Origin of the sequence: Mesorhizobium sp. M0772 (assembly GCF_040320135.1) — a bacterium.
GTDB lineage: Bacteria > Pseudomonadota > Alphaproteobacteria > Rhizobiales > Rhizobiaceae > Mesorhizobium.
In genome coordinates this window covers 57672-111829 of record NZ_JAMYPB010000017.1, presented here as the reverse complement: position 1 = coordinate 111829, position 54158 = coordinate 57672, and the positions used below count along the sequence as shown (strand labels likewise).

The 54158-nt window shown below is 63.4% G+C and carries 61 protein-coding genes and 1 pseudogene (2 of these 62 cut by a window edge); 32 read left to right on the top strand and 30 right to left on the bottom strand.

What is annotated here, in order from left to right:
- Together NKI06_RS14380 and NKI06_RS14375 are read left to right on the top strand one after the other, a co-directional pair.
- Positions 1–376, top strand: the 3' portion of a protein-coding gene (locus tag NKI06_RS14380; RefSeq protein ID WP_352985870.1) for a pyridoxamine 5'-phosphate oxidase family protein. 245 nt of this gene lie to the left of the window's left edge; the window shows 376 of its 621 coding nt (coding positions 246–621); its start codon lies off the left edge, out of view; the stop codon is at positions 374–376.
- Between the two features lie 58 nt (positions 377–434).
- On the top strand, positions 435–983 hold the full coding sequence (locus NKI06_RS14375) for an NADPH-dependent FMN reductase (protein ID WP_352985868.1): 549 nt from the start codon (positions 435–437) through the stop codon (positions 981–983).
- 83 nt (positions 984–1066) lie between these two features.
- Here the strand turns inward: NKI06_RS14375 and NKI06_RS14370 are convergent, their stop codons facing one another.
- Positions 1067–1273 (bottom strand): tautomerase family protein, encoded by a 207-nt coding sequence (locus tag NKI06_RS14370; RefSeq protein WP_023683852.1) that lies wholly within the window; start codon positions 1271–1273, stop codon positions 1067–1069.
- A gap of 162 nt (positions 1274–1435) precedes the next feature.
- On the bottom strand, positions 1436–2356 hold the full coding sequence (locus tag NKI06_RS14365; protein WP_023671738.1) for an SMP-30/gluconolactonase/LRE family protein: 921 nt from the start codon (positions 2354–2356) through the stop codon (positions 1436–1438).
- Between the two features lie 286 nt (positions 2357–2642).
- Between NKI06_RS14365 and NKI06_RS14360 the strand changes: the two genes are divergently transcribed.
- On the top strand, positions 2643–2810 hold the full coding sequence (locus NKI06_RS14360) for a hypothetical protein (protein ID WP_023671737.1): 168 nt from the start codon (positions 2643–2645) through the stop codon (positions 2808–2810).
- 184 nt (positions 2811–2994) lie between these two features.
- On the opposite strand, the gene NKI06_RS14355 is transcribed toward NKI06_RS14360, so the two are convergent.
- The 5 genes from NKI06_RS14355 to ccmA form a co-directional block, all read right to left on the bottom strand.
- Entirely contained in the window at positions 2995–3576 is a 582-nt protein-coding gene (locus NKI06_RS14355; RefSeq protein ID WP_352985866.1) for a DsbE family thiol:disulfide interchange protein, read from the bottom strand.
- A complete protein-coding gene (gene ccmD, locus NKI06_RS14350; RefSeq protein WP_352985864.1) occupies positions 3573–3764 on the bottom strand; it encodes a heme exporter protein CcmD in 192 nt (63 codons plus the stop codon). Before ccmD ends, NKI06_RS14355 begins: the two co-directional genes overlap by 4 nt.
- The gene (locus tag NKI06_RS14345) at positions 3761–3901 is read right to left on the bottom strand and encodes a hypothetical protein (protein ID WP_352985862.1); all 141 of its coding nucleotides are present in this window, start codon (positions 3899–3901) and stop codon (positions 3761–3763) included. Before NKI06_RS14345 ends, ccmD begins: the two co-directional genes overlap by 4 nt.
- The gene (ccmB, locus tag NKI06_RS14340; RefSeq protein ID WP_023687678.1) at positions 3888–4553 is read right to left on the bottom strand and encodes a heme exporter protein CcmB; all 666 of its coding nucleotides are present in this window, start codon (positions 4551–4553) and stop codon (positions 3888–3890) included. The genes NKI06_RS14345 and ccmB overlap by 14 nt, the downstream gene beginning before the upstream one ends.
- A gap of 229 nt (positions 4554–4782) precedes the next feature.
- Positions 4783–5388 (bottom strand): heme ABC exporter ATP-binding protein CcmA, encoded by a 606-nt coding sequence (gene ccmA / locus NKI06_RS14335; RefSeq protein ID WP_352985858.1) that lies wholly within the window; start codon positions 5386–5388, stop codon positions 4783–4785.
- A gap of 285 nt (positions 5389–5673) precedes the next feature.
- Between ccmA and acnA the strand changes: the two genes are divergently transcribed.
- From acnA to NKI06_RS14320, 3 genes are all read left to right on the top strand, one after another.
- Entirely contained in the window at positions 5674–8364 is a 2691-nt protein-coding gene (gene acnA / locus NKI06_RS14330; RefSeq protein ID WP_352512817.1) for an aconitate hydratase AcnA, read from the top strand.
- Positions 8365–8707: 343 nt separating this feature from the next.
- Positions 8708–9487, top strand: a complete 780-nt coding sequence (locus tag NKI06_RS14325) for a DUF1223 domain-containing protein (RefSeq protein ID WP_352512819.1) — start codon at positions 8708–8710, stop codon at positions 9485–9487.
- Positions 9488–10096: 609 nt separating this feature from the next.
- The gene (locus NKI06_RS14320; protein WP_352497732.1) at positions 10097–10483 is read left to right on the top strand and encodes a DUF2794 domain-containing protein; all 387 of its coding nucleotides are present in this window, start codon (positions 10097–10099) and stop codon (positions 10481–10483) included.
- A gap of 110 nt (positions 10484–10593) precedes the next feature.
- Here the strand turns inward: NKI06_RS14320 and NKI06_RS14315 are convergent, their stop codons facing one another.
- The 4 genes from NKI06_RS14315 to NKI06_RS14300 form a co-directional block, all read right to left on the bottom strand.
- Positions 10594–11184 (bottom strand): GNAT family N-acetyltransferase, encoded by a 591-nt coding sequence (locus tag NKI06_RS14315; RefSeq protein ID WP_352512820.1) that lies wholly within the window; start codon positions 11182–11184, stop codon positions 10594–10596.
- 118 nt (positions 11185–11302) lie between these two features.
- Positions 11303–12043 (bottom strand): Bax inhibitor-1/YccA family protein, encoded by a 741-nt coding sequence (locus tag NKI06_RS14310; protein ID WP_023671726.1) that lies wholly within the window; start codon positions 12041–12043, stop codon positions 11303–11305.
- A 239-nt stretch (positions 12044–12282) separates the two neighbouring features.
- On the bottom strand, positions 12283–14832 hold the full coding sequence (locus tag NKI06_RS14305) for an ABC transporter permease (RefSeq protein ID WP_352759630.1): 2550 nt from the start codon (positions 14830–14832) through the stop codon (positions 12283–12285).
- Positions 14832–15533, bottom strand: coding sequence for an ABC transporter ATP-binding protein (locus tag NKI06_RS14300; RefSeq protein ID WP_023715752.1), 702 nt, complete (start codon positions 15531–15533; stop codon positions 14832–14834). Before NKI06_RS14300 ends, NKI06_RS14305 begins: the two co-directional genes overlap by 1 nt.
- A gap of 86 nt (positions 15534–15619) precedes the next feature.
- Here NKI06_RS14300 and NKI06_RS14295 point away from each other — a divergent pair, with 86 nt between their 5' ends.
- Both NKI06_RS14295 and thpR read left to right on the top strand, forming a co-directional pair.
- Positions 15620–16282: an arylesterase gene (locus NKI06_RS14295; RefSeq protein ID WP_488494584.1), complete on the top strand. Its 663-nt coding sequence runs from the start codon at positions 15620–15622 to the stop codon at positions 16280–16282.
- Positions 16283–16553: 271 nt separating this feature from the next.
- Positions 16554–17150, top strand: coding sequence for an RNA 2',3'-cyclic phosphodiesterase (thpR, locus tag NKI06_RS14290; RefSeq protein ID WP_023683839.1), 597 nt, complete (start codon positions 16554–16556; stop codon positions 17148–17150).
- On the opposite strand, the gene NKI06_RS14285 is transcribed toward thpR, so the two are convergent.
- Positions 17054–17575 carry a low molecular weight protein-tyrosine-phosphatase gene (locus NKI06_RS14285; RefSeq protein ID WP_352712950.1) on the bottom strand — a complete coding sequence of 174 codons (522 nt, stop codon included), beginning with the start codon at positions 17573–17575 and terminating at the stop codon, positions 17054–17056. The genes thpR and NKI06_RS14285 overlap by 97 nt on opposite strands.
- A 104-nt stretch (positions 17576–17679) precedes the next feature.
- Between NKI06_RS14285 and NKI06_RS14280 the strand changes: the two genes are divergently transcribed.
- The 5 genes from NKI06_RS14280 (at position 17680) to NKI06_RS14260 (ending at position 21083) form a co-directional block, all read left to right on the top strand.
- On the top strand, positions 17680–17976 hold the full coding sequence (locus NKI06_RS14280; RefSeq protein ID WP_352712952.1) for a 4a-hydroxytetrahydrobiopterin dehydratase: 297 nt from the start codon (positions 17680–17682) through the stop codon (positions 17974–17976).
- 119 nt (positions 17977–18095) lie between these two features.
- Entirely contained in the window at positions 18096–18458 is a 363-nt protein-coding gene (locus tag NKI06_RS14275; protein WP_023687669.1) for a YkvA family protein, read from the top strand.
- A 314-nt stretch (positions 18459–18772) separates the two neighbouring features.
- A complete protein-coding gene (locus NKI06_RS14270; protein ID WP_023671718.1) occupies positions 18773–19276 on the top strand; it encodes an invasion associated locus B family protein in 504 nt (167 codons plus the stop codon).
- Between the two features lie 110 nt (positions 19277–19386).
- Entirely contained in the window at positions 19387–20619 is a 1233-nt protein-coding gene (gene rlmN / locus NKI06_RS14265; protein WP_023671717.1) for a dual-specificity RNA methyltransferase RlmN, read from the top strand.
- Positions 20616–21083, top strand: coding sequence for a hypothetical protein (locus NKI06_RS14260; RefSeq protein WP_023683838.1), 468 nt, complete (start codon positions 20616–20618; stop codon positions 21081–21083). Before rlmN ends, NKI06_RS14260 begins: the two co-directional genes overlap by 4 nt.
- On the opposite strand, the gene NKI06_RS14255 is transcribed toward NKI06_RS14260, so the two are convergent.
- Positions 21055–21696, bottom strand: a complete 642-nt coding sequence (locus NKI06_RS14255; RefSeq protein ID WP_352985855.1) for a LysE family translocator — start codon at positions 21694–21696, stop codon at positions 21055–21057. The genes NKI06_RS14260 and NKI06_RS14255 overlap by 29 nt on opposite strands.
- A 189-nt stretch (positions 21697–21885) precedes the next feature.
- Here NKI06_RS14255 and NKI06_RS14250 point away from each other — a divergent pair, with 189 nt between their 5' ends.
- The 3 genes from NKI06_RS14250 (at position 21886) to NKI06_RS14240 (ending at position 24072) form a co-directional block, all read left to right on the top strand.
- On the top strand, positions 21886–23109 hold the full coding sequence (locus tag NKI06_RS14250) for an argininosuccinate synthase (protein ID WP_352985877.1): 1224 nt from the start codon (positions 21886–21888) through the stop codon (positions 23107–23109).
- A gap of 144 nt (positions 23110–23253) precedes the next feature.
- On the top strand, positions 23254–23562 hold the full coding sequence (locus NKI06_RS14245) for a hypothetical protein (protein WP_352460998.1): 309 nt from the start codon (positions 23254–23256) through the stop codon (positions 23560–23562).
- A 45-nt stretch (positions 23563–23607) separates the two neighbouring features.
- Positions 23608–24072, top strand: coding sequence for a hypothetical protein (locus NKI06_RS14240; protein ID WP_023687664.1), 465 nt, complete (start codon positions 23608–23610; stop codon positions 24070–24072).
- 100 nt (positions 24073–24172) lie between these two features.
- Here the strand turns inward: NKI06_RS14240 and NKI06_RS14235 are convergent, their stop codons facing one another.
- A complete protein-coding gene (locus tag NKI06_RS14235) occupies positions 24173–24970 on the bottom strand; it encodes a lytic murein transglycosylase (RefSeq protein ID WP_023671711.1) in 798 nt (265 codons plus the stop codon).
- Between the two features lie 293 nt (positions 24971–25263).
- On the opposite strand from NKI06_RS14235, the gene NKI06_RS14230 reads away from it, so the two are divergent.
- The 7 genes from NKI06_RS14230 (at position 25264) to NKI06_RS14200 (ending at position 31865) form a co-directional block, all read left to right on the top strand.
- Positions 25264–26361, top strand: a complete 1098-nt coding sequence (locus tag NKI06_RS14230; protein WP_023730269.1) for a zinc-binding metallopeptidase family protein — start codon at positions 25264–25266, stop codon at positions 26359–26361.
- Positions 26362–26423: 62 nt separating this feature from the next.
- Positions 26424–27023 carry a DUF1236 domain-containing protein gene (locus NKI06_RS14225; RefSeq protein WP_023671709.1) on the top strand — a complete coding sequence of 200 codons (600 nt, stop codon included), beginning with the start codon at positions 26424–26426 and terminating at the stop codon, positions 27021–27023.
- A gap of 148 nt (positions 27024–27171) precedes the next feature.
- On the top strand, positions 27172–28122 hold the full coding sequence (locus tag NKI06_RS14220; protein WP_352656412.1) for a CPBP family intramembrane glutamic endopeptidase: 951 nt from the start codon (positions 27172–27174) through the stop codon (positions 28120–28122).
- Between the two features lie 383 nt (positions 28123–28505).
- Positions 28506–30092 carry a signal recognition particle protein gene (gene ffh / locus NKI06_RS14215; protein ID WP_023706766.1) on the top strand — a complete coding sequence of 529 codons (1587 nt, stop codon included), beginning with the start codon at positions 28506–28508 and terminating at the stop codon, positions 30090–30092.
- 7 nt (positions 30093–30099) lie between these two features.
- Entirely contained in the window at positions 30100–30426 is a 327-nt protein-coding gene (locus NKI06_RS14210; RefSeq protein ID WP_023671706.1) for a chorismate mutase, read from the top strand.
- Between the two features lie 104 nt (positions 30427–30530).
- Positions 30531–30932, top strand: coding sequence for a 30S ribosomal protein S16 (rpsP, locus tag NKI06_RS14205; protein WP_023671705.1), 402 nt, complete (start codon positions 30531–30533; stop codon positions 30930–30932).
- A gap of 87 nt (positions 30933–31019) precedes the next feature.
- Entirely contained in the window at positions 31020–31865 is an 846-nt protein-coding gene (locus NKI06_RS14200) for an acyl-CoA thioester hydrolase/BAAT C-terminal domain-containing protein (protein WP_352985852.1), read from the top strand.
- Between the two features lie 87 nt (positions 31866–31952).
- Here NKI06_RS14200 and NKI06_RS14195 read toward each other — a convergent pair whose 3' ends face one another.
- The 3 genes from NKI06_RS14195 to NKI06_RS14185 form a co-directional block, all read right to left on the bottom strand.
- Entirely contained in the window at positions 31953–32216 is a 264-nt protein-coding gene (locus NKI06_RS14195) for a YMGG-like glycine zipper-containing protein (protein ID WP_023683830.1), read from the bottom strand.
- Positions 32217–32369: 153 nt separating this feature from the next.
- A complete protein-coding gene (locus NKI06_RS14190) occupies positions 32370–32897 on the bottom strand; it encodes an SRPBCC family protein (RefSeq protein ID WP_352985850.1) in 528 nt (175 codons plus the stop codon).
- Between the two features lie 14 nt (positions 32898–32911).
- Positions 32912–33322 carry a DoxX family protein gene (locus NKI06_RS14185; protein ID WP_023687655.1) on the bottom strand — a complete coding sequence of 137 codons (411 nt, stop codon included), beginning with the start codon at positions 33320–33322 and terminating at the stop codon, positions 32912–32914.
- A gap of 357 nt (positions 33323–33679) precedes the next feature.
- On the opposite strand from NKI06_RS14185, the gene NKI06_RS14180 reads away from it, so the two are divergent.
- Complete coding sequence (locus NKI06_RS14180; RefSeq protein ID WP_023671700.1) at positions 33680–34087, top strand: ACT domain-containing protein; 408 nt, start codon at positions 33680–33682, stop codon at positions 34085–34087.
- On the opposite strand, the gene NKI06_RS14175 is transcribed toward NKI06_RS14180, so the two are convergent.
- The 3 genes from NKI06_RS14175 to NKI06_RS14165 form a co-directional block, all read right to left on the bottom strand.
- Positions 34003–34542 carry a GNAT family N-acetyltransferase gene (locus tag NKI06_RS14175; RefSeq protein WP_023814782.1) on the bottom strand — a complete coding sequence of 180 codons (540 nt, stop codon included), beginning with the start codon at positions 34540–34542 and terminating at the stop codon, positions 34003–34005. The two genes, NKI06_RS14180 and NKI06_RS14175, sit on opposite strands and share 85 nt — an antisense overlap.
- 180 nt (positions 34543–34722) lie before the next feature.
- Positions 34723–35757, bottom strand: coding sequence for an aspartate-semialdehyde dehydrogenase (locus tag NKI06_RS14170; RefSeq protein WP_023671698.1), 1035 nt, complete (start codon positions 35755–35757; stop codon positions 34723–34725).
- A 107-nt stretch (positions 35758–35864) separates the two neighbouring features.
- Positions 35865–35990, bottom strand: coding sequence for a hypothetical protein (locus NKI06_RS14165; RefSeq protein ID WP_023671697.1), 126 nt, complete (start codon positions 35988–35990; stop codon positions 35865–35867).
- Positions 35991–36180: 190 nt separating this feature from the next.
- Between NKI06_RS14165 and NKI06_RS14160 the strand changes: the two genes are divergently transcribed.
- The 3 genes from NKI06_RS14160 (at position 36181) to NKI06_RS14150 (ending at position 40290) form a co-directional block, all read left to right on the top strand.
- Entirely contained in the window at positions 36181–38022 is a 1842-nt protein-coding gene (locus tag NKI06_RS14160) for a DEAD/DEAH box helicase (protein ID WP_352985848.1), read from the top strand.
- Between the two features lie 323 nt (positions 38023–38345).
- Entirely contained in the window at positions 38346–39068 is a 723-nt protein-coding gene (locus NKI06_RS14155) for a DUF805 domain-containing protein (RefSeq protein WP_352985846.1), read from the top strand.
- A 79-nt stretch (positions 39069–39147) separates the two neighbouring features.
- Complete coding sequence (locus NKI06_RS14150; protein WP_352985844.1) at positions 39148–40290, top strand: Shedu immune nuclease family protein; 1143 nt, start codon at positions 39148–39150, stop codon at positions 40288–40290.
- A 23-nt stretch (positions 40291–40313) separates the two neighbouring features.
- Here NKI06_RS14150 and leuB read toward each other — a convergent pair whose 3' ends face one another.
- The 5 genes and pseudogenes from leuB to leuD form a co-directional block, all read right to left on the bottom strand.
- On the bottom strand, positions 40314–41417 hold the full coding sequence (gene leuB, locus NKI06_RS14145) for a 3-isopropylmalate dehydrogenase (protein ID WP_352985842.1): 1104 nt from the start codon (positions 41415–41417) through the stop codon (positions 40314–40316).
- A 148-nt stretch (positions 41418–41565) separates the two neighbouring features.
- Positions 41566–41916 (bottom strand): VOC family protein, encoded by a 351-nt coding sequence (locus tag NKI06_RS14140; RefSeq protein ID WP_352985840.1) that lies wholly within the window; start codon positions 41914–41916, stop codon positions 41566–41568.
- Between the two features lie 12 nt (positions 41917–41928).
- Entirely contained in the window at positions 41929–42312 is a 384-nt protein-coding gene (locus NKI06_RS14135) for a RidA family protein (RefSeq protein ID WP_023826853.1), read from the bottom strand.
- A 305-nt stretch (positions 42313–42617) separates the two neighbouring features.
- Positions 42618–43540 (bottom strand): annotated as a pseudogene (locus NKI06_RS14130) (Ivy family c-type lysozyme inhibitor).
- A 64-nt stretch (positions 43541–43604) separates the two neighbouring features.
- Complete coding sequence (gene leuD, locus NKI06_RS14125; RefSeq protein WP_023730275.1) at positions 43605–44210, bottom strand: 3-isopropylmalate dehydratase small subunit; 606 nt, start codon at positions 44208–44210, stop codon at positions 43605–43607.
- 382 nt (positions 44211–44592) lie between these two features.
- On the opposite strand from leuD, the gene NKI06_RS14120 reads away from it, so the two are divergent.
- Both NKI06_RS14120 and NKI06_RS14115 read left to right on the top strand, forming a co-directional pair.
- Entirely contained in the window at positions 44593–44793 is a 201-nt protein-coding gene (locus NKI06_RS14120; RefSeq protein ID WP_352985838.1) for a GNAT family N-acetyltransferase, read from the top strand.
- A gap of 145 nt (positions 44794–44938) precedes the next feature.
- On the top strand, positions 44939–45670 hold the full coding sequence (locus NKI06_RS14115) for a DUF72 domain-containing protein (RefSeq protein ID WP_352985836.1): 732 nt from the start codon (positions 44939–44941) through the stop codon (positions 45668–45670).
- A 208-nt stretch (positions 45671–45878) separates the two neighbouring features.
- Here the strand turns inward: NKI06_RS14115 and NKI06_RS14110 are convergent, their stop codons facing one another.
- Genes NKI06_RS14110 through NKI06_RS14095 form a run of 4 tightly spaced genes read right to left on the bottom strand, consistent with a single transcriptional unit; the run spans position 45879 to position 50885 of the window.
- Positions 45879–47045: an NAD(P)/FAD-dependent oxidoreductase gene (locus tag NKI06_RS14110; protein WP_352538697.1), complete on the bottom strand. Its 1167-nt coding sequence runs from the start codon at positions 47043–47045 to the stop codon at positions 45879–45881.
- 30 nt (positions 47046–47075) lie between these two features.
- Complete coding sequence (locus NKI06_RS14105; protein ID WP_352985833.1) at positions 47076–48671, bottom strand: sensor histidine kinase; 1596 nt, start codon at positions 48669–48671, stop codon at positions 47076–47078.
- Positions 48659–49354: a response regulator transcription factor gene (locus tag NKI06_RS14100; protein WP_023671682.1), complete on the bottom strand. Its 696-nt coding sequence runs from the start codon at positions 49352–49354 to the stop codon at positions 48659–48661. Before NKI06_RS14100 ends, NKI06_RS14105 begins: the two co-directional genes overlap by 13 nt.
- A gap of 4 nt (positions 49355–49358) precedes the next feature.
- Positions 49359–50885 carry a DUF4153 domain-containing protein gene (locus NKI06_RS14095; protein ID WP_352985831.1) on the bottom strand — a complete coding sequence of 509 codons (1527 nt, stop codon included), beginning with the start codon at positions 50883–50885 and terminating at the stop codon, positions 49359–49361.
- Positions 50886–51317: 432 nt separating this feature from the next.
- Between NKI06_RS14095 and NKI06_RS14090 the strand changes: the two genes are divergently transcribed.
- Both NKI06_RS14090 and NKI06_RS14085 read left to right on the top strand, forming a co-directional pair.
- Positions 51318–52199 (top strand): HpcH/HpaI aldolase/citrate lyase family protein, encoded by an 882-nt coding sequence (locus NKI06_RS14090; protein WP_352839062.1) that lies wholly within the window; start codon positions 51318–51320, stop codon positions 52197–52199.
- A 39-nt stretch (positions 52200–52238) separates the two neighbouring features.
- Positions 52239–52445 carry a DUF1737 domain-containing protein gene (locus NKI06_RS14085; protein ID WP_023673921.1) on the top strand — a complete coding sequence of 69 codons (207 nt, stop codon included), beginning with the start codon at positions 52239–52241 and terminating at the stop codon, positions 52443–52445.
- 163 nt (positions 52446–52608) lie between these two features.
- On the opposite strand, the gene NKI06_RS14080 is transcribed toward NKI06_RS14085, so the two are convergent.
- Positions 52609–53031: a metallopeptidase family protein gene (locus tag NKI06_RS14080; protein WP_023702572.1), complete on the bottom strand. Its 423-nt coding sequence runs from the start codon at positions 53029–53031 to the stop codon at positions 52609–52611.
- A gap of 229 nt (positions 53032–53260) precedes the next feature.
- Between NKI06_RS14080 and NKI06_RS14075 the strand changes: the two genes are divergently transcribed.
- Positions 53261–54158: the 5' portion of an ImuA family protein gene (locus NKI06_RS14075; RefSeq protein ID WP_352985829.1), read on the top strand. Its footprint extends 140 nt past the window's final position; only the first 898 of its 1038 coding nucleotides appear in the window; the start codon lies at positions 53261–53263; its stop codon lies beyond the right edge, outside the window.

The following is a 54158-nucleotide window of genomic DNA, read 5'->3' as shown; positions in this document are numbered from 1 at the left end:
CGGCAACAACCGGCTGGACACGCTGGAAAACATCCTTCTCAACCCTTCGGTCGGGCTGCTTTTTCTCATCCCCGGCATGAACGAGACGCTGCGCATCAATGGCGACGCCCGCATAACCGTCGATGCCGGTTTGCGCGAGCGCCTCACCGTCGACGGCAAGCAACCGCAAAGCGTCGTCGTGGTGAGCGTCAAGGCCGCTTACATGCACTGCGCCAAGGCCTTCATGCGCTCCGAATTGTGGAAGCCGGACAGCTGGCACGACCGCGCGACGTTGCCGACGCTCGGTCAGATCCTGTCCGATCAGATGGCGCATGCCGAAACTGCCGACGATTTCGACCGCTCGCTGGACGAGGCCTACAGCAAGACCCTGTGGTAAATTTCGCGTACGATTCGCCATTGCAGTCCTTTGCCGGTTTCCCTAGCCCTGTTTCCCCGTGATCGAACTCCTCGCCATCTCCGGCAGCCTGCGCGCCGCCTCGACCAATTCGGCGCTGCTGGCGGCGCTGTCCGCGAACGCGCCTTCGGATTGCCGCGTAACTGTCTATGACGGGCTCGGCCTGCTGCCGATCTTCAACCCGGATGACGAAGGCGAGCGCACACCGGCCGAGGCCATGCGGCTGATCGAGGCCGTCACCAGCGCCGACGGCATCATCGTCTCCTGCCCCGAATATGCCCATGGCGTGCCCGGCGGCATGAAAAACGCGCTCGACTGGCTGGTCTCGCGCGACGCCGCCGTCGGCAAGCCCGCCATGCTGGCCCACGCCTCCGCGCGCTCGCTCTATGCCCGCGCCGCGCTGGCCGAGATCATGCGCACCATGTCGTTCGCGCTTTGTGAGAATGCGGTTCTGGAGATTGCCTTGCTCGGCAAGAAACCGCCGGAGATAGAAGCGATCCTGGGAGAGGACGAGAACCTGCGGGCCATGCGCGAAGCGGTGCAGGTTTTCGCGAGTTTTATAAGCGCAAACGTTGCCTCGTCATCCTAGGGCGGAGCAAGGAGCGAAGCGACGCGGCGCAGACCCTAGGATGACGAACGAAAGGGTGCGGCGCACCCCAACGTGCCGCAGTGCTACCCCTTCCGCAACGTCTCGACATCGGTCACACCGACATACCAGTCGCGCGCGTTGACCTCTTCGAACACCACCCAGACGTCGTCATTGCTAAGCCCGGTGGCGTCCATGATGGCCGCCGTGACCTTTTTGGCAATGTCGGCCTTCTTGCCAGCGGGATCAGCGGCGATCACTTCCTTGACGATGCGGATGTTGACGAATGGCATGATGTCCTCCCCTTGAATTGTGTCTGATAGCGCCGCGCCGCGGCTCCGAAATCCGCTCCGGCGAATCGCTTGTCGGTCGTTCCGGCGGCCGCCGCGCAACAGGCGCCGCGGACATGCGCAGAAACGCCATCAAGGGCCGCCAGAGAAGCGTTTCCAGCAGCCTCAATACGTCTTCGCCCCGTTCACCATCAGCCGCACCATGTAGAGCGACGTGGTGCCGGCGATGTAGAGGCAGTTCAGCTTGTTGCCGCCGAACACGCAATTGGCGGTCACTTCCGGCACCTTGACCTTGCCGATCAGCGTGCCGTCGGGATCGTAGCAATGGATGCCGTCGGCGGCACTGGTCCAGATGCGGCCGGCCTCGTCGAGCCGGAAGCCGTCGAATAGGCCGGCCGTGCAGTCAGCGAACACCTTCCCGCCCGAGACCTTCTTGCCGTGCTTGCCGACGTTGAAGACCCGCATATGCGCGGGGTTCTGCGCGCCATGGGTGCGGCCGGTGTCGACGACATAGAGCTGGCTTTCATCCAGTGAAAAGGCAAGCCCGTTCGGCCGGACCATGTCGGTGATGACGGCCTCGACCTCGCCCGTATCCGGATCGACCCGGTAGACATTGCAAGCGCCGATCTCGCTTTCGGCCTTGTCGCCCTCATAGTCGGTGTCGATGCCGTAGCTCGGATCGGTGAACCAGATCGAGCCGTCGGATTTCACGACCGCGTCATTGGGCGAATTCAGCCGCTTGCCTTTCCATTCGGCCGCGATGGTGGTGACGGAACCGTCATGCTCGGTGCGGCTGACGCGGCGGCCGGAATGCTCGCACGTCACCAGTCGGCCCTGGCGGTCGACGGTGTTGCCGTTGGAATTGCCGGAGGGCTGACGGAAGACGCTGACATTGCCGTCGGTCTCGTCATAGCGCAGCATGCGGTTGTTGGGGATGTCGGACCAGACGACATAGCGGCCGGCGGCGAACCAGGCCGGCCCTTCCGCCCACTGACATCCGGTAAACAGCTTTTCCACCTGGGCGTTGCCGTTGAACAGCCGCGCGAAACGCGGATCCAGAATTTCGTAATAGTCTGCGGTCGCCATGCATTTCCTCCGGGCATCACGTGACGCGCGGATCAAGCCAGCCTGCGGGCGCGATGGCAAGGTGGCGCAGGCGCAATTTGTAAGACAAAAGGTGCCCGGCCGGCATGGCCCGCCAGCCTGTCCGGCCGTTTATGGTGCTGTAGCGCTGTATTAACCCGCTATGCGCCCTGTGCAATGGTGCATTGCAACATCTTCTTTTTGCATCGCACCATTCCTATGTCATGGTGCGAACGACCAAGGGAGGAACAAATTCACCGCTGATATGCGGCACGAAAGGACCCTTGCTATGGCTTTTGACAACCTCTTCTCGCGCGCGCGCACCTCGATGGCCAAGCGCCGCCACTACAACCGCCTCGTCGCGGAAATCGAAAACCTGACGAGCCGCGATCTGGCCGACCTGCGCGCCGACCGCTCGGAAATGCTCTACCAGGTCCACAGGCAGATCTACGGCTGAGCATTTCAGACGTCAGCGGGGCACCGCCCCTCACCCGGATTGCCAAACCGAATTGCATGAGCAATTCGGGCAATTCGACCTCTCCCCCCGGGCAGAGGAGCTAGCCTGTGCCGATGCTTCCCTCTTCTCCCCACGGGGAGAAGGTGGCCGCGTAGCGGCCCGATGAGGGGGCATGGCGCCAACGTCAGCCCGGTGCCGCGAGCGCCTTTTCAATCTGCGGCAACAGAACATCCCTCGCCGACTCCCCTGTCAGCGGCCCGACATGCTTGTAGGCAATCTTGCCGTCCTTGCCGATGACGAAGGTTTCCGGCACGCCGTAGACGCCCCAGTCGATGGCCGTGCGGCCGGCCTCGTCGACACCTATCGCCTGGAACGGATTGCCGAGATCACCAAGGAACCGGCCCGCGTTTTGCGCTTGGTCCTTGTAGTTTAGCGCGGCCATGACGAAGCGCTTGTCCTGCGACAGCTGCAAGAGCACCGGATGTTCTTCCCGGCACGGCGCGCACCACGATGCAAAGACGTTGACCAGCGTTACCTTGCCGGCGAAGGCTTTTGAATCCAGCCCGGGCAGGTTTGACCCTTCCAGCGCCGGCAGGTTGGTCTGCGGTGCCGGCAGGCCGATCAGCGCCGACGGCACTGCCGCCTCGTCGCGTCCCGACAAAAGCTGCGACAGGAACAATCCGGCGAGGCCGAGAAAAACCAGCAGCGGCAACAGCACGATCAGGCGGCGGCGCGGCGACGCCGGCGTTTCGCTTTCCGTGCTCATGGCTTGCTGGCCCCAGTGCTGGCCCCAGTACCGGCTTTGTCCGAGCGACGCCGCACGCCGGCCGCTTCGAGTTCCGCCAGTTCGCGCTTGCGGGCCCGCTGATCGAGCAGGATCCAGCCGATCAGCCCGGCCAGCACGATCGCCGTGATGCCATAGGCGGCCGCGACATAGAGTGCGTGTGCACTCATGCGCTTCGCTCCCCTTCCACCGTCACTTCGTCGTGCTCGATCATCGCTTTCCCATAGCTTTGCGGCTTTCTTAGCTTTGCGGCTGGGGCTTCGCAATTGATCCGTCGCGCCGCAGCGGTCATATCAATCCGTTCCATGCCGCAGCGCCAGTGCTGCCGCCACCGGACCCAGCACGGCAAGAAACAGCGTCAGCGCGGCAAGAATGAGGAAGGGCTGCAGGAACGGATCAGGATCGGCCACCGCGCCGTAGCTCGCCGACACCCCGAAGATCAGCACCGGGATCGTCAGCGGCAGCACCAGCACCGAGATCAGCAGCCCGCCACGCGGCAGCGCCACCGCCACCGCCGCCCCGACCGCGCCGATGAAAGTGATCGCCGGCGTGCCGACCAGCAGCGTGAGCGCGGTGGCGCCGATGCTGAGCGGCTCCATGTTCATGAACAGGCTCAGCAGAGGTGCCGCAACCACCAGCGGCAGAACGCTGCCCGCCCAATGCGCCAGGCACTTCACCAGCACCGTCAACGCCAGCATGTGGCGGTCATTGCCCAGCACCAGAAGATCGAGCGACCCGTCTTCGCGATCGGCCTGAAACAGCCGGTCGAGGCCGAGCAGGCAGGCGAGCAGAGCGCCGATCCAAAGGATCGCCGGACCGATGCGGGCGAGCAGCTTCAGGTCCGGTCCGACACCGAAGGGGATGGTGGCGATGACGGCGAGGAAGAAGATGACGCCGGTGAGCGCTCCGCCGCCGGCGCGGACGGAGAGGCGGATGTCGCGCAGGAAGAGGGCTAGCATTGCCAAGCCGCGCCTGCGGTTTGATCGCCAACTTGCCGAAGGTGGCGTTCCTTCACACCCCCCTCTGTCCTCCCGGACATCTCCCCCGCAAGGGGGGAGATTGGCAGCTCCGTTGCTGACGCCTCTTTTTCAATGCCGGTGATTGGCGAAAGCCGGCATGACATCTGATCTCCCCCCCTGCGGGGGAGATGCCCGGCAGGGCAGAGGGGGGTGGGCGGGAATGCCGACATCACCCTGTTGCTCCCATCCTCAATTCCTTCGCCCCATCCAATCCCAGCGGCAAGTGCGTCGCCGCGACAATAATCCCGCCCTCCGCGCAATGCCTCGTCATCAGCCCCGCAAACCGCGCCTCCGAAGCCTTGTCCAGCCCAGCCGTCGGCTCATCCAGCAGCCACAGCGGCTTATGACTGACCAGCAATTTCGCAATTGCCGCGCGCCGCCTTTGCCCGGTCGACAGATAGCCGAAAGGCAGATGGCCGATGCCGCCGAGACCAACCGTCTCCAGCGCCTCTCCGACACCCAACTGCCCATCGCCGTTGAAATCGCGCCAGAAGCGCAGATCCTCCGCCACGCTGAGCGCCGTCTTCATTGCATTGAGGTGGCCGAGATAGTGGACCGCCGAAGCGATCGTCGGAAACCTCTCGCCGCCCTCGATGCGCACATCGCCTTGCGCCTTCGGCAGCAGCCCGGCGATGACCCTGAGCAGCGTCGATTTGCCCGAGCCGTTCGACCCGGTGACGACCAGCACCTGGCCCTTGTCGAGCGCAAAACCGATGCCGGAAAAGACCGTCTCGCCGCCGCGTTCGCCGCCCAGATTTTCGGCAATCAGCCGCATGCCTGCCCGTCCCGAAAACTTTACCGCGCGATAGCTGCCGCATCGCACAAATTTGCTCCGCAACTGTCTAGAACTATTCCAGAAAATTCTCTATATGCGGGACATCCGTGCCAGCGGTCGGCACGGGAACAGAATTTGCGCCGAACCAGCGCACGCGCCGCCTTGAACGGCTCGGGTTGGCTGGGAACGGACAGCGGAAATGGCCGTACCCGCACCTTTGCGCGTGATTGCATGCCCATCGGCGTCCGTTCCCTTTCAGGCTGAACAGACAAGGACGGACCGCACGTGTCAAAATCCCTCGACAGTTTCAATTGCCGCCGCACCCTCACCGTGGGTGGCGCGGACTATGTCTATTACAATCTGGTCGAGGCCGAGAGGAACGGCCTCACCGGCATTGCCCAGCTGCCTTATTCGATGAAGGTGCTGCTGGAAAACCTTTTGCGCAATGAAGACGGCCGCTCCGTCACCAAGGACTCTATCCAGGCTGTGGCCGGCTGGCTGACGGACAAGGGCACCGCCGGCGTCGAGATCGCCTATCGCCCGGCGCGTGTCCTGATGCAGGATTTCACCGGCGTCCCGGCGGTGGTCGACCTTGCCGCCATGCGCGACGGCCTCAAGGCGCTCGGCGGCGATCCGCAGAAGATCAATCCGCTGGTGCCGGTCGACCTCGTCATCGACCACTCCGTCATCGTCGACGAATTCGGCACGCCACTGGCCTTTGCCAGGAATGTCGAGCTCGAATATGAGCGCAACGAAGAGCGCTATAAATTCCTGAAATGGGGCCAGCAGGCGTTCCGCAATTTTCGCGTCGTGCCGCCCGGCACCGGCATCTGCCATCAGGTCAACCTCGAATATCTCGGTCAGGTCGTCTGGACCAACACGGAAGACGGCGAAACGACCGCCTATCCCGACACCTGCGTCGGCACCGATTCGCACACCACTATGATCAACGGCCTTGGCGTGCTCGGCTGGGGCGTCGGCGGTATCGAGGCCGAGGCGGCGATGCTCGGCCAGCCGGTTTCCATGCTGTTGCCCGAAGTCATCGGCTTCCGCCTTACCGGCAAGCTCAGGGAGGGCATCACCGCCACCGACCTGGTGCTGACCGTCACCCAGATGCTGCGCAAGAAGGGCGTCGTCGGCAAGTTCGTCGAGTTCTTCGGCCCGGGCCTGTCCAACATGACGCTGGCCGACCGCGCCACCATCGGCAACATGGCGCCCGAATATGGCGCCACCTGCGGCTTCTTCCCGGTCGACGGCGAGACCATCCGCTATCTCACAATGTCGGGCCGCGAGGAAAGCCGCATCGCCCTGGTCGAGGCCTATTCCAAGGCGCAAGGCATGTGGCGTGACGCCGGCTCGGCCGACCCTGTCTTCACTGACCTGCTCGAACTCGAGCTCGACAGCGTCGTGCCGTCGATGGCAGGTCCCAAGCGCCCCGAAGGCCGCGTTCCGCTCGAAGGCATTCCGGCCGGCTTCGCAAAGGCGATGGAGACCGAGTACAAGAAGGCTGCCGAAATCCACAAGCGCTATGCCGTCGAAGGCACCGAGCATGATCTCGGTCATGGCGATGTCGTCATTGCCGCCATCACGTCCTGCACCAACACCTCCAACCCGAGCGTGCTGATCGGCGCCGGCCTCTTGGCGCGCAACGCCAACCGGCTCGGCCTCAAGCAGAAGCCGTGGGTGAAGACCTCGCTGGCGCCGGGCAGCCAGGTGGTCGCCGAATATCTGGAAAAGTCCGGCCTGCAGAAGGAGCTCGACCAGATCGGCTTCAACCTGGTTGGTTTCGGCTGCACCACCTGCATCGGCAATTCCGGCCCGCTGCCGGCGCCGATCTCCAAGACCATCAACGATAAGGGCCTGATCGCCGCCGCAGTGCTCTCCGGCAACCGCAACTTCGAAGGCCGTGTTTCACCTGACGTGCAGGCGAACTATCTGGCGTCGCCGCCGCTGGTGGTAGCCCATGCTTTGGCCGGCACCGTCACCAAGGACCTGACCACCGAGCCACTCGGCGAAGGCCGCGACGGCAAGCCGGTCTATCTCAGGGATATCTGGCCGAGTTCGGCCGAGATCCAGGAGTTCATCGAGAAGAACGTCACACGTGAGCTATTCGCCCGCAAATATGCCGACGTCTTCAAGGGCGACGAATACTGGCAGAACGTCAAGGCGCCGGAAGGCCAGACCTATGCCTGGGACGACAACTCGACCTATGTGCAGAACCCGCCCTATTTCGCCGGCATGACCTCCGGTTTCGGCAAGATCGGCGACATCAAGGGCGCGCGCGTGCTCGGCCTGTTCGGCGACAAGATCACCACCGATCACATCTCACCGGCGGGTTCGATCAAGGCCGCTTCCCCGGCCGGCAAATACCTCACCGACCATGGCGTCGGCGTTGCCGACTTCAACCAGTACGGCACAAGGCGCGGCAACCATGAGGTGATGATGCGCGGCACCTTCGCCAACATCCGCATCCGCAACCACATGCTGGGCGAGAACGGCCGCGAGGGCGGCTACACCATCCACTACCCGTCGAAGGAAGAGGAATCGATCTACGACGCGGCGATGAGATACAAAAAGGAAGGCGTGCCGCTGGTCATCTTCGCCGGCGTCGAATACGGCAACGGCTCCTCGCGCGACTGGGCAGCTAAAGGAACGAATCTCCTCGGTGTCCGTGCCGTCATCGCCCAGTCCTTCGAGCGCATCCATCGCTCCAACCTGGTCGGCATGGGCGTCATCCCCTTCGTCTTCGAGGAAGGCACCTCATGGGCCTCGCTCAACCTCAAGGGTGACGAGCTGGTCGAGATCGACGGCATAAGCACCATCAAGCCACGCCAGACGATGATCGCCAAGGTGACCTATGGCGACGGCACCGTGAAGAACGTGCCGATCATCTGCCGCATCGATACGCTGGACGAACTCGACTACTTCAAGAATGGCGGCATTTTGCAATACGTGCTGCGCGATCTGGCCGCGTAGCGGCCAGGGCTTAGGCAGTAGGGATTGGGCGGTAGCGGGGAACGACATCCCCTACTCCCTACTCCCTACTCCCAGTCTTTCCAAAGCATTGCCCGACCCGATCGAAGCCCCGCCCTGTACGACAGGAGTAAAAACCGGCTGGGCTCAGCAAGATCTGCCCCACGCTCCTGATGCCATGCTCCCGATCGAACCGGGCGGTGAAGTGCTCCCCCTGTGATGGCCATACCCATGGTTGCGGCAGCAAAAATTTCACCGCAACGTGACTTCCCGTTGACTGTCGCTTCTGCCACAAATCTGGGCAACCAGAACAAGGCCGGCGTCACCGGCGGGAATCGGAACGATCATGGCACCTCGACACCCTCTCCGGCTTGCGGCTTTTGCGCTGGCCTTCTCGGCGCTTGCCGGGACCGGGTTCGCCGAGGAATCGGGAACGACCCAGACCGACAAACCGCAGATTGACAGGCCCTTGGGCGTGGTCGAGCTGTTCACCAGCCAGGGCTGCAATTCCTGCCCGCCGGCGGACGCTTTCTTTGCCGAGCTGGCGGCCAAGGACAACGTCGTCGCGCTCGCCTACCACGTCAATTACTGGGACTATCTCGGCTGGCAGGACACGCTGAGCAGCAAGGACAATACCGACCGGCAATATGACTATATGCGCGCCTTCGGCACCCGCTCCGTCTACACGCCGCAAGCCGTCATCAATGGTCGCAGCCATGTCAACGGCGCCAGCCGCAAGGAGGTCGACGGCGCGCTTGGCCGCATGGAGAAATCCGGTGAAGGCATGCGGGTCAGCGTCAAGGTCAGCCGCACCAGCGATCGCGTCATGATCGATGCCGGCGACGCCGGTAGCGGCCCCAGCGACGCCCATGTCGTCATCGTCTATTTCGAACCACCGCAGACGGTGACCATCGCCAAGGGCGAGAACACCGGCCGCAGCATGACCTACTGGAACGCCGTCACCGGCATCCAGACCGCCGGCATGTGGCACGGCAAGGCGCAGCGCTACGAATTGCCGATGACCGAGATCGCCAAGAAAGGCGGCTGCGCCGTGCTGCTGCAATCGGTCGGCAAGGACGGCCTGCCGGGGCCTATTCTGGGCGCGGCGTTTATTCACAAGCCTTAAGAGGCTGGTCCATATCTTTTGATATCGGCGGGACAGCACCCCCCTCTGGCCTGCCGGCCATCTCCCCCGCAAGGAGGGAGATTGGCAGCTTCGCCACATCCGCCATCCTGTCCCACGTTTGAGATTGGCGAAAGCAAACGCGAAATCTGATCTCCACCCTTGCGGGGAGATGTCCGGCAGGACAGAGGGGGTGTGAAGGATCACGACGACAAGTGTCTGGCGCCGCCCAACAAAAAAACCGACGTCAGCTTGCTTCTGACGTCGGTCATTTAGGCTTTGGGATCGTCGCACCCGGTCTCTCCCTGAGGAAAGTCCGAGGTTGGTTCGATCCGACGCAGACCCGTGGGCGGGGGGCTTGGGGTTTACGAGCCGGTGCCGGACCGAACCGTCTCAGGCAACGCCGGTAAATTCGTCGGACATTGGGGCATGAGCGCGGATAAAAAAAGGCAGAAATGTGGCGAGGCATCACCAATTCAAACACCGCGTTTTATAAAAGTGACTGGACGTTGCGAAAACAGCGCGGTCCCGGGATGGTTAGCCGGGCCTTGCAATTCCACGGCGAACACGCCAACTTCTGCAAGCGAGATTCATTTTCAAAGGGATCGCGGGATGACCGATCGCAGCGGTGGGACGGAGGATGGGGACGCATCCGCAATATTGATCCCGCTGCACGAGGCGCGACGCGAACGCCTCGACCAGCCGGTCCGTTTCGACCGGCGTGAACTCGACGAGATCCTGAAGCTGTACGGACGCATGGTCGCCGCCAACGAATGGCGCGACTATGCCATCGATCATCTGTCTGATCGGGCTGTGTTTTCAGTCTTCCGCCGGGCCAGCGAAGTGCCGCTGTTCCAGATCGTCAAGGATCCGAAACTGGCACGCCGGCAAGGCGCCTTCGCCGTCATCGCCGCCGGCGGCCGAATCCTCAAGCGCGGCCAGGAACTCGGTCGCGTGCTCAACGTCTTCGATGCTAAGCTGAAGATTGTCCAGGCCTAATTGAAAATTGGGGAATTGAAGAGCTGAAGAATCGAAAAAAGAGGATGTAACGGTCGAAATACCGCAGGATTTGTTCTCAGCTATTCGGATCCTCAATTCTTCAGTTCTCTTCAGTTCTCCTCAATTCCCCTCCTCAGGCTCTCACGAAACTTCCGCTCCGGCAGCGAATGCGGATCGGGCGGAACCGTTACGCCGCCATTCAGCGACAGCTGCATGAACACCGTGTCAAGCCAGCGCCCATGCTTGTAGCCGGAGCCTTCCAGGCGACCGGAATGGCGAAAGCCGAGCTTTTCATGCAGCCGCACCGAGGCGCTGTCTGCATGGCCGTCGCCGATCACCGCGACGATCTGGCGAAAGCCCGCCATACGGCAGGCTTCAATCAGCGCCTGCATCAGCAGCAGCCCGACGCCCTGGCCCTTCGCATCAGGCGCGACATAGACGGAATCCTCTACGATGAAGCGGTAGGCCGGGCGCGGCCGGAACGCGCCGGCATAGGCGTAGCCGAGCAGCGCGCCACCTCGTTCCGCCACCAGATAGGGAAAGCCCCCCACCGTCAGGCTGTCGAAGCGCGTACCCATCTCAGTGCGGCTGGGCGGCTCCAGCTCATAGCTCGCGGTGCCATGCGTCACGGCGTCAGCGTAGATCTCGGTGATTCGGCCGAGGTCGCCTTCCAAGGCCGCGCGGATGGAAATAGTGCTCATAATTTATGCAGACGATTCATCTGCCTCCATGACAGCAAAGGCCGGCACAAAAGAAAAGGGCGGCCGTTGGGCCGCCCTCTTGATATCAGCTGGTCCAGTTGCCTGATGGGAAGACCGCCTACCGGCGATCGCCCATGAACTGCAGCAGGAACATGAACAGGTTGATGAAGTCGAGATATAGCCTCAACGCGCCCATGATCGCCTTGCGGCCGGCAACGTCGGCCTGATCGCCTTCGTAGTACATTTCCTTGATGGTCTGCGTGTCGTAGGCGGTGAGGCCGGCGAAGATCAACACGCCGATCGCCGAGATAGCGAAGCCGAGCGCCGACGATTGCAGGAAGATGTTGATCAGCATGGCGATCACCAGGCCGACCACGCCCATGACCAGGAACGAGCCGAACGCCGAAAGGTCGCGCTTGGTCGTGTAGCCGTAGAGCGACAGCGCGCCGAAGGCGGCCGCCGTGGCAAAGAAGGTCTGAGTGATCGAGGCGCCGGTGTAGACCAGGAAGATGGTCGACAGCGACAGGCCGACCAGGCCCGAATAGACCCAGAAGGTGGTTTGCGCCGCGGCCACGCTCATCGACTGGATCCTGAACGACAGGAAGAAGACGGCGGCGAGCGGAGCCAGGATGACCACCCAGCGGAAGGCGCTGGCATAGATCAGCGTGCCGAAAGCGGTCAGCTGTCCGTCGCCGGTGACGGCGAGCTGGAAAGCGCCCCAGGCGGCGACGCCGGTGATGAGGAGGCCAAGCCCCATCAAATTGTAGACCTTGAGCATGTAAGTGCGCAGGCCTTGGTCGATGTCGGCGCGCGCGCCCGGCACGGCCGAAGTCTGGTAGTTGCGAATGGGCTCAGCCATTGGAATCCTCTGTTGCTTCTGCCCCGTACGGTGTCAGGCCCTTTCGGACCTGGGCGCCGCTGGCGGGGCTCCAGCATGCCTGTGGCGAAATATGATGGTTCTTGACGTCAAGAACAAGACCGTAACGGGCTGCAACGCTTGGTGAATCTCCGGAAGCCGGTTTTCTTGGGCTTCCTTGACTGCACATTACCAAGATTTAATCGGAAACGGCAGATTCGGCCAACCTTGCCGTTTTGGGCCTAGAGGTCGCGCAGCACCGGCGCCGCCTTGTGCCCGAGCACCCGCCAGGTGCCGGCAAGGCCGATGCCGACCGTGATCACCAGCGCAAACACCAAGGTCGCCACTGCCACCTCCGGCATGAAATGCGACGGCAACGTCATGATGCGGGCAACGATGTACCAGGCGGCGATGCCGCCGGCAGCCAACGCAAACACCGCGGTGGCCAGGCCGATCAGCATGTATTCCAGCGAAAACGCCGCGATCAGCGTGCGCCTCGTGGCGCCCAACGTCTTCAGCACCACGGCATCGTGGATGCGGGCGCGATTTCCCGCGGCGAGTGCGCCGGCCAGCACCAGCACCGAAGCGATCAGCGCCACGCCGGCCGCGGCCCGGATCGCCGTGCCGAGCTGGCCGACCAGCCGGTTGACGACGTCGAGCGCGTCCTTGACCCGAACTGTCGTCACCGCCGGGAAGGCGCGGGTGACGGCGTTGAGCAGGCGGGCATCCTCTGCTGCCGTGGCATCCTTTTCGGTCAGCGTCGCCAGCCAGCCATGCGGGGCGCCGGCAAAGGTGCTGGGCGAGAACACCATGACGAAATTGATGCCCATCGTCTCCCATTGCACCTCTCGGAAATTGGCGATCCTGGCCGCTACATTGCGTCCGAGCACATTGACGGTGACGGTATCGCCGAGCTTCAGGCCGAGCGCCTTGCCTTCATCGTTGGAGAACGAGACCAGCGGTTCGCCGCTGTAGTTCTCCGGCCACCAGCTGCCCTCGGTCAATGTCGCATTGGCCGGCTGTTTGGCGTCGTAGGTCAGGCCGCGATCGCCGCGCAGCACCCATGCGCCTTCCGATGGCACATTGGCCTTGTCGACACTAACGCCGTTCAGCGCCATCACCCGGCCGCGCAGCATCGGCACCTTGACCAGCGTTCCCTTCGGCGCCTCTTTGCCGATCAGTGTCGAGAAGGCATCGACCTCGCTATTCTGGATGTCGACGAAGAAGAAATTCGGCGCCCGTCCCGGCAGACTGCCGGAGATCTGCTGCCTGAGATTGCCGTCGATCAGCGCCAGCGTCACCAAAAGCGTCAGCCCGAGGCCCAGCGACAGCACGACGGACGGCGTCAGCGCGCCGGGCCGGTGGATGTTGCCGATGGCGAGCCTGAGCGCGACCGAGCGCACACGCGGGCTTTTGCGCGCCACCCACTGCACCAGCGCACCGACCAGGCGCAACACCAGAAAGGCAAAGACCGTCGCGCCGACGAAGATCAAGGCGATGCGCCGGTCGCCGGAAAACAGGATGGCGAGCGCCGCCAAAGCGACCGCGATGCCGACCGCCGTGGCAAGATAGGGCAGGCGTGGAAAGCCGCGGCCCTCAAAACCCATTTCGCGAAACAGCGCGGTCGCCGGCACATCGCGGGCGCGGCCGAGCGGCAACAGCGCGAAGGCAAGCGTCACCAGCAGCCCGAACAGCGCGGCAAGAGCCAGCGCACCGGGATAGAAGCCGCCTTTAGCCGGCACCGGAATGACCGACTGGAGCGCAGCGCTGGCAGCAAACGGCATGGCGGCGCCGAGGATGAGGCCAAGCGCGATGCCGAGGCCGGCGATCATCAGGATCTGCACGAGATAGACGGTGAAGACGAAGCCGCCCGAGGCGCCAAGGCTCTTGAAGGTGGCGATGACGCCGCGCTTGCCGTCGAGATAGGCGCGCACCGCATTGGCAACGCCGACGCCACCGACGACCAGCGCCGTCAGCCCGACCAGCGTCAGGAATTGCGAGAAGCGCTCGATGTTGGAGGACAGCGCCGGCGCGGCGTTCGAGCGGGTGCGGATCGACCAGCCGGCTTCGGGGAAATCGCTCGCCGCCCGATCCTGGATGGCCTTGAGATCGGCCTCGCTGGCGCCGGCCGGCAGCCGAACCTTGTAGGCATTCTCGACCAGGCTGCCCGGCTGGATCAGGCCGGACGCGGCAAGCCCTTGCGTCGAGACCATCAGCCGCGGCGCGAAGCCGAAGCCGTCCGACACCGCATCCGGTTCGCTCACCAGCCTGGCCCGCAATTCGAATGTCGCGCTGCCGACCTTCAGCCGGTCACCGATCTTCACATTCAGCCGGTCGAACAACAGGTCTAGCGCGGCGGCGCCAAAGACGCCTGATTTCTCGCCGAACAAATCCTCTCTGCCAAGCTGCGGCGCGGTCTCGAGCGCGCCATAGAGCGGATAGGCGTCGTCGATGGCCTTGGCCTCGACCAGCGCCTGGTCGGAGCCGTCTTCCAGCCGCGCCATCGAGCGCATATTGGCGCTGTGCGACACAGTGCCGAGGCGGTCGAGGAAGGTGCTTTCGGCTGGCGTCGCATCGCGCTGGTTAAGCTGGAAGCGCAAGTCGCCGCCAAGCAGCGTCTGGCCCTGGTCGGCAACGCCTGCGGTGATCGCCTGCGCCACCGAATTGACCCCGCCGATTGCAGCGACGCCGAGCGCAATGCAGGCAAGGAAGATCAGGAAACCCGACAACCCGCCGCGCATCTCGCGCAGCGAGAAGCGGAACGCGAGCTTCAGCGTCTGCGACAGTGGCATCAGGCCGGCACCTTGACCTGCGCTACCGGCGCATCCTCGATGCGGCCCGAGCGCATCGACACCTGGCGCGAGCAGCGCGCCGCAAGGGCCGGATCGTGCGTGACCAGCACCAAGGTCATGCCGCGCTCGGCCGCCTTGGCGAACAAAAGGTCGGCAACCTGCCGCCCCGTCGCCTGGTCGAGATTGCCGGTCGGCTCGTCGGCGATGAGAATGCGCGGCGACGGCGCCAGCGCGCGGGCGATCGCCACGCGCTGCTGTTCGCCGCCGGAGAGCTCGCCCGGATAGTGGGTGACGCGGTCGCTCAAGCCCACCGCCGCCAGCTCGCGCGCCGCGACACCGAACGGATCGGCATGGCCGGCCAGTTCCAACGGCACCGCGACATTTTCGAGCGCCGTCATGTTGGGAATGAGATGGAAGGACTGGAAGACGATGCCGATGTTTCGGCCCCGAAAAGAGGCGATCTGGTCCTCGCTTTTGCCGTTCAGCAATTCGCCGGCGATCCGCACCGTCCCCGAATCGACCCGCTCCAGCCCGGCAAGCACCATCAGCAAGGTCGACTTGCCGGAACCCGAAGGGCCGACAATGCCGGTCGCCTCGCCGCGCGTCACGTCAAGGCTGACGCCTTTCAGCACATGCACGGACGAAGCCCCTTGGCCCAGGGTCAGGGATATGTCTTTCAGCGCGATGACGGCTTCTGTCACAATTAAAGCGTCCTATATCAGGATGAAGGCTCTGCTTGCCGGAAGCCGTCGCCGGAAGAATTCCTCGGGTATATGGGGCCTGCCACATGTCTTTCAAACGCAAGATATCTTTCAAACGCTTGAATGCCGCAGGGCTCGTCCTTTTCGTCACCCTTTGCGGCGCCATTTCGTCCGTGCGCGCCGAGACGTTCACCATCGTCGGCTTCGGCGACAGCCTGATGGCCGGTTTCGGCCTCGGGCCTGGCGATGGCTTTACCGACAAATTGCAAGCTGCGCTGCGCGCCAAAGGCCATGACGTCACCGTCGCCAACGCCGGCGTTTCAGGCGACACCTCGAGCGGCGGCTTGGCGCGGCTTGACTGGTCGGTGCCGGATGGGACAAGGCTGGTTATCCTCGAACTCGGCGCCAACGACATGCTGCGCGGCGTCTCGCCCAGCATTACGGAAAAGAACCTGGACGACATGCTGGCGAAGCTGAAAGCGCGCAAGATCGCGGTGCTTTTGGCCGGCATGCGCGCCGCTCCCAATCTCGGCGCCGACTACCAGAACGCCTTCGATGCGATCTATCCAAAGCTTGCCGCGAAATACGATGTGCCGCTCTATCCGTTTTTTCTCGATGGCGTCGCCGGGCAGTCCGGCCTGCAGTTGGAGGATGGCCTGCATCCCAATCCGAAGGGCGTCGCAGCGATGGTCGAGCGCATCCTGCCCGCCGTGGAGAAGGCGATTGCGGCAGTTCAGGGTGGCGGTTGAACGCCGGCGTGACGAGAATAACACGCGGCGATCATTTTGACCGGTGTGGCCAAAAAGGACATATAGCCTCCAAAAGGAGGGTCATATGGCCATTATCATCAAGAGAGAGGACGCTGTTCGCCTCGCGCGAACTTTGAAACAAAAGACCGGGCTGCAGAGGGCCCGGGGTCGCCTGTTCGTAAAAATGCCTGCAACCAACAAACCACTTGCCCCGTTTGACTATCGATGATTCGCTAGGGGCACAGTTCGATTCGAGGAAGGGAGGCTCACCATGCCGCGTCTTTTCACCGCCCTCGAAATACCGCGTGACGCCGCTCTTTCGCTGTCCCTGCTCAGGGGCGGCCTGCCCGGAGCCCGCTGGATCGATGTCGAAAACTACCATCTGACGCTGCGCTTCATCGGCGACGTCGAAGGCCATGTCGCCGACGAAATCGCCAACGCACTCGACCGGGTGCACCGCCCATCCTTCTCGCTCACCCTGTCCGGAGTTGGCGCGTTCGGCCAGAAGAAGCCGCACGCCGTCTGGGCCGGCGTCTTCGCCTCGCCCGACCTTTCGGCGCTGCAAGGCGAAATCGACCGCATCTGCCAGCGGCTCGGCCTGCCCGCCGACCCGCGCAAGTTCACCCCGCATGTTACGCTGGCACGCTTGCGCAATTCGAGCCCGCTCGACGTCGCCCAGTACCTGTCGGCGCGCGGCAATTTTTCGACGCTGCCGTTTCGCGTCGGCCGCTTCGTGCTGATGTCGTCGCGCGATTCGGTCGGCGGCGGTCCCTACATTGTCGAGGAGGCGTGGCCGCTCTCCGGCGTCGACGCCCGCGCCACCAACCTCGTCGCCAGCGCCTCGGACGCTTCGCGGATCATGCGGTAGACCGAAGCGAACGCTTCGGCCCCGCCATAATAGGGATCCGGCACGTCGCGGGTTTTGCCCTGCGCAAACTCTGCCAAGAGATGAATACGTTCGCGCGCACCGGCCGGCGCCAACGCCTTGAGGTCGCGGACATTTTGCCGATCCATGCCGAGGATCAGGTCGAAGCGCGAAAAATCCTCCGGCCTGACCTTGCGTGCCCGCTGCCCTGATATGTCGAGGCCGTGGCGGGCCGCAATCGCGATCGAGCGCGGGTCGGGCGCTTCGCCGAGGTTCCAGCCGCCGGTCGCCGCAGAGTCCAGCACAATATCGTCCAGCACCATGTCGCGGCCGCGTTCCGGGGCGCGAAACACGCCTTCGGCCAGGGGTGAGCGGCAGATGTTGCCGAGGCAGACGAAGAGTATGGAATTTATCGGCTTTACGCTCATTCGATATGCGCCGTTCGTGCATTTGGAAGCCCAAAACGCAAAGGACTTTTGGGCGACTTGCATTATGGTGAGGGTCGATAACTGGGATAGCACGGGAAATCATCATGACGAGAGAGAAACTCAGCAAGGACGCCATCGCCGCCGCACTGGCCGAACTGCCTGGCTGGTCGCAGGCAGCCGATGGCGCCTCCATCAAGCGCAGCTTTGTCTTCAAGAATTTTTCCGAAGCCTTCGCCTTCATGACCCGCGTCGCGCTGGCCGCCGAGAAGATGGACCATCATCCCGACTGGTCGAACGTCTACAAGACTGTCGACGTGACGCTCAACACCCATGATGCCGGCGGTGTCACCGCGCTCGACATCGCGCTGGCCAAGAAGATGAATGGGTATGCAGGCCGCTGAACGCTGGGGCGGCAACGCCAAATCGGCGCCATCCTCTTGCAGTGGACCGGGACTTTCACCACATTTTCCGTGGCGGCCGCGCGCAACGCGTAGCGCGACGGCCGGCAAGGAGAGGATTGATGGCGCAGCAGCCCGGTTTTGATTTCTTCGGCTTCGGCAGCAAGCTCGGCGACGAGAGTGAAGTGCGCGCCAAATTCTGGCGCACGGCCAAGAAGGCCGCCCGGCAGATTCCGTTCATGGAAGAGGTCGTTGCCGGCTATTATTGCGCGCTCGACAGGAAGACGCCTTTGCGTGCCAAGGGCATATTGCTGGCAGCGCTTGGCTATTTCGTGCTGCCGGTCGATGTCATACCCGATTTCGTCTTCGGCCTCGGCTTCACCGACGACATCGCCGTGCTGACCGCCGCGATCTCCGCGGTAAGCGCCCATATCACCCCTGCGCACCGCAAGGCCGCCAAGGAGGCGATCGCCGACAAGAGCTGAATCGGCGTCGCGTTGGCAACTGGGTTCAGAAGAAATCCTCCGCTCAAACAGGACGATAGCGGCTTGGCTTCGGGTTCCGCTGCGGCCGTTCGAAAAGTCAAACTCTTGCCGCTTTCGTGGCCTCCAAGTCGCCGCAGGGACATTGCGAAAGCCGTTTTTTCAAGAAGCGGCGCGGAAATGGCGGTGGTTTCCATGGGTGAATGTCCTTTTCCAAGGGAAATTCACCGTTTGGTAACCCAGATTAAATCAAAATGAAGCGACGGGCAGGACGCCAAGCCGGCCTGCCCCGCACCATTTGGAATACGGGAAAAGCGATGCGCGGATTGATTGCACTAGTCTCGAGCCTGGTCCTGGTGGCTTTTGCCGCGCCGGCGCTGGCGCAGCAGGCGACCAAGATCGGCCAGCACAATGCCTGGGGCACCTACAGCTACCAGGCGCAGGGCGGCAAGGTCTGCTATGTGCTCACCGTGCCGACCGACAAGCAGCCGCCGACGCTCGATCACGGCGACATGTTCTTCTTCGTCAGCCAGCGGCCGGGCCAGCAAGTGTCCTACGAGCCGCAATTCATCGCCGGCTACACATTCCAGGAAGGCTCCAAGGCCACCGTCACCATCGACAAGAAGACGTTCTCGATGTTCACCCGCGGCAAGTCGGCCTGGGTCGAGAACGCCGCCGAAGAGCCGGTGCTGATCGCCGCCATGAAGACCGGCACCGACATGAAGGTCTCGGCGAAGTCTGGCCGCGGCAATCCGACGACCTATGTGTTTTCGCTGAAAGGCATCTCGGCCGCGCTGACGTCGATCGCCAAGTGCAAGTAGGCTAGCGCGGTTCCCGCCGCATGACTCTCGCCGCAACCTGTGCTATGCGCCGCGCTTCTTTTCGGCACGATGGATGAAATCGGCCGCAATTTGCTTATATTGGCGCTGATATGACCCTTTCCTTCGATCTCACCACTGAGGGCGCACGCGACGCGTTGCGCGCTCGCGCCACGCCCGAGAAGCCGTCGCTGATCGGCCTGACCCGGGCCGAGCTCGGTGAAGCCCTTGTCAGTGCCGGCATCGTGCCCGAGCGCCAGGCGAAAATGCGCGCCCAGCAGCTCTGGCACTGGATGTATGTGCGCGGCGTCTCCGATTTTGCCGGCATGTTCAACATCTCCAAGGATCTGCGCGCCGAACTCGACAAGCATTTTACCGTCGCCCGGCCCGAAATCGTCGAGGAGCAGATTTCCTCCGACGGCACGCGCAAGTGGCTGTTCCGCTTTCCGCCGCGCGGTGCCGGCCGTCCCGTCGAGATCGAGACCGTCTACATCCCCGAAGAAGGCCGCGGCACGCTCTGCATCTCCTCGCAGGTCGGCTGCACGCTGACCTGTTCGTTCTGCCACACCGGCACGCAGAAGCTGGTGCGCAATTTGACGGCGGAAGAGATCCTGGCGCAATTGCTCACCGCCCGCGACCGGCTCGGCGATTTCCCCGACCGCGACACACCCGACGGCGCCATCGTCCCTGCCGAGGGCAGAAAAGTCTCCAACGTCGTCATGATGGGCATGGGCGAGCCGCTCTACAATTTCGAGGCGGTGAAGAAGGCGCTGCTGATTGCCTCCGACGGCGACGGACTGTCGCTGTCGAAGCGCCGCATTACGCTCTCGACCTCCGGCGTGGTGCCCGAGATCTTCCGCACCGGCGAGGAGATAGGGGTCATGCTGGCGATCTCGCTGCACGCCACCAATGACGATCTGCGCGACCTGCTTGTGCCGATCAACAAGAAGTATCCGCTGAAGGAACTGATCGAGGCCTGCCGCGCCTATCCCGGCCTGTCCAACGCCAAGCGCATCACCTTCGAATATGTGATGCTGAAGGACGTCAACGATTCCATCGAGGACGCCAAGGGGCTGATCAAGCTGCTCAAAGGCATTCCAGCCAAGATCAATCTGATCCCGTTCAACCCGTGGCCGGGCACCAACTATCAGTGCTCGGACTGGGAGACGATCGAGAAATTTGCCGACTACATCAACAATGCCGGCTATGCCTCGCCGATCCGCACGCCGCGCGGCCGCGACATCCTGGCCGCCTGCGGGCAGCTCAAATCCGAATCCGAACGCATGCGCAAGGTCGACCGCCTGGCGCTGGAAGCCATGATGATTGCGGGGCATGGCGAGGCGTGAGCCGCCTCTTCGCCTATATCCTCCGTTTCGCTGTCATCCTGTTCGGCTATGTCGTCGCCTCATTGGCGGCGAGCGCCTTTCTCAACGTGTTGTTCCTGGCTTCCGTCGGTTATATGCCGGACGATGCGCACCCAGCGGCGGCCGCGGCGCTGTATTTTTCGATCCCGTTCGTGGCGCTGTTTGTCGCCTATTTCGCTTTCATACCGGCGGTGGTCGCAATCCTGATCTCCGAGGTCCTCAGCCGCCGCGACTGGCTGTTCTATGCACTCGCGGGCGGCTTGGTGGCCGCGGCCTTCCTCGGCTTCGTCCACCAGAACGTGGATTTCGACGTCACCAAACCGCGCGCCATCGCCGCGGTGATCGGCTGCGGCATGGTCGGCGGCATCTTCTACTGGCTAAGCGCCGGCCGCTGGGCCGGAAGCTGGTGGCAGGCCGCTACTTCGCCTGAGCGGTCAGGATCTTGAGCGCGAAGGCCGAAAACACACCGGCAAAGAGATAGTCTACCGCCCGCGTCACCCGCGGGCTGGCCTTCATCGCCGCCGAAAACCTTTCCGCGGCAAAAACCATCGGCGCCGTCACCGGGATCGACAGCACGATGAACATGAGGCCGAGGAAGAACAGTTTTCCCGGCGCGTTCGGATCGTGAGCCGAGACGAACTGCGGCAGAAACGTCATGAAGAACAGGATGATCTTCGGGTTGAGCAGGTTGACGCCGAGTCCGGCGGCCCAGCTGCGGAACAGCGAAATCTGTGGGCCATTCTTCTTCTGCGGTGAAAACGCCGAGCCCTTGGTGATCGCCTGCCAGGCCAGGAACACCAGATAGGCGGCGCCGAAGATTTTCAGCACCAGGAAGGCCATCGGCGAGGCGACGATCAGCGCCGAGATGCCGACCGCCACCAAAGTTGTATGGATCAGCGTGCCGAACAGAGCACCCGCCAGCGAGGCAAAGCCGGCGGCGCGGCCCTGGCTCAGTGTGCGCGAGACGAACAGCGTCATATCCGGTCCTGGCGTGATCGCCAGGATCATGGTGGCGATGGCGAACTGGATCAGCGTTGTGGTGTCGGGAATGAAGGACATCGGTGGCCCCTGGCGAATGATCGTCGGTCTATAACGCAGCCTCCCCGCTCACGCCAGCAACTGGCTGGCGTGGCATCTGGTCCAGTGGCTGCGGCAGCCGGAGCCCGTTCATCCCTTGCGCTGGCCGGAAATGCCGTGATACCTCGCCCGCGAAACTCATCGCGCGGAACCGCCAAAATGTCCCCAGCAATGCCCAAGACAAAAGACGTCAAGAAGGTCGTGCTCGCCTATTCCGGCGGTCTCGACACCTCCATCATCCTGAAATGGCTGCAGACCGAGCTCGGCGCCGAAGTCGTCACCTTCACCGCCGATCTCGGCCAGGGCGGCGAGCTGGAGCCCGCGCGCAAGAAGGCCGAGATGATGGGCATCAAGGATATCCGCGTCGTCGATGTCCGCGAGGAATTCGTCGCCGACTTCGTCTTCCCGATGTTTCGCGCCAACGCCGTCTATGAAGGCACCTACCTGCTCGGCACCTCGATCGCCCGCCCGTTGATTTCCAAGCACCTGGTCGAGATCGCCCAGGAGGTCGGCGCCGATGCCATTGCGCACGGCGCCACCGGCAAGGGCAACGACCAGGTGCGTTTCGAGCTGTCGGCCTATGCGCTGAATCCCGACATCAAGGTCATCGCGCCGTGGCGCGACTGGTCGTTCAAGTCGCGCACCGACCTGATCAACTTCGCCGAGCAGCACCAGATCCCGGTGGCCAAGGACAAGCGGGGGGAGGCGCCGTTCTCGGTCGACGCCAACCTTCTGCACTCCTCTTCCGAGGGCAAGGTGCTGGAAGACCCGTGGAGCGAGCCGCCGGAATTCGTCCATCAGCGCACCGTCTCGCCGATGGAGGCGCCGGACAAGGTCACCGAGATCGAGATCGAATTCTTGAAGGGCGACCCGATCGCGCTGAACGGCAAGAAACTGTCGCCGGCCGAGATGCTGACGGCGCTTAACGATCTTGGCCGCGACAATGGCATCGGCCGGCTCGATCTGGTCGAGAACCGCTTCGTCGGCATGAAATCGCGCGGCGTCTACGAGACCCCCGGCGGCGCCATCCTGATCGTCGCCCACCGAGCCATCGAATCGATCACGCTCGACCGCGGCGCCGGCCACCTCAAGGACGAGTTCATGCCGCGCTACGCCGAGCTGATCTACAACGGCTTCTGGTTCTCGCCCGAGCGGCTGATGCTGCAGGCGATGATCGACAAGAGCCAGGAAGACGTCGAAGGCACGGTGCGCCTGAAACTCTACAAGGGCAATGTCATGGTCACCGGCCGGAAGTCCAAGAAGACGCTCTATTCCGACGCGCTGGTCACCTTCGAGGATGACCGCGGCGCCTACGACCAGAAGGACGCCGCCGGCTTCATCCGCCTCAACGCGCTGCGGCTGAGAACGCTGGCCGCGCGCAACCGCAAGGGTTGAGCCCAACTACTATTCCAGGAAAACCCGGCGGAGATGCCTGGTTTTATTTGCGCCAACTATTGCAAAAGACGTACCCGCCTTTTAATGCTTGATATTTGCGCAGCCGTATCTAGCCTCTCATCATGATCGATGGGGGCATTTGACATGAAGCCGTGGTTTTTAGTGTTGCCTGCAATGGCCGCCATGCTTGCCGGTTGCCAAACCGGACAGGAGCAAGTGAGTGAGTATCCCAAGGCGGCGTACGAGCGCTGCATCAGCAAGGTGGCCATATCGAACATATCGGCCAAACACGAGATCGCCGCTTTCATGGGCGTTTCCCTGGAACGCATGCCGCCTTTGCTATGCCGGCGCCTTGTCGATGCCATGAAGAGCGGCCGGCTGACCTTCTCCGACATAAACCGCCTCCAGTTCGACCAGTCCACGGACATCTGGAAGGTCATCAAAGGCGATTGACAGCGGTCCGATCTAAATTACGTGCTGGACAGAGGAAGTTCGACAATGAAGACCAGTATTTTTCTCTTGCTTTCGGCCGCAATCGTCTTTGGCGGATCGCAGGCCCTGGCAGCACCGCAGTTGCGCACCTGCAAAAGTTTTGACGGCCCCTTCCAGATTCCCGCGTCCCAGAAATGCCCGTTAAGCGGCTACGCGCATTCCGACCAACCGACCTCGGTGGACATTAAAGGCAGGCCAAAGGCTGCCACGCGCGCCAAGACGACACGGGCGTCCAACTTGCGTAGCTGCAATGGTTTTGACGGCCCCTTCCAGATTCCCGCGTCCCAGAAATGCCCGTTAAGCGGCTACGCGCACGCGGACCAACCGACAGGAGTGGACATTAAGGGCAGGTCAAGGGCGAAAGCCACCGCGCCGCGAACGTCCAAGTACCGCAACTGCAGCGGTGTCGATGGCGCCTTCCAGGTTCCCATCTCCCAAAAATGCCCGTTGAGCGGCTACGCGCATTATTGAGAGCAGTGTGCAGGAGTCGTTTCGAGCGATTCGATTCTGACGTTCTCATTAACAAAGAGCCCGGCACATGGCCGGGCTCTCCATCGAATAGAGGTTTCTATCAGCCGCCGTCGATCGCGTCGGCGATCTGGGCGATGGCCTGCTGGTAGACGCTGGCGGAATTCCAGCCGGCGATGGCCCCCATATTCGCACTCGCGCTCGCACCCGCCCGCCAGCCATGAGCCTTGAGAAAGTTGGCCGTCGAAGCCAAGGCCGTCGCCTTGTCGCGCAGATTTCCGTTGCCGACGCCATACTTCAGGACATTGCCGGGCAGGAACTGCGTATGGCCGATCTCGCCATGCGCAGCGCCGACCGACGAGGCGCTCAGCGCGCCGCGATCGACCAGCTTCAGCGCCGCAATGGCATGCGGGTAAAAGAAGCCCGGGCGACGGCAATCATAGGCAAGCGTCAGAATGGCGGAGACCGTGTTCTGGTTGCCCAGGGAGGCTCCGAAGCCGGTTTCCATGCCCCAGATGGCCAGCAACACGCCCGGCGACACCCCGTAATTGCTCTCGATCCTGTCGAACATCGCTGCATTCGACTTCTTCAGCGCACGGCCCCTGGAAATGATCGCAGCTCCGCCACGACGCTTCATGAAGGCGTCCACCGAACCGCTGAACGCCTTGTGGATGGCGCGGTCGACGGAGATTGTCTTTGTCGCGTAGCTGGCACCGGCTAGAGCAGCCAGACCCTTCCCGCCGACACCTTCGGACCTGGCCTGCGCGGCAAAGTCCTGCTTCCACGCCTCGAAGCCCGCGCCGGTCTTGCCGCAGCTGGCCGCCGCCTGCGCGCCCGTCGCCAGCGCAAGTACCGCGACCACCGCGGCAGCAATAATCTTTCCCTTGGCAAGCAATGCCATGCTTTTTCTCCTGATTGCCTGAATCACGTCCCGGTTGCGAACTTGCCAGCGAAACGCGCCATTGTCACCGTACCCCCGGCGCTACCCTGGCCAATGCAGCGGAATTTGCTTACGATCAAGTGCTTATTGTGGCCGAAACGCCCGGTGCCGGGCAGGCGAATTCGCTGCTCGGGTAAAAAGAGGTGACGGGGGCATGGAACGGCGGCCCGTGGCGGGCGTTTGGGCGAGGCGCCGCTCCGCATCATATTCCTCCTCTGACGCCATACGCCAACGCCTGACGCATCGAGATCGACATGAAACTGTTCGACTGCCCGCATTGCGGCCACCGCCTCTACTTCGAGAATGCGCAGTGCCTGAACTGCGGGAGTCTCGTGCTTTACGATCCCGAGCATGCGCGCTTTGCCTTGTCTGACGTCGACGGCATCTTCCACTGCACCAATGCGGATGAATGCGCCTGCAACTGGATGGCCGAACCGGGTCATACCTACTGCCGCGCCTGCGTGCTGAACCAGCTGATCCCCGACCTCTCCGTCGACGGCAACCGCCGCCGCTGGATTCGCGTCGAGGCGGCCAAGAAGCGCGCCGTCTATTCGCTGCTCGCCTTCGGCCTTCCGGTCGCGCCCAAGCACAAGCACGGCGACGAAATCGGCCTCGCCTTCGACTTCATTGCCGATCCGATCGGCGGCGGTCCCGGCGGCGAACGCATCCTTACCGGCCACGACAACGGCCTGATCACGCTCAACGTCGCCGAGGCGGACTCGGCCGAGCGCGAGCGGCGTCGCGTCGAGATGGGCGAAAATTACCGCACGCTGCTCGGTCATTTCCGTCATGAGCTTGGCCATTACTACTGGGACCGGCTGATCCGCGACGAGCCGCAACGGCTCGATGCCTTCCGGGCGCTGTTCGGCGACGAACGCCCCGACTACGAGCAGGCGCTGAAGGCCTATTACGCCAATGGCGCTGCGCCCGACTGGCAGCAGAACCACATCTCCGCCTATGCGACGTCGCATCCATGGGAAGACTGGGCCGAGACCTGGGCGCACCATCTCCACATCACCGACACGCTGGAGATGGTGCACGCGCTGAATTTTCCACTCGGCCAGCTTGAGACGATGGAGACCAATGTGCTGCCGCAAGGCGACACCGGCGGCCGGTTGCAGGCGGCGCCCGCAGAACCTGACGCCGTGCCCGAGCCGTTCGAAAAGATTCTCGCCCGCTGGCTGGTACTCTCGGAAGCCTCCAACTCGATCAACCGCTGCATGGGCCTGCCCGACCTTTATCCCTTCGTCATTTCGGACGTGACGGCGCAGAAACTCAGCTTCGTGCATGAGCTTTTGACCGGTTTGCCGAAAGAAACCGGAACAAATCGTGAGCTGGCGTCGGTATTTTAGCCGGAACGCATGCGTTCTGGTTTCGTTTGGTGTCGCGAGGGACCATGAAAGGGAGAGAAACCATGAGACGCATATTGTTTCCGGCCGTCGCCGGGGCGCTTGTCGCGATGTCGGGTGCGGCACTCGCCGATACCGCCGTCTCGGCCGTCACCGATCTTAATGTGCGCGCCGGCCCCGGCCCGCAATATCCTGTGATCGGCGTGCTCGCCGCCGGCCAGTCGGCGACGCTCAATGGCTGCATCGAAAACAGCAAATGGTGCACCATTGCCGAAGCCGGAGGCCAGGGCTGGGTCTATTCCGACTATGTCACGGCCGATTTCGGCGGCAACCGGGTCGTTCTGACACGCCGCCCCGCCAACGCCGCCATCACCGTGGTTACACCGCCGCAGGATGATTATCCCGATACCTATACCGGTGCGATTCTGTCCGACGACGGCCCCGTCGACGCCATCGACAGGCCACCGGCGGAAGTCGGCACCTATGTCAGCACGCACCGGCTCGATCCGGTCTATCTCGAGGGCGAGGTGGTGACCGGTGCTACCTTGCCCGACACGGTCGAACTGCGCGAAATCCCCGACTACCGCTACCGCTACGTCTATGTGAATGGCCAGCAGGCGCTGGTCGACCCGCAGACACGGCGCATCATGTACGTCGTGCGCTGATTTTGCCTGGAAAGAATGACAAGTGAACTAGTGCCGCCCTCCTGCCGAGGCTGAGGGCGGCACAAGGGCTCGCTGAACAGCAGCAATTGCGCGAAAGCCGACGATCCCATAGATCATGCGACCCGATGCGTTCGGCAGAGGAACTCGCGTGATATCAGATCCAACCGCCTTCGAGCGCTATCGCAACACGGCCACCGATAAGACGAACCTGCCGCGGCTGATAATCGGAACGGCGGTCGTCGTCCTGTTCTGGGTGGCGATCACCCTGGTTGTGGTGCTTGGCGGCACCTATGTCGCCATCATCTGGCATGTATTGCCGGGCGATCCGCGCGGGCCGCTTCAGGGTTTTCTGGCCTCGCCCATCGGCATACTCACCGCACTCACCTCGTTTGCCGGCATCTGGCTCGGCCTCTGGCTTGCCATGCGTTTCGTCCATGGCGAGCCGCTCTCGGCGCTTTTCGGCGCCAGCCGCCGCGTGTCCTTGTCGGGCTTCGTCAAGGGCCTGATCGCGGTGCTGATCACATCGGCGCTTTCCGAACTCCTGCTCTATTGGCTACAGCCCGAAATCGCCCGCGGCACGATCAACCTGTCGACCTGGCTGCTGTTCCTGCTCCCGATCGTGGCGCTTACCCTGCTGCAGACCTCGTCCGAGGAGATGCTGTTTCGCGGCTATCTGCTGCGCGGCCTGGCCAAGCGCTTCGAGAGCCCTTACGTGTGGGCGCTACTGCCCGCTTTGCTGTTCACCTCCTTGCATTGGAGCCCGGGCTCGACCCCTGCCATCAACGCCTGCGTGCTGGCCTCGATCGCCGCCTTCGCCTTGCTGTTGACGCTGGTGGTTTATGTCACCGGCAATCTCGGCGCCGCCTTCGGCGCCCATCTCGGCAACAATCTCACCGGCTTCCTGCTGATCTCGCATCAGGAGAACTACAATTCCTTTGCCCTGTTCAACGCCAAGCCGCTGGAAGGTCCGGACTGGACGACGACGGATGCCGTCATCATCGCCGCCATCGGTATCGTCTGCACCTTGCTGACGATCCTGCTGCTTCTGCACCCGCGCTCGCCGCTGAAGGTTACGGCCGACCCTCGGGGTGCAGGGTGAACTAAACAGGGACCGATCCAGAGACCGGGAGGCCGCCCTTGTCTTGACTCTTCGGCCGATTTCCTGTCTACAGCCCCGAAATCCGCGACGAGTATCCCTCTGAGCAAGCCGACCAGGACGCCAAAACCTTTTGAGGTGGGTGCTGTAAACAGATCCTGGAGGCCAACACCCGGCAGCGCTGAGCGCCCCCGGGTGCTTTTTGGTTTTGAGCTTTGCTTGGATGAGCGGCGCGAACGCACTACCTCTCGGGCACCATCGGGGTGCCTGAGAAAAAGGAAACGGAATGTTTGAATCGCTGCAGGAGCGCACAAGAGGCGTGGAGGGCCATCGGCCCGACAGGGATCACCATGAATCCGAGGCGCTCTCGCGCGGCGGGTTGACCAATGTTTGAATCACTTCAGGAGCGCCTTGGCTCCATCCTGAACGGCCTGACCGGCCGCGGCGCGCTGTCGGAGGCTGATGTCTCGGCGGCGTTGCGCGAGGTGCGCCGTGCGCTGCTCGAAGCCGACGTTGCGCTGGAAGTGGTGCGTTCCTTCACCGACAAGGTGCGCGAGAAGGCCGTCGGCGCGGCTGTCGTAAAGTCGATCAAGCCCGGGCAGATGGTCGTCAAGATCGTCCATGACGAGCTGGTCGACATGCTCGGCGCCGAGGGCGTCGCCATCGACCTCAATGCGCCGGCGCCGGTCGTCATCATGATGGTCGGCCTGCAGGGCTCCGGCAAGACGACGACCTCGGCCAAGATCGCCAAGCGCCTGACCGAGCGCCAGAACAAGAAGGTTCTGATGGCCTCGCTCGACACGCGGCGGCCCGCGGCACAAGAGCAGCTGCGCCAGCTCGGCGAGCAGGTCAAAGTCGCGACGCTGCCTGTCATTGCCGGCCAGAACCCGGTCGACATCGCCAGGCGCGCCGTCCAGGCAGCCAAGCTCGGCGGTCATGACGTCGTCATCCTCGACACCGCCGGCCGCACCCATATCGATGAGCCGCTGATGGTGGAGATGGCCGACATCAAGAAGATGTCGAGCCCGCACGAAATCCTGCTGGTCGCGGATTCGCTGACCGGCCAGGACGCCGTCAACCTTGCCAAAAGCTTCGATGAGCGCGTCGGCATCACCGGCCTGGTGCTGACTCGCATGGACGGCGACGGCCGTGGCGGTGCCGCGCTTTCGATGCGCGCCGTCACCGGCAAGCCGATCAAGCTGATCGGCACCGGCGAAAAGATGGACGGGCTGGAGGAATTCCACCCCAAGCGTATTGCAGACCGCATCCTCGGCATGGGCGACATCGTCTCGCTGGTCGAAAAGGCCGCCGAACACATCGACGCCGAGCAGGCGGCGGCGATGGCCAAGAAGATGCAGTCGGGCAAGTTCGACCTGAACGACCTTGCCGGCCAGCTTCAGCAGATGTCGAAAATGGGCGGCATGGGCGGCATCATGGGCATGATGCCCGGCATGGGCAAAATGAAGGACCAGATGGCCGCCGCCGGCCTCGACGACAAGATGTTCGGCCGCCAGCTCGCCATCATCTCGTCGATGACCAAGGCCGAGCGCGCCAATCCGGACATGCTGAAACATTCGCGCAAGAAGCGCATCGCCGCCGGCTCAGGCACGGATGCGGCCGAGATCAACAAGCTCTTGAAAATGCATCGCGGCATGGCCGACATGATGAAGGCGATGGGCGGCAAGGGCAAAGGCGGCGGCCTGATGCGCGGCATGATGGGCGGCCTTGCCTCCAAGATGGGCCTCGGCGGCATGATGCCGGGTGGCCCCGGCGGCATGATGGGTGGCGGCATGCCCGACCTATCCAAGATGGATCCCAAGCAGCTCGAAGCCTTGCAGAAGCAGATGCCCGGCCTTGGCGGCATGAAGGGCCTGCCCGCCCCGAGCGGCGGTGGCCTGCCCGGTCTGCCCGGCGGCATGAAGCTTCCCGGCCTTGGCGGCGGTGGTCTGCCCGGCCTCAGCAAGAAGAAGTGAGGACGCTATGAACGAAGAAAAAGACATGGCCGACGCACGCACCATCCTGGCCGGCTATCGCGCCTCGATCGACAACATCGACGCCGCCCTCATTCATATGCTGGCCGAGCGCTTCCGCTGCACCAAGGCGGTCGGCGTGCTCAAGGCCGAGCATGGCCTGCCGCCCGCCGACCCGGCGCGCGAGCAGGAGCAGATCACCCGCCTTCGCCAGCTGGCGAAGGACGCTCATCTCGACCCCGATTTCGCGGAAAAATTCCTCAACTTCGTCGTCCGCGAAGTGATCCGCCATCACGAGCAGATCGCCGCGTCCAACGGCGCAAGCAAAACCGGCTAACAAAGTGCATGTCGCCCAAAAGTGCGCAGCGGTTTTGGGACAACGACCTGCACCAGACAAAGCCATTAACCCAACACTGAAATCAGAAATTTAGGAGAAATGAAATGCCCTTGAAGATCAGACTGGCCCGTGCGGGCTCGAAGAAGCGCCCTTACTACCACGTCGTCATTGCCGACGCCCGTTCGCCGCGCGACGGCCGGTTCATCGAGTCGATCGGCTCGTGGAACCCGCTGCTGCCCAAGGACGGCGAGCGCGTCAAGGTCGACGCCGACCGCGTCAAGCATTGGCTGTCGCACGGCGCTCAGCCGACCGACCGCGTGCTGCGCTTCCTCGATGAGGCCGGCCTCCTCAAGCGCGAAGCCCGCTCCAACCCGAAGAAGGCCGAGCCCGGCAAGAAGGCGCAGGAACGCGCCTCTCTGCTGAAGAAGGCCCAGGAAGACGCTGCCGCCGCCGTTGCCGCCGCTGCTGCAGCCCCGGCCGAAGCGGAAGCCGCCACCGCCGAATAAGCATCGCGTCATCGCATCGACAAAACGGCGGGCCTGTGCCCGCCGTTTTGCTAATGTGCGGCGATGTCATATGCGTTCGAACGAAAGATGACTGAGCGGACCGTCACGGAAGAGACCCTTTTCGGCGGCGTAGCCGGAACGCTGTTGCGATGCGCCGGCGCCACGACAGGCGTCGTCGTGCTCAGCGGATCGAGCGGCCGCATCGACGTCACCCGCGCCCGGCTCTTTGCCAAGGAAGGAGCATCCGCTCTCGCGCTGCAATGGTTTGACGGCGAAGGTCAGGTGCCCGGCATTTGCGAGATCCCGCTCGAAACGTTTTTCGCGGCGACCGACTATCTTGTCCAGATGGGATGCCGGCGCATCGTCTATGTCGGGGCCTCGAAAGGCGCCGAGGCCTCCCTGCTTGCGGCGGCTCACGATCCACGCATCGGCCTCGTGGTTGCGATCAGCCCGACATCGGTGGTCTGGGGCAATATCGGGCCGGGCCGCGACGGCGTCAGCTGGCCGGAACGATCGTCGTGGACGCTCGAGGGGATTCCGTTGCCGTTTGTCCCAAGCAATCCCGCTTGGAACGCTGAGTATGTCGATGGTCTGGTGTCCTACCGGGGGCTCTTCCTGCGTGCCTTGCAAACCTTCAAGGACGCAGCGGCCAAGGCTGCCATTCCCGTCGAAGCTATTTCAGGCGACATTGTTCTGGTTGCGGGCGGCGACGACGCGCTATGGCCATCGCTGGATTTTGCCCAGTCGATCGTTCGGCGTCGCCAGGACACCGCAATGACCACCTGCCTCGTCTCAGTGCCCGACGCCGGCCACCGCATTCTGCTGCCGGGCGAAATCACGCCGCGCTCGAGGCTGCATGCCCATGGCGGGAATGACGACGCCGACACGCGCCTGGGCCGCCTGGCTTGGGAGCATATCCGGGGATTGCTGTAGCGCAGGCAGCCATGGTCCAGCTGCCTTGGGCAACAGCGAAACCGGCGATCTATAGCCGCCGGTTTCCGATGTTGGACCTGGCTGTGTTCAATAACCGTCGGGGCAGCTGGCGATATAGGTGCGCCCGTTGCGGCCGCGGTAGCGACATTGACCGCTTTCGCTGGCACGGCCGATCAGCGCGCCGGCTACGGCGCCGACGGCGCCGCCGACGACGGCGCCCTGAACCGGATCATTTGCCACAGCTGCGCCAACCGCCGCGCCGCCGAGACCGCCGACCGCGGCACCCTTTTCGGTTTGCGAGCACGCACCCAGCGCGGTCGCCAGTACCAGAATGATCATCGCTTTTTTCATTGTCGTTCCTCTCTCACGCGGATCGCCGTCCTCGCCGCCACGGCTCTAACTCCCAGACGGCTGATTTGATCCCGATGACGTGAGAGATCGCGGTGTCCGCGCCGGTCACATTCGTGCCGACCGCCGCCGAGCTTGTTGAAAATCCAGGCTTTTCTACTTTTCGGCTGCCTTTTTCAGATTGGCGAGGCCAGCCTCGAAATCCTTGCCGATCAGCGTATCGAAACTGATGAACAGGCCCATCAGCTTGGCAATGAAGGGCCGGTTGCCGCGCATTGCCCAGGTGACAGCGGTGGTGTCGCCCGAGGGCTTCAGGGTGAAGTCCACGCTGTTGCTGGCCCGGAACGGCTTCTCGAAGTCGAGCTTCAGCGACACCAGCGAGGATGGCACGGAATTGACGATCTCCATGCGTCCCTTGCCGGCCTTGGCATTGCCTTCCCAGGCGTAGGCGGCGCCCTTGCCGGCATCAGCGCCCGACAGCGTGCGCTTCATCAGCGGGTCGAGCTTTTCGTAGGGTGACCATTCCGGCCACTGCTTGAAATTGTTGATCAGCGGAAAGATCGCTTCCGGCGCGGCCTTGATGCTGGCGGTGCGGGCGGTGACGAAATCATTCGACCTCGTCGCCGCATAGATGAGCACGGCGGCGATGATGACGACCAGGAGGATGAGAATGGTGCTGAGCATGTTTTTCTCCTCGCTTAACGGCTGAACGGGATCAGGGCGCGCACGCTTGGGTCGCGCAGATAGAGACCGCCCCACAGGATGATGCCGAGATAGACGCTAAACAGCGTGTGCGAAAACAACGGGCTGCCGACGCGCATATTTGTGGCGATGGCGCCGCCGAGATAGCCGGTGAGCAGGATGGCGCCGAGCACCGAGGTGCGGGGCAGCGCATAGAGCGCGGTCGAGATCAGCCCGATAATGCCGAGCGTGCGCGCGACATTGACATCGGCCGGCCAGCCGAGCGGCACCATGGTCTGGGTGACGACATCGAGCGGCGGCAGCTTGATGACGCCGTCGAAGATCATGAACAGGATGATGAGGCCGCTGAGCACGCGGCCGGTCCACAGGGCGCCCGATGAGACGGGCATGGTTTGAGAAATACTCACGGGTGTTCCCTCCTAAGCGGTTCGAGCCGTTTGCTGGCTTCGGACCAAGGACGAGCGATGGGGCGGCGATCCTACAGGGTGCGGATTCTTTTTGGGTAGCAGCAAGCAAAAGCCGCTGCGTGGCGATCCTTCACACCCCCCTCTGGCCTGCCGGCCATCTCCCCCGCAAGGGGGGAGATTACACGCTCGACCGCTTCGGCAATGTTCCATGAATGAGCGGAGCATCGAAACCGCCGATCTCCCTGCTTGCGGGGGAGATGCCCGGCAGGGCAGAGGGGGGCGCTGTCCCTCCACCTTGACGGACTATCGACATCCACCAGTCACGGCTATTGATAGGGCTGGGCGAGAGACGAGCGAATGGCCGGCGAGACTGATCTGAAAAAGCTGCTGGCGGCGATGACGCCGGAACTGCTGCCGGACGTCTACGTGTTCGCTACGCTCACACCTGGAATCAGCCGGCAGGCAGGCCTCGATCCCGTGATGGTCTTTCGCGAGCGCGAGGGTGTGACACTGATCGTGACCGAGGACGCGGCACGGGCGGCCGGGCTGACCGCTTCGTTCCGCTGCCGCATGATCACCCTGAACGTCCACTCCTCGCTGGAAGCCGTCGGCTTCCTCGCCGCCATCACCGCCCGGCTGGCCGCCGCCGGCATGGGCGTCAATCCGGTCTCTGCTTTCTATCATGACCATCTGTTCGTGCCCGCTGAGCGGGCCGAGGAAGCGATGGAGTTATTGCGCCAACTGGCCAAGGATAACGCCGGCTGAATATCAAGCCGACGCACGTAGAGAATATCCGGCAGGCCTTCTTCGTTGGTGGTGCCCGCGCCGAACGCCTCGGGGCGAAAGCCATGGCGCTCGTAGAAGCGACGCGCGCCGGTGTTGCCCTGGAAGCAATGCAGTTTAACGATCCGTAGCGCGGCGGTCGCTTGCACCAGCAGCCGGCTGCCGATGCCTTGCCCAATCCAGGCGGGGTCGAGATAGAGCTGTTCCACCCAATCGCCGCTCAGGGCAATGAAGCCGACAATGCCGGTGCCGGCCTCGGCGACCGTCACCTGCTGCCGGGACAGCACGATCTCGCGGATGAAGGCAAGATCCTCATCCGGCGTGTGGATGACCGGCATCCAGGAGAACGAGCCAAGTGCGGCCCGCATGACAATGGCGATGGTCGCGGCATCCAAAGCCGTGGCGGGTCGCAGCACGATTTTGGTGGGATCGTTCAAAGGCGTTTCTCAACAGAGGTCAGCGCTGCCCTCATCCCCCTGCCGGGACCTTCTCCCCGTGAACGGGGAGAAGGAAGGCTTCGGCCGAAGGCCGAGCCCGCGACTGCGGGCCGCCGGCTTTCCGGCGCCCCCGCGGAGGGCCCGCCGCGGCAGCGGCGATACGGCCCGTGAGCGAATAAACTATGCCGCCTTCTTCTTCGGCTGGATCAGGCCGCGCTCGACCAGAAGCTCGGCGATCTGCACCGCGTTGAGCGCCGCGCCCTTGCGCAGATTGTCGGAGACGATCCACATCGACAGGCCGTTGTCGATGGTCGAATCCTCGCGGATGCGCGAGATGAAGGTGGCGTCCTCGCCGGCCGATTCCAGCGGCGTGATGTAGCCGCCATCCTCGCGCTTGTCCAAGACCTGGCAGCCCGGCGCCTCGCGCAGGATATCGCGCGCCTCGTCGGCGGTGATCGGCTTTTCGAACTCGATGTTGACGGCTTCGGAATGGCCGATGAACACCGGCACGCGCACACAGGTCGCCGTCAGCTTGATCTTGGGGTCGAGCATCTTCTTGGTCTCGGCGACCATCTTCCACTCTTCCTTGGTCGAGCCGTCGTCGAGGAAGACGTCGATATGCGGAATGACGTTGAAGGCGATGCGCTTGGTGAACTTCTTGACCTCGACGCCATCGGCGACGAACACCGCGCGGGTCTGTGTAAAGAGTTCGTCCATGCCTTCCTTGCCGGCGCCGGATACCGATTGATAGGTGGCGACGACGACGCGCTTGATGGTGGCGACATCGTGCAGCGGCTTCAGCGCCACGACCAGCTGCGCCGTCGAGCAGTTCGGATTGGCGATGATGTTCTTGCGGGTGAACAGCGAGATCGCATCCGGGTTCACTTCCGGCACGATCAGCGGCACGTCCTGATCATAGCGGAAGGCCGACGAGTTATCGATGACGACGCAGCCCTGCTTGCCGATCTTCGGCGACCACTCCTTCGAGACGTTGCCGCCGGCCGACATGATGCAGATGTCGGTGTCGGAAAAATCATACTGGTCGAGCGTCTTGACCTTCAGCGAACGGTCGCCGAACGACACTTCGGTGCCCTGGCTGCGCCGCGAGGCCAGCGCCACGACTTCGCTTACCGGAAAGCCGCGCTCTTCCAGTATGTTGAGCATTTCGCGACCCACATTGCCCGTGGCGCCGACTACCGCAACCTTGAAACTCATCAGAAATCTCCTGTCCCTCTCCGCTTGGTTTTTGGAGAAAACCCGCCGGCCAATGCGGGTTCCGTCCCCCGGACCGGACCCGGGAGAGGGTGGTTAGGCCAAGGGAATCACACCGTGGTGGTGGTTTTTTTGGCCATGGTTTTGCTGGAACGGTAAGACGCGCCGACGCGCCCGGCCCCATGATTGTGGCCGGGGAAGTCGAAGGCAAGAAGAGCCATCAGAAGGCCGCGCATCGAAAATGATCCCGTTCGATGCCGGCTTTTACGCGGTTTGCGTCAGGAGTCAATTGCGGCCAGGCACACGCCTGCCCTGTACAATAGCGGCCGCAAGAAGTACGAACGCCCAAATAGTGTTTGGCTGGCGTGCGTCAGCCCCGGCATGTGCTCCATGATGAGCCCAGACCCTGAATTCCGAAAGAGTGAGATGTCCAATTTCGAAGCTATTGTTCCTGCGCTGGCAGAAGCGCTGGAAAAACGCGGCTATACCGAGCTGACGCCAGTGCAGAAGGCCGTGCTGGAGCTCGGCGAGTCCGACGCTCTGGTGTCGGCGCAGACCGGCTCAGGCAAGACCGTCGCCTTCGGCCTCGCTTTGGCGCCGACCCTTCTTGGAAGCGCCGAGCGTTTTGACCAGGCTGGCGCACCGCTGGCGCTGGCCGTGGCGCCGACGCGCGAGCTCGCTCTGCAGGTGATGCGCGAATTGCAATGGCTCTACGCGCCGACCGGCGCCACCGTCGCGTCCTGCGTCGGCGGCATGGACATGCGCTCCGAACGGCGCGTGCTGGAGCGCGGCGCCCACATCGTCGTCGGCACGCCCGGCCGCCTGCGCGACCACATCACCCGCAACTCCCTCGACATGTCGGCGCTGAAAGCCGTGGTGCTGGACGAGGCCGACGAGATGCTCGACCTCGGCTTTCGCGAGGACCTCGAATTCATCCTCGATGCCGCACCGGCTCAGCGCCGCACGCTGATGTTTTCGGCCACCGTGCCGCGCTCGATCGCCACGCTGGCGCAAGGCTATCAGCGCGACGCCGTGCGCATTTCGGCCGGCGGCGAGGAAAAGCAGCATCTCGATATCGAATACCGGGCGCTGAATGTCGCCTATCCCGACCGCGAGAACGCCATCATCAACGTGCTGCGCTTTTACGAGGCGAAGAACGCGCTGGTGTTCTGCAACACCCGCGCCGCCGTCAATCATCTGACGGCACGCTTCAACAACCGCAATTTTTCCGTCGTCGCACTGTCGGGCGAGCTCAGCCAGAACGAACGCACCCACGCGCTGCAGGCGATGCGGGACGGCCGCGCCAAAGTCTGCATTGCCACGGACGTCGCAGCGCGCGGCATCGACCTGCCCAATCTCGAACTGGTCATCCACGCCGATCTGCCGACCAATCCCGAAACGCTGCTGCACCGCAGCGGCCGAACCGGCCGAGCCGGACGCAAGGGCGTCAGCGCGCTGATCGTGCCCAACGGCGCCCGCAAGCGCACCGAACGGCTGCTGCAGAATGCCGGGCTGAAGGCGACATGGGCGAGCCCGCCCTCCGCCGACGACGTGATCAAGCGCGACGACGAGCGCATCCTTGCCGATCCAGCCTTCGAAGAGCCGATTGCCGAGGACGAGCGCGGCTTCATCGACGCGCTTCTGGCCAGGCATGGCGCCGAACAGGTGGCCGCCGCCTTCGTGCGCCAATGCCGCGCCAGCCGCTCGGCGCCCGAGGAGCTTACGGATGTCGCACCGTTCACGCCTTCGCGTGACAAACCGGCGGGCGAAAAATTCGAGCGCCGCGATGAAGCGCCAGGCCGGCGCGACGATTTCGGCGACAGTGTCTGGTTCTCGCTGTCGATCGGGCGCAAGCAGAATGCCGAGCCGCGCTGGCTGATCCCGATGCTGTGCCGCACCGGCAACATCTCCAAGCGCGAGATCGGCTCCATCAAGATGCAGCAGGATGAGACCTACGTGCAGATCGCGGCCGACTGGGCCGATCGCTTCCTCGCCGCCATCGGCCCCGACAAGAAGCTGCAGGGCAACATCGTGGTGAAGCGGCTGGACGGCACGCCCGACCTGTCGCGCGCCGGCTACCAGGCGCCGAAGCCCGACAAGAAGCCGCATCGCGGCAAGCGCCCGTTCGAGGCGCCGCAAAGCGCACACAAGCCGAAATTCGAGAAGCGGGAACGGCCCGCCGGCGATGCAAAGCCTTGGGCCGGGAAACCGAAATTCGACAAGGCGGGACCGCCGAAGAACAAGAAGCCGAAGAAGCGGCCGGTTTGAGGCTCTTATCGGCCAATTACAAATGCAGGCGCTGCCCCTCATTGCCCTGCCGGGCATTTCTCCCCGTATAGTGACGGGAGAAAGGGCGGACCGCAGCCTTGGCGCTCTTCTTGCAGCGTTGGTGATTGGCGGAATCGTCGATAACAGCGACCCCTCTCCCCGTCACTATACGGGAGAGGATGCCGGCAGGCAGGTGAGGGGCAGCGCCAACGCACCGGAAAATAAAGCAACTCATGCCTGAACCGTTTGCCCTCCATTTCGTCCACCCCCTTGCAGTCCGCCGCAACTTTGAACAGTCTGTGCCTGCACGGGGGCGAGGCTAAATGCGCGGCGAAGTTCTTCACTATGACGAGGCCCAGGGTTTCGGCTTCATCACCGGGGCGGACGGCAACCGCTACACCTTCGCGCGCGAGGATCTGCGCCGTGATACCGTGATCGCGAACGGCGCAGTGGTCGAGTTTCTGCCGGCAAGCGGTCAGGCGCGCGACGTTTTTTCAATCCGCGCCCAGCCCGCCAGTCCCGCCACCGCTGCGCCAGCGGCAAGCGCCGCGCCGCCCAAGGCCGCTGCCGCTTCAGCCGCGCCACAGCATTTCGGCCGCCTGGCGGAAGACGGCGCGGTTCGCGATAGCGGACTGCCGGGTTATTTCTGGCGAGGCGTGACGCGCAACTACATCAACTTCGCCGAACGCGCCCGCCGCAAGGAATTTTGGGGCTACTGCCTGTTCTGGACCGTCAGCTTCATCCTGGTCGGAATTGCCGGCGCCCTCGCCGACCAGGCCGTCGGCAATTTCGATGCCGGCAACTGGCCGATTGTGATGATCGGCGTCTGGGGGCTGTTTTGGCTGGCGACGTTCCTGCCCTGGGTCGGGCTCGTCGTGCGCCGCTTGCACGACATCGGCCTGACCGGCTGGCTGGCAATACCTTACTTCGCAATCACCTTCATGTTCGCTCCGGCCACGCTGATCCTCGCCCTGATCCTCGGATTGATCCCGACTCAGGACCACGAAAACCAGTGGGGGCCGGTGCCGCAGGGGGTCAGGGTTTAGTCGCGACGGCATCAGTTAGGGGTGGAAACGCGGCACTTTGGTTTGCGCCGATCTCGCTGTGTGGGGAATGCTCCAGTTTATGTTACGTTTGAGCGAACAGCAGGCCGCCGGGGCGGACTTTCATGTCATCCGATGTCGAGTACTTAAAGAATTACATTCCCGAAACCCTCTACGTGCACCCAGGCCGAGAGGGGGCTTATGCAACGCTAGTATCCGAAGACGAAACGTTACTTGCCGAGGTCGAGGTGACACCCCGATCGCGGCTGGCAGTGTCGGTTTTCTATGTCAAGGACAAGAAGGATTTGGTACGTTCAAGCTAACGAAGCTGAAATTTCACAAGACCTACGGCTGGCAGGAAGACGGCAGCCTTCAGCTCAACAACTTCCAACTGTCGCACCTGAGGCAGTTTGTTTCTCTGCTGGCTGCGCTCGACCTAAGCGACGTGAAGAAGGTGCGCATCGGTCTCAGCAACATTCAGTTGGAGACCTTAAAAACACTTCTCGCGAGTTCGCGCGGTGATGAGCTTTTGAAAGGGCTGTCTAACGCACCAGAACTCCACGCTGATATCTATGCTGTGGCCGCTAAACGCGAGGCGCTGCGCGAGTTCGAAAACAATCTGAACAACCGTGTTTCCGAAGCCGATTGGCAGGGCTTTTTCGAACGCAATACATGGATATTCGGACACGGGCTTAATTACGTTTTCCTCGACAAAGTCGCCAAGAAGCTGGAGGCAACAACGACCGGCAGCGCATTCGACCATGCCGGAAAGCGCGCGGATGGACTGATGCACACTCGCGCCGAGGTAAGCCAGTACGTTCTGATCGAAATAAAACGGAACATGACCGAGCTTCTGCAGTCGGATTTCTACAGAGCCGGTTGTTGGGCGGTGTCCGACGAATTATCAAGCGCCGTAACCCAAGTACAGAAAACGACCTTTGAGTTCACACGCAACCGATTCCGCGACCGCCAGAAAGACGGCCAAGGTAACGATCAGAATGGCTATCTCTACGCGGTGGACCCGAAAAGCTACCTAATCGTCGGCAATTTATCGGAGATAGCGGGGAACGACGACAAGATCGCCTGCTTCGAGCTTTATCGACGCAACATCCGCGCGCCCGAGATCATCACCTTTGACGAGCTGTACCATCGGGCAAAGTGCATCGTAGAGAACATCAGCCACGAGACAACTGAACCCCCACCCAACAACGAGATCCCGTTTTAGGTGTGACCGGGGTAGACCGCCGATCAGCCAAGGAACTTGGCGATGATGGCATCGCCCATTGCGACAGTGCCGACTTCGGTCATGCCCTCGGACAAAATATCCTTCGTCCGCAGCCCGTCGTCGAGCACGGCGGCTATTGCGCCTTCGAGCTTGTCGGCCTCATCGACCATCCCGAACGAATATCGCATGCACATGGCAAACGACGCGATCATGGCGATCGGGTTGGCGATGCCCTGTCCCGCAATGTCGGGCGCCGAGCCATGCACCGGCTCGTACAGCGCCTTGCGCTTCTTGGTCTTCACATCGGGCGCGCCGAGCGAGGCCGACGGCAGCATGCCGATCGATCCGGTCAGCATGGCGGCGATGTCGGACAGCATGTCGCCAAACAGATTGTCGGTGACGATGACGTCGAACTGCTTTGGCCAGCGCACCAGCTGCATGCCGCCGGCATCGGCGAGCATGTGGTCGAGTTTGACGTCGGCATATCTGGCTGTGTGGGTCTGGGTGACGACCTCGTTCCACAGCACCCCGGATTTCATGACGTTGCGTTTTTCCATCGATGTCACGTGGTTCTTGCGCGTGCGCGCCAGCTCGAAGGCGACGCCTGAAATCCGCTCGATCTCGAACGTGTCGTAGACCTGCGTGTCGATGCCGCGCTTCTGGCCGTTGCCGAGATCGATGATCTGCTTCGGCTCGCCGAAATAGACGCCGCCGGTAAGCTCGCGCACGATCAATATGTCGAGGCCCTCGACGACTTCCTGCTTCAGCGAGGACGACGCGGCCAGCGCCGGATAGCAGATGGCGGGGCGCAGATTTGCGAACAGCTCCATGTCCTTGCGCAGCCGTAGCAACCCGGCCTCGGGACGCACCTCGTAAGGCACCTTGTCCCATTTCGGCCCGCCAACGGCGCCGAACAGAACCGCATCCGCAGCCATCGCCTTTGCCATGTCGGCGTCGGAAATCGCCGCGCCATGCGCGTCGTAGGCACAGCCGCCGACCAAGCCTTCATCAGTGGCAAAACCGCTGCCGAGCCTTGCGTTCATGGCCGCGATCAGCTTCTTCACCTCGGCCATCGCCTCGGGGCCGATGCCGTCGCCGGCGAGCAGGAGAAGATTTTTCGAAGCCATGGAGAACCGTCCGATGCTGTTTGGAGAAACCGCGGCCTTGCTAAACGCCAAGAGCTTGCGGCGCAAGGGGATGAAGAACGCTACGACGGCGCCCGCGTCTCAAGACCTGGGTTCCTCGCCGTGGCCAGAGGCGGGGGAGAGGAACAAATCACTTGTGCGACAAAATATTCACCAACCGGCCGAACGGATCGCGCACATAAAACCGCCGTACGCCCCAGGGTTCGTCGGCCGGACCATACTCGACGGCAAAGCCGGCGGCCTTCATGCATTGCAGCGCCGCATCGACATCGTCGACGTCGATCGACAGGTCCGGCACCGGCGTGCCGGAGCCGCCCTGGGCCATGAAGCTGATCTGCACCTGCATTCGTTCGTCGGACCCGTAGGTGACGATCCAGCCCTGATCCATCAGCACATCGAGGCCAAGCACGTCCTGATAGAAGCGTTTCGCCGCTGCCGCGTCTGGTGTCCCGATATTGGCCACGATGCGCCGGACCGTCATGGCTTTGCCTCCTCAAGCCGTACGCCGCAGCGCCGTGACTTCGATCTCGATCTTCATTTCCGGCTTGTTGAGCTGGCACACGATCATCGTCGCCGCCGGCCTGATCTCGCCGAAAGCCTCGCCGAGGATGGGGAAGACGACGTCCGCGATGGCCTGGTCGGTGATGTAGTAATGCGCCCGCACCACATCGGCCATGTCGAAGCCGCCATCCCTCAGCGCCTCGGCGATGGTCGCCAGGCAATTGCGCGTCTGCGCCTCCACCGTTTCCGGCATGGTCATCGTCGCATAGTCGTAGCCGGTCGTTCCCGACACGAAGCACCAGTCGCCCTGCACCACCGCGCGCGAATAGCCGGCGGTTTTTTCGAAGGGCGAACCGGTGGAGATGAGTGTGCGCATGGAGCCTCGCTGTGGTTTCGGACACTTTGCAGGAAAAGGGCCGGCCAGACCATGGGCCAAGTCAGGTGCAAATCTTGGTCGTCGGCGGGACAGCACCCCCTCTGGCCTGCCGGCCATCTCCCCCTCAAGGGGGGAGATTAGCAGTTCGGACGCCTTTCTCGCTTTCCACATTTGCGATTGGCGAAAGCCAGAGTGACGTCTGATCTCCCCTTGAGCGGGAGATGCCCGGCAGGGCAGAGGGGGGGTGTGACGGATCGCGACGGAACAAGCATGAACACCGAGTGTTCGCCGCGCTGCCGCGAACCCTAGTTCCCCGACTCCTGCGCCTTGTCCATTGCTTCCTTCACATCCGCAGGCCAGGTCTTCACGTCAGGCCACGCCTGCGGTTCGCCATTGTCGCCGCGCCGGGCGAAGTAGAGCGTGTGCTTGGCCGGGTCGACCGCCATGAAACCGTCATTGCTGCCGCATGCGTGCGGCACGCAGCCGGTGGCGTAGAAGGCGCCCGACGCCGTCTTTTCGGTGCCGCCGCCGACCAGCAGGCTGGTCGCCATGTCGGGCATGGTGTCGCCGAGCAGCGTCTGCGCCGCTTTGTAGACGGCTTCATTGTGGAAGGCGTCGATGATGTTCTGGTACTTGGCCGGATCGACGTCCTTCCAGTCGGTGCCGGGCTCCGGCGCGTAGGTCAGGTCGCCCGAGATCGTCAGCCCTTCGCTGGGCGACCATTGCAGCGCCTGCTGGGTATCGCCCGGCAACAGATAAGGCACGAAATAGATGGCATTGTCGGCGACCGCCGCCGGCGGCGCGCCGCATTCGTCCTGTTCGACCGTGATGCTCTTTATCTCGCCGCCTTCCGTTTCCAGACGATGACCTTGGCCGGGCCGCACTGGTTGCCGCCGTCGCCGACATCGACCAGCGCCACGTTGACGCCGCCGACCTTGACTGTTCTGTCGAAGAACACGTCGTAATTGCTGGCCAGCTGCTTGCCGTCATAGGCCAGCACCTTTTCGCCATCCTGCTCTGGCTCGGTAATGGTCAGCTGCCCGCCCTCGAACGGGACCGACCCCTGGCTGTCATCGTCCGCCAGGGCCGCATTGCTCGACGCGCCCGGATCGGCGGCGGACGGATCTTCTGCCGGCACGAGTATCTTGTCGGTCTGTGCTTGCGCGCCGGCCACCGGCATCAGCATCCACGCCAGCGCGCAGGCGCCGGCAAGAAGAAAACGTGTCATGACTGTCCCCTCCGTTCAGCCGCCACGAACCCGGCTTTGTGGCGGCCGGGCCATCTCGTACCACTCAGGCCCAAGGACGCTCGGCAGCGTTCTTCTTCTCGAACGAGGCGATGGCGCCGGCCTTCTCCATGGTCAGGCCGATATCATCGAGACCGTTCAGCAGGCAGTGGCGCTTGAAGTCGTCGAGGTCGAAGGTGACCACGCCGCCGTCGGGGCCGCGGATTTCCTTGGCCTCGAGGTCGACCGACACCGTCGCATTGGAGCCGCGCGAGGCGTCGTCCATCAGCTTCTCCAGGTCTTCGGCGCTGACGGTGATCGGCAGGATGCCGTTCTTGAAGCAGTTGTTGTAGAAAATGTCGGCGAACGAGGTCGAGATGACGCAGCGAATGCCGAAATCGAGCAGCGCCCACGGCGCGTGTTCGCGGCTCGAACCGCAGCCGAAATTGTCGCCGGCGACCAGGATCTGCGCCTTGCGGTAGGCTGGCTTGTTGAGCACGAAGTCGGGGTTTTCCGAGCCATCGTCCTTGTAGCGCATTTCGGCGAACAGGCCGCTGCCGAGCCCGGTGCGCTTGATCGTCTTGAGATAATCCTTGGGGATGATCATGTCGGTGTCGACATTGACGATCGGCATCGGTGCGGCGACGCCGGTGAGCTTGGTGAATTTTTCCATGGCTTTTGCCCGTTCTTGATCGATAATTCGTTGCGTCAGGGTTTGCTGCGCCCGGTTTACACAAAGCCGCCGGCAAATAAAAGGCAACTGTTGGTGCGCGGCCCGATCGAAAGATCGGCGCGGCACTGTCTTTAAAACCGGCTGCCGTTGGTGCACCTTGCGCCCATGACCGCACAATCGAAGATTATCTATGCCAGGGAGCCTGAGCTCGACGTCGCCGAGTTCCGCCGCGTGCTGGTCGAATCCACGCTCGGCGAAACACGCCCCGTCGATGACGACGCCCGGCTGCAGGCGATGCTTTCGGGCGCGAACCTAGGCGCGGCTCGACATCGAAGGCAGGCCGCTGATCGGCGTTATCAGGGCCATCACCGATTTTTCCTGGGTGTGCTACGTCTCAGAGCTCGCCGTGTCGCAATCGGCGCAAGGCGTCGGCATCGGCAAGGGCCTGATGGACGAGGCCCGCCGGCAGCTTGGGCCTTCGGTCGCCATCAGCCTGATCTCGATGCCCGACGCCGTCGGCTTCTACGAGCGTATCGGCATGAAGCGCATGGCCGACGCGTTCTGGTTCTCCCGCGAGGGCTGACGCCGCATCGGGCGCAATTGCCGACCGGGTTGGGCAGTCAAGGCGGGCAAGGTTATCGGGCAATGCGGAACGGTGTTCAGGACCCTGCTGAGCAACGCCTCCTTGCCGCCCTTGACCCGCGCTTCATCCGGTCCACATCCCCAGCATGGGAAATCGCCGATCTCTCATAGGCACCGCCGGCTGGGGAATTCCGTCTCGATACAAGGCTGAGTTTCCGCAGTCCGGTTCGCATCTCGAACGTTACGGAAAACGCTTTCCGGTCGTCGAGATCGACACCTCGTTCTACAAGCCGCACCGCCGCGAGACCTATGAGCGCTGGGCTCACGCCGTGCCGGAGCACTTCCGCTTCGCGGTCAAGGCACCGAAGAGCATGACCCATGAGCATCGCCTCGCCGATTGCGAGGGGCTGACAGAGGACTTTCTCGGGCAGGTCGAAGGTCTCGGCGAAAAGCTGAGCGTGCTTTTGGTGCAGCTGCCGCCGAGCTTGCCCTTCGAGCCGGAGGTCGCCGGCGGTTTCTTCGACATGTTGGGCAAGCGTATCCGGGCAAGGCTGGCATGCGAGCCGCGCCATCCCACCTGGTTCAGTGCCGAGACGGACGCACTGCTGGCCGGTCACCAGGTCGCCCGGGTCGCCGCCGACCCGGCTTCGGTTCCGGAGGCAGCAGGGCCGGGTGGCTGGCCCGGCCTTGCCTATTTCCGCTGGCACGGCGCGCCGCGCATCTACTATTCGGGTTACGATACCGAAACGCTCGACCGGTTTGCGCGGCAAGTGGAAGCAACGGCCGCTTCCGGTGCCGAGGTCTGGGGGATTTTCGACAACACGGCCGCCGGGCGTGCACTGGGGAACGCGATGGCTGTCAGTGCGATGGTTGCTTAGACGCTCGCGGGACAGCACCCCCTCTGGCCTGCCGGCCATCTCCCCCGCAAGGGGGGAGATCAGATGCCGCGACCGCTTTCGCCAATCGCCGACGTTGCAAGAATGGCGCCTTCGCCGAAGCTGCCAATCTCCCCCCTTGCGGGGGAGATGCCCGGCAGGGCAGAGGGGGTGGGCGGGAACTCGACAGAGCGATCCTATTCCGCCCGCCTCAAATCACGTTCAATTCCCGAAACGCCCGCCCTTCGACCACCCGTTCGTACCCAAACGCCGAGCAATCCACCGTCCGATACCCGCCATGCACCAACAGCTCCGCCAGCGCCTTGCCGACGGCCGGCGCCTGCTGCAGCCCATGCCCTGAAAACCCATTCGCGAAGATGAAATTGCCGACCTCTGGATGCGGGCCGACCACGGCGTTCTGGTCGAGCGTGTTGTAGTCGTAATGGCCTGCCCAGGCGCGGGTCGGCTTGATCGCCTCGAAGGCGGGGATGCGGGTTGCCAGCACGGGCCAGATCACCTCTTCGAACAGCGGCCAGTCGACGTCGAAATCCCGGGGGTCGGCGGGGCCATCGCCCTCCTCCGGCTCGGCGCCGCCGGTGAGATAGACCGAGCCTTCAGGCCGGACATAGATGCCGGATGGGTCGACCAGCAGCGGCATGTCGGCGTATTTTTCCCGCGCCTCGAAGACGAAAACGTTGCGCTTGCGCGGCTCGACGGGCAGCACGAGTCCCGCCATGCCGGCCACCCTGCCGGCATTCGGCCCGGCGGCATTGACGACGATGCCGGCTTGCAGTCTTTCGCCATTGTCGAGGTCCACGCCGGTGACGCGGTTGCCCTGCCTCTCGATGCCGGTGACGTCGGCGGCGATGAAATCGATTTGTCTGTCGCGCAGCGCCTTGCGGAACAGCGTCAGCATGGCATGAGCGTCGAACCAGCCCTCGCCGCTGCGGCCGAAGGCGCCGGCGCTGATGCCTTCGGTCGACAGCCATGAAAAGCGCTTTGCCAGTTGGTCGGCGTCCTCGAGCAGAATGTCGGCGCCCTCGGCGACCTGCGCCTCGTGGTTGGCTTTCAGGATCGGCAACCCGGCCTCGCCGGCCAGGATGAGATAGCCGCCTTCGCGAAAACCGATATCGGCATCGGTGCCGAAGGTCTCCTTCAGCCGCCGGAACAGGTTTAGCGTGAACTGCGACAGCCGGATATTTTCCGGAATCGAGAATTGCTGACGGATCGAGGCCATGGACAGCGTCGTTGCCGCATGGGCGAATTGCGGGTCGCGTTCGATCAGCGCTATGGAGCCGGAAAAGCCTTCCTCGCGCAGATAATAGGCGACCGAGGAGCCGACGATGGCTCCGCCGATGATGACGGTGTCGTAGCGCACTTTGTTCTCCGATCCGGCCGCCGGCATCCTTCACGCCGCCGGCACAATGATCTCGAAGCGCGTGCCGCGCCCGGAGTCAACCAGCGCGATCGTGCCATCATGCGCTTTCAGGAGGGCCAGCACTATGCCGAGGCCCATGCCGGTGCCGCCGGACTCGCGCCGCGTGGTGAAGAACGGCTCGAAAATGCGTGCCCTGTTGCTCGGCGAGATGCCGGCGCCGTCGTCGCTGACCGCAATGGTCACCTTGCCTTCGGCGCTGGCAGCCGCCAGCAAAACCTGGGTCGCGCCGTGCCTGGCGGAATTGTCGATCAGGTTGGCAAGCACGATCGCCGCATTCTCGGCCGAGATGCGCAGACCGGTTTCGCCGCCCGTCTCGATGGTCACAGCCAGCCTGCCGTCCACCGGCAGCAATGCCAGCGCCGCATCGAGCGACGTGCTTTCGCCGCTCGGCGCCAGGTTTTCCGCGCGCGCCAGATCGAGCAGGCGCCGTACCAGCAGATTGAGCCTTCCGGCATCGTTGACGATGTTGCCGGAAAACCGCTTGCGCTCTGCCGCGTCCATCGCCTCGCCGGAGTCGCGCAAGAGTTCGGCCGCGCCCTGGATCGCCGTCAGCGGCGATTTGAGCTCGTGCGAGACATGGGTGGCAAAGGTCTGGATCGAGTCGGAGCGCGCCTGCAGCTTTTCGGCCATGTCGAGAAAGGCCGCGGACAGCTCGGCCATTTCGCGCGTGCCGTGATGGTCGAGCGGCCGGATGGCGTCGCGGTCGCCGGCGGCGATGCGCCTCGTGCGCTCCATCAGCGCGTAGATCGGCCGGCTGACGGTGCGCAGGAACACCAGCGCGATCAGCAGCGTGCCGAACAGCATGGCGATGGCCGCCAGCGTCACCTTGCCGCGTTCGCCATAGAGATGCTTGACGATGTTGTTCGGCGTTCGAGACAGATAGATCACGCCGGCGACGTGGCCGTCGACCGCGATTGGCATGGCGACGAAGACGCGGACCTTGGTGCCCCGGCTGACCGAATAGAGCGGCGGCGGCGGCTGGTCGGGAATTCGTTGCCTGAGCGCGCTGGCATAGTGGCCGGTAAGGGCGGTGCGCACCTCTTCGACATTGGCCAGCGATAGTCCGACCTCATCGCGCCCGGCAATGACGACGCCATGTGGGTCGAGCAGCCGGAAGCCGGCCAAGGTGGTTTTCTGCGTGGTGTCGAGAATGCCGGACAGCCGCGCGCCGATCGCCGCAAAGGCCGGATCGGTGGCGGCAACAATGCCGGCGGGCCGGGTCGGCAGCAAATAGTCGGAGGCGAGATCGAGTGTCGGCTCGATCGGCTGGTAAGGCGTGTCGTCGCCGCGGCTGGCATCGCCGCTGTCAGCCTGCATCGGCACCCCAAGCTTCTCCGGGGCAATGCCGGCGTCACTGATATTCTGTGCATAGATGGCGGCGATGACGGCGCCTTGCGCGATCAGCTCGCCCTCGGTCTGGCGGATCAGCTGGTTTTCATAAAGCCGGAAGAAGAACAGGCCGACCAGCGGCAGCGCCAGCACCATGATGAGGATGGCGAGAACCACCGTGGCCAGCCTTGGCCGCCATTTGGTGCCGATCCATTTGGCGTCGCTCAGGCGCCGCATCGGCCGAGCCGGAAACCGACGCCATGCACGGTTTCGATGGCGTCGAGACAGCCCGCCGCCGCCAGCTTGGCGCGGATGTTGCGGATGTGGCTATCGACGGTACGGTCGGCGACGTGGATGTTGGCGGCATAGGCGCTGGCGACCACCAGGTCGCGGCCCAGCACATGCGCCGGCCGCGCCAGAAATCCCCTGAGGATCGAGAACTCGATCGCCGTCAGCGCCAGCGCCTTGCCGTCGAAACTGGCGCCGTGGCTGGCCGGCACCAGGCTGAGCTTGCCATGCGCAAAGTTCTTGTCACCGGCGGGGTCCGGGGCCACCGGGCGGGCGCGGCGCAGGATAACGTTGACGCGCGCCACCAGCTCGCGCGGGCTGAACGGTTTCGTCACATAGTCGTCGCCGCCCATTTCGAGCCCGAGGATGCGATCGATTTCTTCGTCGCGCGCGGACAGGAACAGAACCGGCACGTCGGAGCGTTGCCTCAGCCGCCGGCAGACTTCCAGCCCGTCCATCTCCGGCATGCCGATGTCGAGCACGACGAGATCGGGCACGCGGCGCTCGATCGCCTGCAGGGCCGCGGCGCCGTCGGACACGGCTTGCGTCTTCATGCCGGCCTTCTCCAGCGCAAAGCAGATGATCTCGCGAATGTGCGGATCGTCGTCGGCGACCAGGATCTGATGCGGCATGGATCTAACGGTCCGGCACTGAACGTTGCAAGGGCTGGGTAGGTGGAGGAAGCACGAGCGGACCTCTCTTGTCGAGAACCTGCACGAGCCTCCAGCCGCGAAAGCTCCAGGCGCGCCACTGCCTCTGCTCGGCGATAGTGTCGTCGATCATCATTTGATCGGCCAGATAGGTGGTTTGGTTTCCGAATTGGTGCATGTAGAGGCGGTCCAGCGCCGGCATGGCGGCAGCGCCAAGCGAGCGCAGATATTCGGTATCGATAGGCGTGCCGTCGCCGGTCATTTCAAGGGAATGGTCGACATTGAAATTGGCGATCGTTGCGGCGAAGTTGATGAAGCAGCAGGCATAAAGCGTCGCCGATAGCGTCGCAAGATTGGCGGACAACAGCCATTCGTTGGATCTTCCGAGCGCGATGCGGGCAATGATCAGCGCAAGCCCTGATGCCACCAACCCCATCCAGACGAAAGCCGCGATGCGCCAGTAGGTCAGCGCATAGACCCCGATATAGAGGTCGAGCCGCAGGATGGAGGAGATGACCAGCACGATGTTCTGCGCCACCCAGGCATAGACCAGCCGGCGGATCAGCGGATCGCTTGACGTTTCGCTGCCCGGCCGCAGCGCCGCCAGCACGAAGCCGGCGGCCAGCAGCGCGGTGGCGATCAGCGGATAGGCGCCGCGATGCGCATAGGCGGCATAGCTCAAGCCGTCGGGAAGGGCGACCCCGCCCCAGAGATAGGCGGCGTCGAGCCCGGTCTGCAGCGCAAACAGGCCGTTGAAGACGATCAGCGCGCGCAGGATCGCGGCCTTGCCGAAGACGACGTCCTCGATCGTAGTGGCGGGTTTGGTCGCAGCCGGTGCGGCCACGGCTGCAGGCGGCGCCAAAGGTGGAAGGCGGCGCAGCAAGCGCGGCAGGCGAGGCCGCAGGAAAGCCCAGACGCCGGCGAGCACGAACAGCCAGAAGACGATCCGCGCCAGCTGGATGAGATCGAGCAGCTTCATCAGGTCGATCAGCGACAGCCAGTATTCGATGACCGGATTTGCGGCGCCGAACGAGAACAGGAACACCGCGCCCAGCGTCACCGGCATCACCCAGACGATGATGGACGCCAGGCGGATGCGGCGGCCGCCAAGCCGGCGCACCGTGCGGCGCCATTGGAAAAAGTCACGGATAAGGCGCAGCGGCGCCGCCACCAGGAACAGCGCGACCTGGCCGGCAATGCGGGCGATGCCGTGCCGTAGCCGCCCGGACAGGGACAGCGCAAACACCACCAGCGCCACGACAGCTATCGCCACCGACAGCGGGCTGACGTTCTCGGCTAGCGGCAGCAGCGCGACGAACAAAGCGGCCGGCTTGAGCCAGGGTCGGGTGGAATTCAGCGCGGCAGGATGCACAGCGACCACCGCGCCGACGATCAGGATGGCAAACAGCAGCACCGTGATCCCGGCGGGCTGGCCGTAAAAGAAAAAATCCGCCAGCGCCACGAGCAGGACGGCGATGCCGAAGCGGCTGGAAAAGCTTGCAAACGATGTCATGCGCGGATTTTCCTGATGGGCTGGGTCCGCTCGGCCGGTGGGCGGATAAAAGGGAGCAGGCTCGCTTCCAGGTAAGGGCGGGCCTCCGTCCGGGGCGGATCCACCAACCACCAGCTTTCGCTGCGCAGGCGATAGGGCAAGGACCAACGGTTTCGCTGTTGCATGCCGCTGTTGTGGTGGCTGCGCATGGATACGGCAGGGCGCAGCGGAGGAGGTTTTCCGCAGAGATGTGCAGTTCTCGTGCAGGACCTGCGCTTCCAGCCGAGGCGCTGCCCGCCATCTTTCCGGACGTTGGCGCTGTCCCAGCCAGGCTCCTTTCCTCTCCCTCCGCGGGCAGGCAAGGGGCAGCGCAAGCTTTCGCGGTTGGCTCGATATCAGGAACCGGTCGCCCGCACTCTTGCCTCACCCGCCCCCACGCGGCATAGATCGGCCATGACAAGCGAACCTTACCGCCCGCGCCGCTCAGTGCTTTACGTCCCCGCCTCCAACGACAAGGCGCTGGCCAAGATCGCAACGCTTGCCTGCGATGCCGTGATCATCGACCTCGAAGACGCCGTCGCGCCCTCAGACAAGATCGCCGCGCGGGACAGATTGGCCGGCATTTTCGCCAGCCGACCGAAACGCCGCTGCGAAATGATCGTGCGCGTCAACGCGCTGTCCAGCGAATGGGGCAACGATGACCTGCTGGCCGCGGCGAAATTCGTTCCCGACGGCATCCTGTTGTCCAAGGTCGCCACGCCTCGTGACATCCTCGAAGTCGGCGACGTGCTCGACGATAATTTTGCCCCCGACAGCGTCAAGCTCTGGGCGATGATCGAGACGCCCAAGGCCATTCTCAACATCGGCGCCATTGCCGAACTCGGCCGCGACCCGGCCTCGCGCCTAGTTTGTTTCGTTGCCGGAACGAACGATCTGGTCAAGGAAACCGGCATTCTGGCGACGCCCGACCGCCGCTATCTTGTGCCCTGGCTGATGCAGATGGTGCTGGCGGCGCGGGCCGGCAGCATCGACATGCTCGACGGCGTCTCCAACGATTTTCGCGACCTCGACGCGTTTGCGCGCGAATGCACGGAAGCCGCTGCCATGGGGTTCGATGGCAAGACGCTGATCCACCCCGCCCAGATCGAAACCACCAACCGCGCCTTTGCGCCCGCGCCCGAAGCTCTCGCCGAGGCGCGCGCGGTGAAGGATGCCTTCGCCTTGCCAGAAAATGCCGGCAAGGGCGTGATTGCTCTGAACGGCAGGATGGTCGAGCGGCTGCATCTGGCGCAGGCCGAGAAATTGCTGGCGAAGGCCGCCGCCATCGGCGCATGATCCGCCCCGAAAAGACGAACTCACGACAGGATCTGACCCATGAGACTTTACCGCTTTTTGTCCGCCCCCGACGATTCAACCTTCTGCCACAAGGTGACCGCGGCGCTGAACAAGGGCTGGCACCTGTACGGCTCGCCGACCTACGCCTACGACAAGAAGACCAAATCGATGCGCTGCGGCCAGGCGGTGGTGAAGGATATCGACGGCCAGGAATACGGGCCGGATACCAAGCTGAGCGACTGGTAGGCTTTGCCAGGCACGGACGCAGGCTGTGTCGAGATTCAGGTCACGCCGAGCCGAGAACAGTGGTTTCCGAGAACCGGAGCGGAGCGTACTTAAAGTACGCGAGCACCGGAAGCGCAGGAAGCTGCCGTTCGCAGGCCGGCTTCACCTGAATATCGGCGCAGCCTCACTCCGCCGCCTCTTCGATTTTCTCCATATCATCATCCGACAGGCCGAAATGGTGGCCGATCTCGTGGATCAGCACGTGGGTGACGATGTCGCCCAGCGTCTCTTCGTTCTCGGCCCAGTAGTCGAGGATGGCGCGGCGGTAGAGGGTGATGCGGTTCGGGCCTTCGCCGGTCTGCGGGTTCCAGCGCTCGGCGATGCCGCGGCCCTCGAACAGGCCGAGCAGGTCGAACGGCGTCTCCAGCGACAGATCGTCCATGATCTCGTCGGTCGGGAATTCGGCGATCATGATGACGATCTCGCCGGTCAGCTTGCGGAAATCGTCGGGCAGATGCGCGTACGCCTCCAGCGCCAGAAACTCCATCTCCTCGATCGAGGGCGAGAGTTCATCGTGCCAGGTGCGGGTCTTGTAGATGCGGGCCATGCTTTGTCCTTTGATCCCGGCATATAGGCTTTCCCTCCGGACTCGGCAAATGGACGGGTACCTGGCCGATGACTGTTTCTTTGCGCCGAATGACTGCGACCAAAGTCCAAGGTTGGCCTCGCCACCTTTGATCAAGGAATAAATTCCTTCTGACTCCGCTTGACTCTTTCGGCACCCTCTGGAATCTATAGGAACATAACAGGAACAATTATGAGAGAAATTGACCGTCATGGCGACATCAGCCGTGGCGCGGGAGACTGTTTTTGCCCTGCGCCGCCAGATCGCGAAGATCGAGGGAACGCTGCCCGAGCGCCTGGCCGTGCCGGCCGGCGAGCGACCTCGTGCGCGTGCTGAGGGCTGTCTCCACGCCGCGCCTGAACCCGATTCCGATGTTACCATCATCCGGCGCGGGCTTGCCGCAGCTTTGCCGGATGCTTTCCTGGCCACCGGCATCGAACGCCTCGATGCGGCCCTCAGCGGCGGCCTTCCGAAAGCTGCCTTGAGCGAAATCCATGGCCTTGAGACCCGCAATGCCGGGGCCGTCGCAGGCTTTGTGCTGTCGCTTGTCAGCCTGATCCTCAAGGGCCAGCCCTTGCCCGTGCTGTGGATCGGCACGTCGGAGATTTTTCGCGAGGCCGGCTTTCCCTATGCCAGGGGATTGCAGGGCATGTTCGGTATCGCACCGGAGCAGTTGCTGTTTTCCGAGGCGCCGAAACTCACCGATGCGCTGTGGGTAGCCGAGGAGGCCGCCAAGATGACGGCGCTCGCCGCAATCATCCTCGAAATCCGTGGCAGCCCGCAGCGGCTCGACCTCACCGCGACGCGCCGGCTGCACGCGCGCGCCCAAAACGCCGGCCGGCCGGTATTCCTGCTGCGCCAGGCCGGCGAAGCCGAGCCGACCGCCGCCCCGGTGCGCCTCATCGTGTCGGTTGCACCAGCGACATCGCGCCGGACGATCGCCGGGCCGCTTGCCGGGTCGATCGGCCACCCTGCCTTCACCGTCAGCATCGGCAAGAGCCGCACCGCTCTGCCTGGACAATTCACACTGGAGTGGAACCCCGATGAACACGCATTCGAAGAAAGAAAGCCCCGCGAAAAACGGCCAGAGAATTCTGTCGCTGTGGTTC

Bases quoted from the DNA above. Each gene is read 5' to 3' on its own strand.
- NKI06_RS14210 (WP_023671706.1), top strand. From the start codon at position 30,100: ATGAACGAAGAAAAAGACATGGCCGACGCACGCACCATCCTGGCCGGC.
- NKI06_RS14270 (WP_023671718.1), top strand. From the start codon at position 18,773: ATGCGCGGATTGATTGCACTAGTCTCGAGCCTGGTCCTGGTGGCTTTT.
- NKI06_RS14250 (WP_352985877.1), top strand. From the start codon at position 21,886: ATGCCCAAGACAAAAGACGTCAAGAAGGTCGTGCTCGCCTATTCCGGC.
- leuD (WP_023730275.1), bottom strand. From the start codon at position 44,210: ATGGAAAAATTCACCAAGCTCACCGGCGTCGCCGCACCGATGCCGATC.
- thpR (WP_023683839.1), top strand. From the start codon at position 16,554: ATGCCGCGTCTTTTCACCGCCCTCGAAATACCGCGTGACGCCGCTCTT.
- NKI06_RS14140 (WP_352985840.1), bottom strand. From the start codon at position 41,916: ATGACGGTCCGGCGCATCGTGGCCAATATCGGGACACCAGACGCGGCA.
- ccmA (WP_352985858.1), bottom strand. From the start codon at position 5,388: ATGCGGCTGATTGCCGAAAATCTGGGCGGCGAACGCGGCGGCGAGACG.
- NKI06_RS14230 (WP_023730269.1), top strand. From the start codon at position 25,264: ATGAAACTGTTCGACTGCCCGCATTGCGGCCACCGCCTCTACTTCGAG.
- NKI06_RS14155 (WP_352985846.1), top strand. From the start codon at position 38,346: ATGCGCGGCGAAGTTCTTCACTATGACGAGGCCCAGGGTTTCGGCTTC.
- NKI06_RS14355 (WP_352985866.1), bottom strand. From the start codon at position 3,576: ATGAGCACGGAAAGCGAAACGCCGGCGTCGCCGCGCCGCCGCCTGATC.
- NKI06_RS14115 (WP_352985836.1), top strand. From the start codon at position 44,939: ATGGGAAATCGCCGATCTCTCATAGGCACCGCCGGCTGGGGAATTCCG.
- NKI06_RS14160 (WP_352985848.1), top strand. From the start codon at position 36,181: ATGTCCAATTTCGAAGCTATTGTTCCTGCGCTGGCAGAAGCGCTGGAA.
- NKI06_RS14245 (WP_352460998.1), top strand. From the start codon at position 23,254: ATGAAGCCGTGGTTTTTAGTGTTGCCTGCAATGGCCGCCATGCTTGCC.
- NKI06_RS14365 (WP_023671738.1), bottom strand. From the start codon at position 2,356: ATGGCGACCGCAGACTATTACGAAATTCTGGATCCGCGTTTCGCGCGG.
- ccmD (WP_352985864.1), bottom strand. From the start codon at position 3,764: ATGAGTGCACACGCACTCTATGTCGCGGCCGCCTATGGCATCACGGCG.
- NKI06_RS14320 (WP_352497732.1), top strand. From the start codon at position 10,097: ATGACCGATCGCAGCGGTGGGACGGAGGATGGGGACGCATCCGCAATA.
- NKI06_RS14295 (WP_488494584.1), top strand. From the start codon at position 15,620: ATGTCTTTCAAACGCAAGATATCTTTCAAACGCTTGAATGCCGCAGGG.
- NKI06_RS14200 (WP_352985852.1), top strand. From the start codon at position 31,020: ATGACTGAGCGGACCGTCACGGAAGAGACCCTTTTCGGCGGCGTAGCC.
- NKI06_RS14345 (WP_352985862.1), bottom strand. From the start codon at position 3,901: ATGGAACGGATTGATATGACCGCTGCGGCGCGACGGATCAATTGCGAA.
- NKI06_RS14090 (WP_352839062.1), top strand. From the start codon at position 51,318: ATGACAAGCGAACCTTACCGCCCGCGCCGCTCAGTGCTTTACGTCCCC.
- rlmN (WP_023671717.1), top strand. From the start codon at position 19,387: ATGACCCTTTCCTTCGATCTCACCACTGAGGGCGCACGCGACGCGTTG.
- NKI06_RS14370 (WP_023683852.1), bottom strand. From the start codon at position 1,273: ATGCCATTCGTCAACATCCGCATCGTCAAGGAAGTGATCGCCGCTGAT.
- ccmB (WP_023687678.1), bottom strand. From the start codon at position 4,553: ATGCTAGCCCTCTTCCTGCGCGACATCCGCCTCTCCGTCCGCGCCGGC.
- NKI06_RS14225 (WP_023671709.1), top strand. From the start codon at position 26,424: ATGAGACGCATATTGTTTCCGGCCGTCGCCGGGGCGCTTGTCGCGATG.
- NKI06_RS14180 (WP_023671700.1), top strand. From the start codon at position 33,680: ATGGCCGGCGAGACTGATCTGAAAAAGCTGCTGGCGGCGATGACGCCG.
- NKI06_RS14100 (WP_023671682.1), bottom strand. From the start codon at position 49,354: ATGCCGCATCAGATCCTGGTCGCCGACGACGATCCGCACATTCGCGAG.
- NKI06_RS14285 (WP_352712950.1), bottom strand. From the start codon at position 17,575: ATGAGCGTAAAGCCGATAAATTCCATACTCTTCGTCTGCCTCGGCAAC.
- NKI06_RS14165 (WP_023671697.1), bottom strand. From the start codon at position 35,990: ATGCGCGGCCTTCTGATGGCTCTTCTTGCCTTCGACTTCCCCGGCCAC.
- NKI06_RS14235 (WP_023671711.1), bottom strand. From the start codon at position 24,970: ATGGCATTGCTTGCCAAGGGAAAGATTATTGCTGCCGCGGTGGTCGCG.
- NKI06_RS14135 (WP_023826853.1), bottom strand. From the start codon at position 42,312: ATGCGCACACTCATCTCCACCGGTTCGCCCTTCGAAAAAACCGCCGGC.
- NKI06_RS14080 (WP_023702572.1), bottom strand. From the start codon at position 53,031: ATGGCCCGCATCTACAAGACCCGCACCTGGCACGATGAACTCTCGCCC.
- NKI06_RS14255 (WP_352985855.1), bottom strand. From the start codon at position 21,696: ATGTCCTTCATTCCCGACACCACAACGCTGATCCAGTTCGCCATCGCC.
- NKI06_RS14085 (WP_023673921.1), top strand. From the start codon at position 52,239: ATGAGACTTTACCGCTTTTTGTCCGCCCCCGACGATTCAACCTTCTGC.
- leuB (WP_352985842.1), bottom strand. From the start codon at position 41,417: ATGGCTTCGAAAAATCTTCTCCTGCTCGCCGGCGACGGCATCGGCCCC.
- NKI06_RS14195 (WP_023683830.1), bottom strand. From the start codon at position 32,216: ATGAAAAAAGCGATGATCATTCTGGTACTGGCGACCGCGCTGGGTGCG.
- NKI06_RS14150 (WP_352985844.1), top strand. From the start codon at position 39,148: ATGTTACGTTTGAGCGAACAGCAGGCCGCCGGGGCGGACTTTCATGTC.
- NKI06_RS14315 (WP_352512820.1), bottom strand. From the start codon at position 11,184: ATGAGCACTATTTCCATCCGCGCGGCCTTGGAAGGCGACCTCGGCCGA.
- NKI06_RS14275 (WP_023687669.1), top strand. From the start codon at position 18,096: ATGGCGCAGCAGCCCGGTTTTGATTTCTTCGGCTTCGGCAGCAAGCTC.
- NKI06_RS14240 (WP_023687664.1), top strand. From the start codon at position 23,608: ATGAAGACCAGTATTTTTCTCTTGCTTTCGGCCGCAATCGTCTTTGGC.
- NKI06_RS14105 (WP_352985833.1), bottom strand. From the start codon at position 48,671: ATGCGGCGCCTGAGCGACGCCAAATGGATCGGCACCAAATGGCGGCCA.
- NKI06_RS14360 (WP_023671737.1), top strand. From the start codon at position 2,643: ATGGCTTTTGACAACCTCTTCTCGCGCGCGCGCACCTCGATGGCCAAG.
- NKI06_RS14325 (WP_352512819.1), top strand. From the start codon at position 8,708: ATGGCACCTCGACACCCTCTCCGGCTTGCGGCTTTTGCGCTGGCCTTC.
- NKI06_RS14310 (WP_023671726.1), bottom strand. From the start codon at position 12,043: ATGGCTGAGCCCATTCGCAACTACCAGACTTCGGCCGTGCCGGGCGCG.
- NKI06_RS14305 (WP_352759630.1), bottom strand. From the start codon at position 14,832: ATGCCACTGTCGCAGACGCTGAAGCTCGCGTTCCGCTTCTCGCTGCGC.
- rpsP (WP_023671705.1), top strand. From the start codon at position 30,531: ATGCCCTTGAAGATCAGACTGGCCCGTGCGGGCTCGAAGAAGCGCCCT.
- NKI06_RS14095 (WP_352985831.1), bottom strand. From the start codon at position 50,885: ATGACATCGTTTGCAAGCTTTTCCAGCCGCTTCGGCATCGCCGTCCTG.
- NKI06_RS14170 (WP_023671698.1), bottom strand. From the start codon at position 35,757: ATGAGTTTCAAGGTTGCGGTAGTCGGCGCCACGGGCAATGTGGGTCGC.
- ffh (WP_023706766.1), top strand. From the start codon at position 28,506: ATGTTTGAATCACTTCAGGAGCGCCTTGGCTCCATCCTGAACGGCCTG.
- NKI06_RS14280 (WP_352712952.1), top strand. From the start codon at position 17,680: ATGACGAGAGAGAAACTCAGCAAGGACGCCATCGCCGCCGCACTGGCC.
- NKI06_RS14190 (WP_352985850.1), bottom strand. From the start codon at position 32,897: ATGCTCAGCACCATTCTCATCCTCCTGGTCGTCATCATCGCCGCCGTG.